This window comes from Rhizobium sp. CCGE531 (assembly GCF_003627795.1).
GTDB lineage: Bacteria > Pseudomonadota > Alphaproteobacteria > Rhizobiales > Rhizobiaceae > Rhizobium.
Map to the genome: position 1 here is coordinate 573,451 of NZ_CP032686.1, position 56,408 is coordinate 629,858.

A 56,408-nucleotide genomic window follows, 5' to 3' on the forward strand; every position below is an offset into this window, starting at 1 on the left:
ATGTCTCCGGTACAACGTCACCTATCTCTCAGCACGGGCAGTATGGCAGCGCACGCGGTTCGGCTATGATATTTCGCATTGGCTCGGCGGAAGATGAGATGGGGTAGTTGCTGCGAAACCAGGGTACGCGATTGGTATGTTCAGTATGCGTCTAGCAAGCTCACGAATGCCTAGCGGCTTTAAAAAGCTTCGATGTGCACTGTCTCCGACTACCTCCTGCTGATCAAGCGCATACGAGATCGAACGCTCCGGTCGAGATTGAATGCGTAAGGAGGAATGGTTAGTGCGGAAGGTGCACACACTTTAGTCCTATTTGGCAACTGGAAAACTGTCGCACTGGTAGTAGATTTCAGATCCCAGGAGGGAATGTGGACAGGAAATGCGGCTAAGAGCGCCGGAGCGCTCGTCGGTTAAGGCAAGCCGATATAGGCGGTTCGACTCCGCGGCCGCAACCTCACCTCTCGATATCACATGAGCTATGCCCAGGGGCAAATCGGCATTGAAACTACCTTCGGCCCCTGAACCGGTCGAACGCCGTCAGCCGCTGCACCGGCGGATCCGCTTCCTTCCGCCGGTAGATATCATTCCGCAGGAACCGCAGCTCCTCCTCCACCGCTTCCTCGGCCATTTCGATCCACCACGATTTCGGACGGCCGTCGCTGCCGTCGGACCAGCGATAGCCTCTTGCCTTCAGCAGGTCCTTGAGATCAAAAGGCGCGCCCTCCGCAAAGATGCGCACCCGCGACCGCTTGCTCGCGTCGTAAAGTTCGGCAAAGGGCAATCGATCGCCATCTTCCCTGGAACGGGCCAGCACCTCCAGCAGCGCAAAGCAATCGTCGACGGCGCGGTGCCCGACATGAAAATATCCACTCTGATTGATTAGATAGCCGAGTTTGGTGCCCTCGTAGCCGCGAATGCCCCAATCGATTTCCGAGTTCGAGCAGGTCCAGGCCTTCCGGGCGAAGGTCGGTGACAAGGCCTCGCAGAAGGGGCGATCGAAGCCGGCATTGTGAGCGATGATCAGGTCCGCCGGCTCAACCAGAGCCCGCACGGCCGACATGTCGATAGCCTTTCCGCGGACCATCGCATCCGTGATGCCCGTCAGCCTGGTAATGTCTTGCGAGATCGGTACGCTCGGCGGTTGCAGAGCGCTGTAGACTGCGGTGACGTCACCGATCTCGCCCTTGTCGTTGAAGGAAAAGCCGATCAAACCGATTTCGATAACTTCGTCTTGGTGTGCGTCGAGACCGGTCGTCTCTGTGTCGAGGATGACACCTCGCAGCGGATAACCATGCCTTGCAACGGCGACGACCGCACGCGGTTCGAGCTTTCGCAGGATCTGATAGCGTTCGGTTGCCTCCAGGATACGAACCATCTCCGCTTCGTCGGGCGCCCCCCGGGCTCTTGGAAACGCGCACGCGCATTTCGTGGCCGGCTTGGCGCCTGCGGATTTCCGGAGAACATGTCGAGCTGAGACGTCATTACAGATCCAACCAATCGAATACCGGAACTTTAACGGTCAGGCCGTGGTGTGAAAAGCCCACGGCCGATCCTTCGGACTGCCACCCACCGAAATCGGCAGGGGACGCAGCTGCGATCCATATTTGACTCACGTCTTTCAGACCGGGCTTACGATGTTGCCATGATACGGCAATTCTATAAAACCTTCGGGCAGATAGGCGCACGAATGCCTTATCGACGCGAAGCATTTGCAATTCGTTTGATGACGAATACCAACGGAAGAGACAATCATAATGACGAGTTTTTTGGAAAAGTGGTCCTCCAGGAAATCTGACAGGCCGAAGGCCGGCACACGCAGCGCCGTCGACGCCTTCCGCGTCAGGGTCGCCGATCAGAAGGCATATCTCTCCGAATTTGAGAGTGACGCCGCCGGTTTCAACAAATGGCGCTCGACTTGGTTTCAGCGCGTGCCCGGCGGTCTCGGTGTGACCATCGGTCGAGACTCGATCGATGCAGGCCAGGGACTAAGCTATGTCGTCCTGGAAACAACGGCACAAGTCGCAGAGTTCCTCGACGATCTTCTCCAGCATGCCGAGAGCGACGTTTCGTTTCAGAAGGCGCTCGAGGAAAACCGTTCGCGGCGCGCAACACTTCTAAGCACCGCCAAGGCAAAGGCCAAAGCGCCAGCGACGAAGGCAGCTGCTCGGAAGCCGGCAGCCCTGAAAGCAAAGGAAGCAAAGCCTGTGTCGGACGGGACGGAAGCTGAAAAGCCGAAGCGTGAGCGCAAGGCAAAGGTATAAAACACCAAGCACAGAGAGGCCTGCCGGTGTAGACCTCTCTGACACTATACGGACTCTTGAGCCTGTCAGTATCAAGCTAGCCCTGTTCATGTCTCGGTTCGGTCTGGACCAGAATGCAAGCTCTTGTTGGGTCAAGCGTCAAGAGACGTATGCAGATGGGTATGCATCGAGCCCGATGATCGTGTAGCCTCAGGCGTTGAAGACAGGAGCTTACTCGGGGAGTTGCCCATGGCTGATGAGGAGACAGTCATCGTCGGCGCAGGCCCGGCCGGGTTGGCATGCGCCGCGGCGCTCCGCGCACGAGGCTGCGGTTCCATTATCCTTGAAGCGACGAATAGGCTCGGCGCATCTTGGCGGAGGCACTACGATCGTCTTCACCTCCATACTGACAAAAGCCACTCAGCGCTTCCGGGAAGGCCGATGCCCGCCGGTTATCCAAAATATCCGTCGCGACTGCAGGTCATCGACTACCTCGAAAGCTATGCGCGGGCAAACAGCCTTCGAATTCTCACTGACAAGACCGTCGCCTATGTAGCAAAAAAGACAGACTGGATTGTCGAGACCACCGATGGCGATGTGTTCGAGGCGAGAGCCGTCGTAATCGCAACCGGTCTCTCAAGGTCTCCCTTCAGACCGAATTGGAGCGGTCAGAACAATTTTCCAGGAACCATTATTCACTCTTCTGAATACCGGAACGCTTCTGCCCTCGACGCACGTCGAATCTTGGTAGTCGGGTTTGGAAATTCGGCAGGAGAGATTGCACTGGAATGTGCCGAAGCGGGTCTTGATGTTGCCATGTCGGTTCGCGGTCCGGTCAATGTCGTTCCGAGGGAGATATTCGGTGTGCCAAGCGCGACGATCGCCATCGTTCAACAACGATTTCCGTACAGAATGGTCGATGCAGTTAACGCGCCGTTTCTGCATTGGCGCTACCGCGATATCGAGCAACTGGGTCTCAAGCACTCCCAGCAAGGCCCTCTGACCACGATGATAGAACAAGGCCGGACTCCCTTGATCGACATTGGTACCATCGCGAAGATCAGAGATGGTCGGATCAAGATGTTCTCCGGCATCGAAAAGTCGGACGGTGCGAACATGTACTTCGCTAATGATCGATCCGCAGAATTTGATGGGATTGTGCTGGCGACAGGCTATAGGCCGTCTCTTGAGACACTTCTGCCGGATTTGGCGGATCGGTTTTCGAATGCCGGGAAGCCGGCCAGGAACGAGCTTCAACCGGGAAAGGACAATTTGTACTTCTGTGGCTTCAATGCTGCGACGACAGGCTTGCTTCGCCAGATTGGGATCGAGGCGTTGCAAATCGCGAAGTCGATCGCGGCGACGGCCCGCACGAAAGTCACTCCGTCTGGATGGAGTTGATGTGGCACAAAAACATATAGGTTGGCGCGGCCCAACGGTCTCGGTCAGGGCTGTCCGAAACTCAGTTTAAATGCTCGGCGACGACCCCTTGATCGCTTCCTAAAGACGGCGGCAGCGCCTGTAAGGATGTGAACGAGCGGTCGTATAATGCCGGGCGCTCGGGCCAGCTGGCTGGAACATTATTCCACTTTGGCAGTTGATCATCAGGGAAATTAAGGAGGATACGCAAATGCGAAAGACAATTATTGCCTGTGCGGCCGCCGTCACCATCGGCGCTGCTTTGCCCGCGGCCGCTGAAGAGGTAATTGTCGACGGGCCTTCCTATGATCAAGGCTATCGCCACCATCGACATCACCATCCGTATGTTGCGCTAAGTGATCGGGGCATCTCCGTCGGTTCGGTTCGCGATCGCGACCGTTACAATCGCTATAACGATCACGGCCGATGCATGACAAGGAGCGTCACCCGCACTGATGAAAACGGCGATCAGGTTACCAAAACCATGAGACGCTGTGACTGATAGCGCCAATGCGGGTTCAGAAACCTGTAAACTTGGCTCGTCCCGGAGACAAAGTGCTTGCCTTCGGGACGAGCTTGCGGCTGCGTCGACAACTTTTGTCGATCACATCAATCGACGACCTTTAGCCTAGCTTTCATCGTCATACCTGCCTCGCGAAAACCGTGTCCCAAGGCGTCGGTGATGTGAAGATCTCCCCCGAGGAAGGACACGAACGCTTTCACATTCGGGCTGCCGCGCCGGCTTTCTGGCCAGAACGCCGCAATGCTGCTGCGGTCAACGGCAAATTCTTTGAGGATCGGCAGCAACTCACCGCGCTCGGTGTACGGTGCGGCGATATAGGTCGGAGATAGTCCGATGCCGCCACCTCGGCGGCGACCGCATCGCTTTTGTCGACGATCGTCACCGCGTTGGGGACGATCTCCCGCGAACGAGGTTGTCTATGTAGGTTTGGAGCGAGATCGATCCCCGAATAGAATTCTCAGGATACTCGGGACCATCGGCGGTGAGAGCCGTCATCCTTGCATATGAACGAGCCGCCGCGTCGGAGAAGCCCAAACTGCGATATGCGTCTTCCCAGGTTTCGCGCGGGATCACGTCAACGCGAACGTCCCGGCCAAGGGAGGCGGCGAAGGCCGCGGCGACATCGTTAGGGGAGTAACGGTTCGGCCCCTCGACAGGGTGTATGCTAATCTGTTCGATCGGCGCCTGCAGGAGCCGCGCAGCCACCCTTCCCAGATCCTCCAGTGCGACCATCGGGAGCTTGAGGTTGGCTGGGAGCATGGTCGATAGTACCCCGTCCTTCATGACGGACCCCACCATCGTATCCCAGTTGCTGTAGTAGTAGGCTGCGCGGATGATACTGGCGGGAATCGGCTGGTTCCTCAGGCCCACTTCCAGTTCGTAAAGGACGTTGAGATCGCCGCATTTCTCGCCCGGCTGCGCGCCCATGGTTGATTATGCCACCACCTTCTCCAGCCCGGACCCTTCAATCGCTTCGAGCAGGCAGCGCACGGTCTCGCGTTCCTCCCGATCCGTATCGCTTGAGATGTCAGCGTTCGGGTTCAGCAGGAAGGCCCGCTTCCCGTGTCGGAACGCCTTCGCGCAGCGAGGTCACGTCGTGGACGTCGGCAAGGGCGACCTTCGCGCCCTGCTGTCGCCATGCCCCGACCTTGTCAGGGTTTCGCGTGACGACGGTGACGGCCTCGCCCTCGTCGAGCAGTGTCTTCGTCACGACGGAGCCGACGTGGCCCGTCCCGCCAACGATAACGTACATCGATCCTGTCTCCAGCAATAATGCGGGAGATAACGCTTCGCCTCTTTAGAGGTTCCTTGCTGTCGCAGACGCAGTTCACCGACGCGGAGCGCCTTCGCGTGGACGACGACGAGTTTAGCGTCCGGCTCAATTGTGAACCCGGATTGTTGCATCGTCATCGGGCGACTTCGATACTGTCGCGGGCGCAAAGTAAGTCGCGGCCAGCGTCAACGAGCTTGGCCGGTTCGACGCGGTAATCCACAATGCCGCTGTCGGCTACCGCGGGGCCCATTGCCTCACCGCCGATCGTCTGCCGTATATGCGAGCGATGGCCTCACAGTCGTCTCAACGACGCGGGCAGCGCCAACGGCTGCCAAGCTGGCGAGTGAGATCCAGAAGGCCGCCGGTCGCGCCATCTCCCCCCGGGGCTGATGTCAGTGACCCACAAGCAGTGAGATGGTGTTTGCTGATCACGTCGTAAGGACGCAGGTTCCCTCGTGGGAAATCCGTGAGACGCCGCGACAGGTTCGAACCCCTACAGGGCGTTCCAGCAGGTATCGCACCTAACAGAAGCCATTGAGCTTCAGGATTCTATGGGCGTCAATCGTCGCCCGAAGCGCCTCCTCCGATGCGCGGTCTCCATCGTTTGCGTCGGGATGGTGCATCTTGAGCCTCTGCTTGTAACGGCTTCTAATTTCATCCGGCGTCGCGCTCGGTGAAAGACCGAGCGTTTCGAATGCTTTTGCTTCCAGCACCTTAAGTTTGCGGGAATGAGGGACCGCTTTCGCCGCTTGCCTTTGTGCAGTGTCTTTTCTTGCATTGATCGTTTTCGCGGTCCCGGAACGAATTGAGGAGGGGAGGGGCGTTTCAGAAGTGTGATTGATTCTAACGCCCCAGCTAGGACGGCTGCCACTTGCCGCTTCCCTCTGATAGCGAGCCGTGACAGGGTTCGACAGTTTCGCCACGTAATTGTAGCCTTCGCTATACTCTTTTGCATGGCCACGGCAAAACAACAGGTACAGCCCCTCAGCATCCGCTCCCACGGGCACGCGATGCATGCCTTGCTCGTCGCATCCGTCCCATTGGCATCTCGGGCCGCTTGTTTTGCGATGATCAGCCGGCTTGTTTCGCGTCGGTCTCAGGCCGACAAAGATCTTTGAATCAGACGTCATAGCGCCTTATACGGGGCTACTGCCGGATACGACAAGATTGCTCGACGCAGACGCCGATCTTTTGACTTTCATCCGAGTTAACGGGGGCAGCAGCCGAAATATCGAAGACCCAGAGTCTTATCCGCCGGATGTGGCCATCAGTGCGCGATGCGCAGCATTCCAGCAGAGCGAACAGATGCGCGCTCGATGAGTCGGCGAGCCGCATCGCTACTATAGCCGCCAGATCGATTTGCGAAGCGGCCTGAAGGCGGCGCGAAGATCGGCCGTGAAAAAGCACCGGCTGCTCCTAGGCTGCGAAGTGACCACCCTTGGGAGGCCGGTTATAGAAGATGAGCTTCGGGTACGCCTTTTGGGCCCAGCTCTTGGGAGCCTAGTAGATCTCATCCGGAAAAGCACGGACCGCGACCGGTATTTTGATGCCGCGCGGATCGAAGAAGCCGCCGGACACAATCGTGGCGAGAATCGTGCCCGGAACAAAAACTAAACGTTGACACGGCGATCGAAGCCCCGTATGGACATGCCATCGATCTTTTGCTTGCCGAGCTTTGTCTACCGCGCGATTGGCGCCGCGCTTTACACGAACTTCCCTTTCAAAAATAGTCGGTTTCCATCTGCGTGGCATCCGCTTCGCGATCCCTCACTCTATGCTTTGAAAGGGTTCATCATGACCACTGGCACAGTAAAATGGTTCAATTCCACCAAGGGCTTCGGCTTCATTCAGCCTGATAACGGCGGCGCTGACGCCTTCGTTCACATCTCGGCCGTAGAACGCGCCGGGATGCGCGAACTCGTCGAAGGCCAGAAGATTGGCTTCGAGCTCGAGCGCGACATGAAGTCGGGTAAGATGTCGGCTTGCAATCTGCAGTCCGCTTAATCGATATCTGCTTCCCTTTGACCACGGATGTACTAGCACTGCCGGAAGCACGCTATCAATTTGAAGCCAGGCAATTTGCCTGGCTTTTTTGTTTCGGCTTCCTAGCCAACACCGAGGAACTTAATGACAGAGATATATAGTAAATCTCGCCAGCAGGCGGAGATCGCATTCGGCAATCTACAGACTGAGTTCTTTTCCAAGAACAACGCCCTGGAAGAGTTAGAATCCGTGGCACAGGCCCGCGACGCAAAGACTTTGCGGCTTCGAGAGGCGCGTCTCGCCAAGGAACTGGCCGATCGGGCATCGGCAACTCCTGCCCTTCGTGCCCGGCGCTCGAAAACGCGCTGATCTCAATTGCCAGCCTATTATTAGGATCAAGATTTTGAAGAACACCAAGAACAACGAATTCTCCGACCGCCGCGCCGCATCCGCTGACGCCAGATCGGCTCTTCTCAAAGCTTACAGCGACGCAAAGGCTGCCGCTGAACCGAGGAAGCTCGCAAGACAGGAAGAACGCGCCGCCGTCGCCTCCGCCCGTGAGGAGCGACGCCTTGAGCGCGAGCGCCTGAAGCTTGACGAGCGCGCGAGCGCCGAAGCCGAGGTGGCAGAACGGCAGGCGGCCGCGGAGGCCGAGACGAGGGCCGAAGTCAAGGCACGCGAGGAAGCCGAAAATGCTCGTACAGCGCGGGTGATTGAAGACGAGGCTGCACGCAAGGCGGAACGCGACCGCCGCTACGCGAACCGTAAGGCCAGAAAGGCCTAGTCACGAAGCCTCCGACCTTCAGCTCTGCCGCCACTGCACAACGCCGACAGCACGACGATGTCTGTCGAGGTTTCACTCATACGACAGGAGGGTAGCGTCGCCTTAACCGGTTGGTGCTGATCGGAAGGTGGCGTCGCCTTAGTTGACTGCGGTTTGAGAAGATGGGCCGGTTCTGCTTTCATGCACTGATCGACAAGGAGATTTCGCGCCATGTCGTGATGGCATCGCCACGCAGTTCGCGGTGATCGGCGGCAGTCAGATGCTTTCGATGGAGAAGGAAGAGGTTGGCGATCTGGCCGTGGGCCGAAACGAAAGACTGGCATTGTCGCGCCGATTTGAACCGCATCATGCGCCGCTCTCGTCGTCGCACAACCAGATGAGAATTCTCCGCTCGATTGTTGAGGCCCTTGTGTGAACGATGTTCGATGCCTGGGATCAACTCGGCCTTTGCGGCGGAGTATGAGCACAGCTTGTCGGTCATCATGACACGCGGCGTGAGGCCTTGGCCTTTCAGCAGCTTTCGCATCAGTCGAACAGCGGCTTTCTTGTTCCGCCGGCTTTGCAGGAGGGCGTCGAGTACATAGCCATTGGCATCGACGGCGCGCCACAGCCAGTATTTCTTTCTTTTGATGGACACGACCATCTCGTCAGGACGCCATTTGTCGGCAAAGTTGCCTCTTGATCGCCGTCGAAGATCATGGGCAAATTTGCGACCGAACTTCACTGCCCACTCCGACACGGTTTGAAACGAGACATCGATCCCGCGCTCGGCGAGCAGATCCTCGACCTCCCGCAGGCTCAGCGGCAACCGATGATAGAGCCACACTGCGTGAGCGATGATCTCGGCAGGAAAGCGATGGCGCTTGTAGCGGTGCGCGGCAATGTCGGTGGCAAGCTTGTCATGGAACACCAATACCATTCCGATCAGCACCAACCGGTTAAGGCGACGCTACCTTCCGGCGGTATTCATGACGATCAAGCGCCCCATTTCCGTATTCAGCGCGACATGGTCGATATCTCATCAGCCCTAACGTCTTGTGGTCTGGTTGTGACATACGGCACCGGCACGATCCACGATGCACTACTCGCTGGCCGACCGGTGCTGATGTGCCCCCAAAATGCGGAGCAATTTATGGTCGCATCGCAGGTCGTTGGTGTCGGCGCAGGATTGCTGCTTCCTGTCGGAGTTTCAGCTCAGGCGATTACAGATATCCTAACTATCCTCCTAACGGACGAGAGATTCGGGAACGCAGCAAGCGCATTTTCGAAAAGATATCGCGGGTTTTCAACGGAATCTGCAGTTAGGAAGATCGTGCATACCGTTGAGAGCCGACTCTAGTGCGGCGAGCATTGTTCGCTCTGCTAATCGCGCGCGGTGACATGCGTCTGAAAGACAACAAGGCCGCCGGTTCCGATCCTTTCCACAGCGTCGATGACAGCTTTGATCAGCGGTCTCAGCACAACGAACGTGATCTCGTTTTGCCCTTTTCGTCCGCTCGAAAAGATGTTGCGCGAAAGGTTTGCAGCCTCCTTTACGGCAGAAGCTTAAACAGGATCGCGAGGTTGCGAAAATTCATAATTTGTTCCGCCAAGCCGTTGTGGTCACGGTTGATTCTTGGTGGTCGGGAGGCGCGCTTAGCTTTATCCCACCTGTTTAAGTTCCTTATCCTTGGTGCAGCAAAATTCGATCAACTGCTTTGAGGACATTGGTCGTGCCAGAGCGTAACCTTGCAGCAAATGGCAACCGAGTTCTTTCAGGATTTTTGCATGTTCCATTGTCTCTACGCCTTCCGCGACGATGTCGATATTTTGCGATCGGCCGATTTCGATAATCGAGGAAACCAGGCGGCACTGAGATGGAGACGTGACGATCGGTTTTATAATTTCCCGATCGATTTTAAGCCTTCGTGGCTCAAATCTAAGCAAACTCACGATACTGGCATGTCCGGTGCCGAAATCATCGATCTCGATTTCAATGCCGAGCTCTTTCACAGCTGGAATTATCTCATCGAGAACTGGTTGAAGATCGTCGAAGGAGATTGTTTCGAGCAGCTCAAAACACAAGCGACCGTTGGCTACAGGTAGCTCAGCCAGTTCGGTAAGCAGATTTGCCTGCGTCAGTCGACGCGCTGAAATATTGACCGAGATACGCGGGATACGCATTCCCAGGCTGTCCCATCTTGTAAGCTCGAACAGGGCCTTTTGCAGGATCAGCCTGTCCAAGTCGCCGGAGCGTCCCAAATTTTCTGCGACATCGAGAAATTTATTCGGGGGGAGCAAGCCTTTTTTCGGGTGATCCCAACGGGCAAGTGTCTCAACACCCGCGATCTCCAATGTGTCTGCATGAAACTGCGGCTGGAAAAACGCCACCAGTTCATCGCGATCGAGCGCATGATTGAACTCGTCCGCCAATTCCTTCGTATGGATTGCAGCAGTGCGAAGTTCCTCTGTGAATATCGCCGCCCGGCCGCGACCCGTTTTCTTCGCTTCGTATAGAGCCAAATCGGCGTTGAGACGTAGCTGACTGAGATCTCGCTGTGTACGTTCGGTCTCCCAGGCGACGCCGACGCTTGCTCCGACCACGCACTCTAAACCATCAACGAACACGGGCTGCTTGAGTGCATCGACAATCTGTTGAGCCAATTCGGTTGCCCTCGGTGCGGGATCGGCGCTCCAGCTAGCGAAGATGAACTCGTCTCCGCCGATCCGAGCCGCTATGTCGCTTGGGCCGGCCAAGTTGACAAGGCGCGAAGCCGCCGCCTGCAAGACCGTATCACCTCCGGCATGTCCTTTCGTGTCGTTGATCTCCTTAAATCGATCCAGGTCGACATGAATCAGTATCAGACAATTTTCTGGACCGGGCCTCGGCGGCTGCGAGATCATCCCGTCAATAAATCGGCGATTGGGAAGCCCCGTCAGCGCGTCGTGCAACGACAGGTGCTCGAGCCTTTGCCGTGCTCGAACGAGCTTTTTCTTGTGAAGGCGAAGTTTCTCAATGGTCCTTTGGCGTGATTTGATCAGAAAGCCTACCCAGACAATCGGCGCAACGACACACAAAGATAATAGGCAAGCATAGAGCTCAAAAGTGGCTATACCCCTGTCTCGGCCCCATCCGTCCTTAGGCACTGCCACAAGTGTCCATCGGCCATAAGTCATATCAACGGATGTCGCGACCGGATTCTTCGAGAAAGTTTCCAGGTCGCCAAGAAAGACTTGTTTGGCTAACCTCGGTTCCGGTACGTCGCTGATGGCAATCTCAAGATCGGTTGATCCAAGGCCGCTATCTCGGTAGAGCCTCGGTATGTCTACGATCCCAGAAACAAGACCCCAGAAGATCTGGCTTTTTCTATCAGTGATATAAACCGGGCACCTGACTACGAAAGCCGTTCCGCCTTGGACGAGGTCGACAGGGCCTGTCAGGACGATATTGTGGGTATTGCGCGCCAACATTGCGCTATCGCGTTGCTTTTCGTTCGTTCGGTAGTCGAGCCCGATCGCCTTTTCGTTTCCTTTTTCTGGATAAACCCACTTGACCACCATGCCGGGGGCTGCAGCGAAGCTTCGCAGCTGTGAATCCGGCTGCAAAATCTCCGCGGCGAGTTTGGAAAAGGCATTTTGGTCCATCGTCGGATTGACGGCGATACCAGCCGCCAGGCCTTGCAGCAGCTTCACATTGCTGTTGAGGTTCGTCTGAAGACGAGATGATATGGTGGCAAGTTCACCAGCAACGACTGAGCGTTCGTCGTCTAGTGATCGTTCCAGCCGCCAGTTCGTTGCAACATAGACGATGATTATAGCGATAGTTGCTGCAAATATTGCCGGAGCAAACGCGCCCATATGGTTTACTGCAGAACTTGCGAAGTCGCGCAATATCTTTGGTTTTCTTCGAAACGTCATCAAATTGCCGGTGTAGGAGACAGACCCGCATCCTTACACAGTTTCTTTAAAGCAACGCTAAGGTCACCAATAGTCGTTATTCCTGCTAAGCTCCAGTGTCTTGTCGGTACTCTGGCTCTCGGACTTGTGAGATTACACGCCGGCCAGACTGTTGGTATTAAGCTCCTTGATGGTCTTAGAAATCCGCGCAGGCCGGTGGTCATGAAGATCGAGGAGGAGAACACCGGCAGGTTTTGTTGCAGTTCGACATCACGCTTTCGCCGGTCGGACGCCATCAGCGGTTGAGGCCGATTTTTGAGCGATTATCTAATGACACTCTTGCAGAGGCGAAGAGTTACCAAAGCAACAAAATTGCTTGGGCAATATTATCTTATCAGGCGGGCTTGCCAGCGTTCAGTCCGCAATTACCTTTAAGAGAAAACGCAGGACGCAGGTTGGGTACTTCTATTGGAGGAACCGGAATGATGCTGGAAGGGCTCTGTTGCAAAAAAAACGTTGCTGTCCGAAAGAGCGCCGGGGATTTTGAGCGAGACTATTGATGAGCGATTTCATTTTGTCGGTCGAATTGCCGATCAGAAGAGAAGAATGTTGGTTTTCGGTCGGAACGGAGTCAGCTCAGCTTACCATGAAATCAACAGGGTCGTGGGTCCAGGTTCCTTCAACGCGGGCATTGCTTCGCAGCAAACTATAACCTATATGTAGGCATGTTCCTACATGGAGGCTGGTATGAGCATAACAAGTTTATCTAGCCGGGAGTTGAACCACGACGTGAGTAGGGCAAAGAAGGCTGCCAATAAAGGACCTGTAGTTATCACAGATCGTGGGAAGCCGTCCCATGTGTTGATGACCTACAGCGAGTTCGAGCGCTTGACCGGCAAGCGCCGCAATCTTGTCGATGCTCTTTCAATGCCTGGTTTGTCAGCCATCGAGTTCGATCCACCCCGAGCCGAAATTGCACCTCGCGGAGTCGATCTGTCTTGAAGTATCTGCTGGATACAAACGTCGTCTCCGAGCTACGCAAAGTCGGAGACGGTAAAGCTGATCCGAATGTGACGAAGTGGGTCGGTGCTCAAGATTCCAGCGACCTATTCATTTCCGCGATTGCGATTCTGGAACTTGAGCGCGGGATTTTAAGCATCCAGCGTCGAGACGCTTCCCAAGGTTCTCGCCTGCGGGCATGGATGGACAGCCGTGTCCGCCCTGAGTTCGCGGAGCGAGTTCTGTCAATCGATGACGCGATAGCGACGCGCTGTGCTCACTTACATATTCCAGATCGCCGCAACGAAGCCGATGCCTTGATAGCGGCGACCGCGCTGGTTCATGGTTTAACTGTGGTCACACGGAATGTTCAAGACTTCGATGGTACCGGCGTGATCGTCGTCGATCCATGGCGCGAATGACATTCGGCGCGTGGGGACTCGCGAGCCGATGTCTTTTTCGGGGAACTTCTGGGGTCGACTCAGCCACTTTGCCAGGATCGTAAGGGTCGAAGGTTCGTTTCCGTTCAACTGTAAGCTAGATGCTGTGTCCAGCCCGGGCACTGAATGACCGGGTTTCGGGTTCTGCTCTCATCAAGAGCGAAAATTGCCTAACGCGATTATGCTTAAGTCCTTATCTACGCTTACGTACAACTGGAGGTTCAAGTCAGAAAGTTCTCCGATGACGCCTTGCAGCCGGCTATGGCATTGATTGGCCGTCGACGTCATCAAAAGTTCTTTTGACCCCATCGTCAGGGTGATCGTGTACGGAGGAAACCAGCCAAACGCAGTAGTCATTTCTTGAATCGTGTTGCGAGAGGTGTTCCGAAATGCCGAGTTCTCGCATGGACCTGTCGAAGATAAAGACGCTGATCGATTTTGTTGGACGCTCCAACGTTACCGAGCTCTCGGTAACGGAAAAGGACGTCACGGTTCGCATTTTCCGTGCGCCGGATCAGCCTGCCTCAATCGCTTCGGTGCAAGCGCCGGAAGACGTGGTGGCTGCCAACTTGGTCAAATACAGTCGCAACACCACGGCAAATATGCAAGCGTCTACCCCAGCCTCGATCACCTCCGTGACGGCGCCGATCTTCGGTGTTCTGCATCGGGCGTCCGCGCCGGGCCAGGCGCCTTTCGTTAAGGTCGGTGATCTGGTCGAAGAGGGGCAGACGCTTTTCATCATCGAAGCGATGAAGGTCTTCAACAAGATCGCCGCGCCGCGCGCAGGCCGCATCGTGCGTCTCACCGAGGTGAATGGCGGCGAAGTCGAGACCGGCGATGTGCTCGCGGAGATCGCGTGATGGCGGAGGCTCTGGGCGAAGCAGATCAGATGGGGCGACGTTTCGATACGGTTCTGATTGCCAATCGGGGCGAGATTGCTGCGCGAATTCAGCGTGCCTGCCGCGAACTTGGCCTGAAGACGGTGGCGATCTGCTCCGAAGCGGACAGGCAGGCGCCCTACGGCAAGACAGCCGACAGCTTTCTGTGCATCGGTCCTTCGAACGCGGCCAGCAGTTATCTCAACCAGGCTGCGATCCTGCTTGCTGCACATTCAACCGGAGCTGGTGCGATCCATCCCGGCTATGGTTTTTTGTCGGAGAACGCCGCTTTCTCTGAAGCCGTCGAGAAGGCAGGCCTTGTTTTCATTGGCCCTGAGGCGTCCTCGATCGCGACCATGGGGGACAAGATAGCGGCAAAACGGGCGATGATCCTTGCCGGTGTGCCTTGCGTGCCCGGCCCGGACACGTCGCTTCCCGATGATCCGTCTTCCGTCGAGCGCATCGCGCAGGAGATCGGTTATCCCGTGATCATAAAAGCCGCAGGCGGAGGCGGCGGAAGAGGGATGCGGGTGGTTCCCGGGGCTAGCCAGTTGCACGAGGCGATCGCCTTGACGCGCGAGGAGGCCCATCAGGCTTTCGGCTCCCCGGCGCTCTACATGGAGAAATTCCTCCAACATCCGCGCCACATCGAGATCCAGGTGCTTTGCGATACCTACGGCAACGCCATTTGGCTTGGGCATCGCGATTGTTCCATGCAGCGCAGACATCAGAAGGTCGTCGAGGAAGCACCGGCACCCGGGATCTCCGCGGAAATGATCAAGCCGGTCGGCATGGCCTGCGTCGAAGCCTGCAGACAAGTCGGCTATCGTGGTGTTGGGACGTTCGAATTCCTCTACGAGAATGGTGCGTTCTATTTCATCGAAATGAACACACGCCTGCAGGTCGAGCATCCCGTCACCGAGATGACCAGCGGGATCGACATTGTTCAGGCACAGATACAGCTTGCTCAAGGGATTGCCCTGGAAATGGCGCAGGACGATGTGACCTGTATCGGCCATTCGTTCGAATGCCGCATCAATGCGGAGGATCCTGAAAGCTTTCTGCCTTCGGCAGGTACAATCTCCGATCTTGCTCTACCGGAAGGGCCGGGCATCCGAGCCGATACCCATATCCATGCCGGCTATCGGGTTTCGCCCTATTATGACTCGCTGATCGCCAAGCTCATCGTCCATGCGCCCAACCGCACGGAAGCGATGGTGAAAATGCGCGCGGCGCTCGCCGCCGCCCGAATAGAAGGCATTTCCACCAACCTGCCGCTGCTGCGCGCCCTGTTCGACGACGAAGGCTTCACGCGCGGCGGCACGGACATCCACTACCTGGAACAATGGCTTGGGCGTCGGAGGGCGGCATGAGCGCGATCGACGTCAGCGACCCTGCAATCATCGCATTCCTGGCGGATGCATTGACTGCAGCAGGGGTAGACGGTCTGGAAATCTCGCGGCCTGGCAGCAGGCTTCGCATCGTGGTTTCGAAGGCGGCAGGCGCCCAGGTCAGCCTGACGGGAAGCGCACAGCCAGGCTCATCAGCAATACGAACGGTAATAGTCAAAGCGCCGATGGCGGGTCATTTCCAGCCTTTGCCCGCTTCGGATTCCGAGGGGGCCGAGCGCCTGCCCCGTACTGTTGCCGGCGAAGACGTGATCGGCTTCATCCGCATCGGCTCCGTCCTGCTCCCCATCGCCGCTGGCCGGTCCGGTTTGCTGACCAAGCTGCTGGTGGAACCCGATACACTTGCCGGATTTGGTGATCCCCTGTTCGAAATCGAGCCGATATCATGATTGCTACCTCGAACACGCTTACGTCACGTCGTGAAATCGTTCCCGCCGTAAAAGGCTGGGCAAAGGTTTCCTGCATCGGCGCTCGATCTTTCCTGCTCGAAGCGCCGGGCGAATTCGATCTGCCGGCGCAGCGATGGATCTGGGCTCTGGCGCAAACGGTAAAGGGCTGGGCCGATGTCGCGGAAGTGATCCCCGGCATGACTAATCTCCTGGCGATCTTCAAAGAGACGCCTGAGGACCCTGAAGCGGTAGCGGAGCGGCTCCTTGAGGCGTGGAACAACGCTGAGAGCCTCGACCTGTCGGGAAAGATCATCGAAATCCCGGTTCACTACGGCGGCGCCCACGCGATCGATCTTCCCGCCATCTGTGATTTCTGCGGCCTCAGCGACCGCGAGGTGGTGCGCATCCACCATGAAGCGAGCTACCGCGTCTTTGCCTTGGGAAGTGCTCCCGGTTTCGGCTACCTGCATGGTCTTGATCCGCGCATATATATGCCCCGCAAGACGGTTCCGTCACTCAGAATGGAAAAGGGCAGCGTGACGATTGGCGGAATGCAGACGGGCGTTGCGATGCTGACCGGTCCGAACGGGTGGAATTCCCTCGGCCATGCGGAACTGCAGATGTTCGATCCCACCTCAGCGACACCAGCCCTCATGGCGCCTGGCGATACCGTGCGCTTCCTGCCGGCGAGGATCGAGCTATGATCGAGACTATCGAAACCGGCCCATTCAACACCGTCCAGGATCTTGGTCGCCCCGGCTATCGCGATATCGGCGTCACGGCCAGCGGCGCGATGGACCCTCTTGCGGTGAAGATCGGCAATATCCTTGTTGGCAACGACGACGATGCGGCTGCAATAGAGGTTCAGACCTTTCCGTTCAAACTGCGGTTCGAGGCCAGTGCGGTCTTTGCCGTCACGGGCGCGGATGGCAGCCCCACGCTGGACGGACGGGAGTTGCGTTCCTGGTGCACTCACGTTGCCGAGCCGGGTCAGCTCCTGGAGGTAAGGCAGCCGCCCAGGTTAGCGCGCGCCTATATCGTGTTCCGTGGAGGGCTTGATGTGCCGGCCCTCATGGGCTCGCGCAGCACATCCCTGCGCGGTGGCTTCGGCGGCAATGCCGGTCGAGCGCTCGTCAAGGGCGATCAGATTGAATTTGGCACGGCCGCGGATGAGCTCCCCTTGCCGGCTGGTGGTCTTGCCGTCGTCGAGCCGGCGGTGGCGCTACGTGATATCTTTCCAGCTCCGGTCGATGGCGTGCTATCCATCCGTGCGATCGTTGCCGGCGAACATGAGCTGTTCGCCTCGGAAGGCGAGGCCTTCTGGGGCCAGATCTGGCGCATATCATCAAGCAGCGACCGCACCGGTTATCGACTGTCCGGCGAACCCATAAGGCCGATGGCGACGGTCGAGATGCGCTCGCATGGTGTTGTGCCCGGCGTGATCCAGGTTCCGCCTGGCGGCGAGCCGATCATTCAGATGAGCGATGCCAACACCGCCGGCGGCTATCCCAAGATCGCCGGCGTCATCGAATGCGATTTGTGGCGGCTCGGTCAGGCCCGGATCGGGACCCGGCTCCGCTTCCTCCGCTCGACGCATGCCGAGGCGCGTGCGGTGGAGCAGGCTGTTGTCCGCTATGTCGAGGATATCAGGCGGACGTCGCAAATGGTCAAGCGTGCGCTGAGGGCGATGGCCTGACGGCAATTTCAGGGATCCAAGGGAGGACGCGATGAAGATCGATCTGAATTCCGACATGGGCGAAGGTTTCGGTCCTTATCGGCTATGCGATGACGAAGCGATGATGAAGATCGTCTCGTCGGCCAATATCGCCTGTGGTTTTCATGGCGGCGACCCGGAGACGATGGCGCGCATGGTCCGTCTCGCCAAGGAGAATGGCGTGGGTATCGGCGCGCATCCGGGTCTGCCGGATCGCTCTGGTTTCGGGCGGCGCGAGATGCCGCTCCAGCCGGACGAGCTTCGACAGCAGATGCTTTACCAGCTCGGCGCATTGATCGCGATCGCCAAAAGCCATGGCATGAACGTAGGCCATTTCAGCTTCCATGCGGCCATGGGCAATATGGTCAATCGTGATGCTGTTCTCGCCGATCTGATGATGGAGGCCATTTCCACAGTGGCTCCGCATCTTGTCGTGTTTGTCACGCCTGACAGTGAAATCGAGCGAGCGGCAAAACGCGCAAAACTCAAGACGCTGGCGCTGTTTCTGGCCGACCGCGCCTATGATGCCGATGGCAGGCTCGTCGCTCGTGGTCTGCCGGGCGCACTGGTCAAGGACGAGGCTTCGCTTCGGGCGCGGGTGCGCCGTTTCCTGACAGACGGAACTGTCGAGGCGATCGAGGGCTCCATATTTGAAATGCCGGCCCGCTCGATCCTTGTCCACAGTGATACGCCCGGCTCACTTGAACTTGCCCGCATCATCCGCAGCGAAATCGAGGCTTCCGGCGCCACGCTCACGGCTGCGTCCGAGCTTGCGTCCTGATTGTGTCCGACAATCAATTTTTCATTCCCAGCGAAAGATCACGCCAATGCCTTCCACAGCAGATCGTTTGAAGAACGTTTCCATATCCGCTTCCGCCGCCATGACCCAGCGCGCCCGCGAACTGGCCGCCAAGGGCATCAAGGTCGTCAGCCTTTCATCTGGAGAGCCGGATTTCCCGACGCCCAGCCATGCGATCGAGGCAGCGCATGCGGCCGCACTTGGCGGCGATACCAAATATCCGCCGATGGATGGCACGCCGGCGCTGAAGGCCGCGATCAGCCGAAAATTCAAGCGCGACAACAATCTCGATTACGACGCAAGCCAGATAGTCGTTTCGGGCGGCGGCAAGCAGGTGATCTTCAACGCGATGCTCGCCACCTGCAATCCCGGCGATGAGGTCGTCATTCCCACCCCGTCGTGGGTCAGCTACGCCGATATCGTCAAGTTTGCCGGCGGTGTCCCGGTCGCCGTGCCTTGCTTCGAGCAGGCCGGGTTCAAGCTGCGTCCGGAAGACCTTGAGGCAGCGATCACGCCGCGCACCAAATGGCTTCTCCTGAATTTTCCGAACAATCCCACGGGTGCCGCCTGCTCGCGCGCAGACATGACCGCGATCGCTGACGTCATGCTGCGCCATCCGAATGTCTGGATACTGACTGACGATATCTACGAGCACCTGGTCTATGACGGATTCGAATTCTGCACGATTGCCGATGCCGAACCCCGGCTTTACGACCGGGTCCTGACGATGAACGGTGTCTCCAAGGCCTATGCGATGACCGGCTGGCGCTTGGGCTATTGCGCCAGCGGATCGAAGGAATTGATTGCCGCGATTAGCAATGTCAACGGCCAGAACGGCGGCGGCATCGCAACCATCACGCAGGCGGCGGCGCTCGCGGCGCTGGACGGTCCTCAGGATCTCCTGAAGGAGCGGGCGGCAATCTATAGGGAAAGGCGCGATTTCGTTCTCGATCAACTGTCGAAGGTCGAGGGACTGCGCTGCCACAAGCCGGAAGGTGCTTTCTACATCTATCCCAACATGTCCGGCTTGATCGGCAAGACCACCAAGGGCGGACGCAAGATCGAGACCGATGTCGATTTCGTCATGGCGCTCGTGGATGAGCACCAAGTCGCGACTGTCCAGGGTGCCGCCTATGGCATGAGCCCCTATTTTCGCATCTCCTATGCAACAAGCATGGAAAAGCTGGGCGAGGGCTGCGCCCGTATCGCTGAGTTTTGCCGCGACATGCGCTGACGGATGGACGCGCTCTTCCGGCCCGGTTTGCGGGCCGGGAGCCACTGGCGCCTGCCTCTAGGTTTCAGAGTTTCAGCTGCTCGGTCAGTTCGACGAGGATGTCCTTGACCGCAAATGCCGGCTCCGACAGTGAATTCTGATCGGAGGTGCAAAGCGACAGCGTTTCCTCGATGCGCGGCGAGATGAGCCGGCAGACAAGAGGTTCGCTCGATTCCGAAACGATGCGGTCGGCGATCGCCTTCGGCATGATAGTCGTGCCAAGGCCGCAGCCGACGGCGCGCGCCAGGGTTCTAACGATCTCGACTTCGGCCACCACCTTGAGATTGATGCGGCTGCGCGTGAAGGCGGCATCGACGGCCCTGCGCACGAAATTATAAGCGGGCGGCAACAGCATCGGCATCCCATCGAGCGCACTGATGGGCACCGGCTTCTGGTCCGGATCGATCGCGAAATTGCGATGGGCAACGAGATAGAATTCCTCTCTCAGGATCGGCTCGAAACGCACGCCCTTGATCGGCCCTGTGCCGTGGATCAGTGCCATTTCCAGCCGACCGTTCATAATCATCTGGCTGTAGGTCTGTCCGACGCTCTCCGTCAGATGAATCAGAATCCCGGGGTGCCTCTTCCTTGTCTCCGCCAGAAGATCGACCGAAAGCGTGGCGGCGCTGCTGAAGGGCACGAGACCGACCGAGACGCGCCCCGCAAGCGAATTGCCGGCAGCGGCTGCATCGGCCTGGGCCTGTTCCATCTGGCGCAGAATGATCTGCGCATGCCGATAGACCGCATGTCCGGCATCGGTCATGCTGACGCCCTGCTGGCTCCGGATCAGCAGTTTCTGGCCGAAATGCTCCTCGAGCGCCGCCAATTGCTGGCTGAGCGCCGGCTGGGCGAGATGCAGGATATCGGCGGCCCGCGTAATGCTGCCGCTATCGACGATGGCAATGAAGGATTTGAAGCGTCTGATATCCATGGCATCGGGTACTGTTCTGTCGTTGCGGGGCATGTTTGCAGACGCGCATCTGTTTTGCAACGCAAGTCGCTGTCGGAAAACCGTACGGATCGCTGCAAAAGTGACGCGACGACCCTTGGCTGTAGCCGGCTCGCCTGCGGCCAGCCCATCTCCATAAAACTTGCTTATTACTCCAAAAGTAATCGGTCTTAGGCAAGGAGTTGAAGCTTCGCTAATGTCCATGACAACAACAAGGGGGTCAGAATGCCATTCTCCGATTACAAGACCGCGCTGGTCACTGGCGCTTCCTCCGGTATCGGTGCCGCAGTGGTGGAGCGGCTTTGCCGCGAGGGCATAGAGGTGCACGCGATCGCTCGCAGCGCCGGTGCCCTGAAGGAGCTTGCCGAACGCACGGGATGTATCGCGCACGTCATCGATGTAACCGATCGTGCGGCCATTGCCGATCTCGCGAACCAAGTTCAGTTCGACATTCTGGTCAACAATGCGGGCGTCGACCGGCCCAAGAAATTCCTTCAGGCTGACGAAGAGGACATCGATCTCCTCATCGACGTCAATCTTCGCGCCGTGCTGCACATTTGCCGTCTGGTTGTGCCGGGGATGGTTGCTCGCGACCGCGGGCATGTCGTCAACATCTCCTCGATTGCCGGAAACTACAATTTCGGCGGCAATTCCACCTATCATGCCGTCAAGGCTGGCGTCGCCATGCTGTCGAACCAGCTGCGCATCGATGCATTCGGCAAGCGGGTCCGCGTCACCGAGATTTGCCCCGGCCGCGTCGCGACCGACATCTTCAACCACGTCCATGGCGATGACCCGAGCGTGCGCGAACGCTTCATTGACGGGTTCGAGTTGCCGCAGGCGGCCGATATCGCCGATGCGATCGCCTTTGCGATATCGGCGCCGGTCGCAGTCAATATCGGTCATATGGAGATCACCCCGACATTGCAGGCGATGGGCGGCCTGCAGACGGCAAAGCCCGAGACATCCGCCGCCACCTATGATGCGGAAGGTGCGAAACGGTGAGCGGGTTCGATCTGTCGGCCATCCTTAGGAATCCGGATTACGTCGCGATGCTCTTGCGGGGCATCGAGATGACCTTCGTCATCTATGTCGGCTCCTGGATCCTTGCAATGACGCTGGCCATCCTGCTTTTTGCCCTGCGGGTCTCGCCGCTTCGGATCGGCGATCCGATCGTGAAAGCCTACGTCTCCTACCATCGCAACGTGCCGACGCTGGTGCAGCTGATGTTCTGGTATTTCGGGATCTATACGCTGATGCCGCAAGGCGTCACCGACTGGCTTGCCGATCACAATGCCGAGGCGATCTTTGCCATCATAGGCCTGGGATTGTGCCAGGCTGCCTATTTCAGCGAGGATCTGCGCTCAGGCCTACGGTCAGTCAGCCCAGGACAGATGGAAGCGGCCAAAGCACTCGGGCATGGCTACATCTCGGCCATGCGCTTCGTCATCATGCCTCAGGGCGTGCGCAATGCCCTGCCGCCGCTCATCAATCATAGTGTGTCCCTGTTCAAGAACAGCAGTCTCGCGATCGTCGTCGGTGCGTCAGAGCTTACGCATGCCATCAAGGAAATCGACAATGTCAGTTTCCGCACCTTCGAGATCTACCTGATCGGTACGATCATCTATTTGTTCTTCTCCCTCATCATCATGGCCTTCGGCGCATATATCTCCCTGCGCAGCGATCCGGTGCGGAGGGCGCGCGCGTGATCCAGGACATCATCAAGATTATCCATGATTATTGGCTTTTGCTGCTGATCGGCCAGTATCCCAATGGCCCGCTGGGCGGCCTTGCCAATACGCTTATCCTTTCGGCACTCGCCATCGCGCTGGCGTTCCCCGTCAGCATATTGCTTGCCATGGCCCGTCTTTCCAAATGGGCGGCCCTCAGATGGCCCGCAACCGGCCTTGTCTACATCACACGCGGCGTTCCACTGCTGATGTTGATCCTGTGGTGCTATTTCATCGTTCCGCTATGGACGGGTGCGGATGTCCCGAGCTTCCTGATCATGCTGGTAACGCTTGTGATCTATGAGGGCGCGTTCTTAAGCGAGGTCGTACGGGCCGGCATCGTCTCGCTTGGCCAGGGGCAGATGGATGCGGCCAGGGCGCTCGGCCATAGCTACATCGGCGCGATGCGCTTCGTGATCCTGCCGCAGGCGCTCTACAACATGATCCCGAGCATGATCTCGACCTTCGTCTCGACAATCAAGGACACGACGCTCGGCTACATCATTAACGTGCCGGATCTGACTTTCGCGGCAAGCCAGGTGAACAATCAACTTCTGTCGCAACCCTTCCAGGTCTTCTTCATCCTCGCCGTTGTCTACTATGCGCTCTGCTGGAGCCTGACCCATGTCGCAAACAGCGTCGAACGGCGAATTGCCCGCCGGCGAGCCGGGCCACGGAAGATACGCCTGCGCAGCGACGTCGTTCCCCTAAAAACATTCACGGAGCAGCTATGAGCATCCCAGTTTCCGGGCCTAAGGACGGAGCTCAGGAGATCCGTCTTAGCGAGGTCTGCAAGAGCTACGGTCACTACCAGGTGTTGAACAACGTCAATGCCGATGTCAGCCGCGGCGAAGTCGTCGTCATTTGCGGCCCGTCCGGCTCCGGCAAGTCGACCCTGATCCGCACGATCAACCGGCTGGAGGAGATCAATAGCGGTTCGATAGATTTTGAGGGAAAGAATATTCATGCCGCGATGGGCGCCGCCGAGCTCAATCGGTTGCGCAGCCGCATCGGCTTCGTCTTTCAGAATTTCAACTTGTTTCCCCATTTGTCCGTCGTCGACAATGTTTCGATGTCGCCGATCCGGGTCAAGGGCGTGCCGGTGAAAGCGGCGCGCGACAAGGCACTTGCATTGCTTGATCGTGTGGGCCTTGCCGACAAGGCGAATTCCTATCCCGGTCAGCTTTCAGGCGGCCAGCAGCAGCGCGTGGCCATTGCCCGCGCGCTCGCAATGGAGCCACCGGTCATGCTCTTCGACGAGCCAACGAGCGCGCTTGATCCCGAAATGGTCGGCGAAGTGCTCAGCGTCATGAAGAACCTGGCGGCCGAAGGAATGACCATGCTCTGCGTCACCCATGAAATGGGCTTTGCCCGCGACGTGGCCGACCGGATTTGGTTCATCGATGCCGGCGAGATCCTGGAGACCGCGCCTCCAGAAGAGTTTTTCAAGAATCCCCGTCATCCCAGAGCTCAGCGCTTTCTTTCCGATCTGCGCCATTAAGCATCAGAAACCAACAATAAGGAGAACAGCTATGGACTGGAAATGCTTCACCGTGACATTGGCGCTTTCCGGCGTCGCCATTGCCCTGCCGGCCAAGGCGGACCAGCTCGACACCATCATGTCGGCAAAGACACTTCGCTGCGCGACCTATGCCGACGTGCCGCCGTTTTCCTCGCCCGACCCGAAAACCAGGGAAATGGTCGGCTTCGATGTCGATCTGTGCCGGGCGATCGCAAGCGAACTGGGTGTGAAGGCGGAGATCAAGCCGATCTCGGTCGAGGCGCGCGTTCCCGAAGTGAAACTTGGCCGCGTCGACATCACGGTTGCCAATCTTGCCTATACGCTCAGCCGCGCAGAACAGATCCAGTTCAGCGACCCCTATTATATCGCCAAGGAAATGCTGATTGTCCCTGCAGATGACGCAGGCAAGACGAAGACCGATTTCGAAGGCAAGCGTCTCGCCTCGACCAAGGGCTCGACTTCGGAACTGGCGATCAAACTCAACAAGTCCGACCCGTTGACCTTCCAGGATACCGGATCTGCCTATCTCGCCGTTCAGCAGGGCAAGGCGCGCGGCCTCGTCGCCAACACCATGACGACGACGCTGCTCGTCAACGAATCCAAGACAAAGGGCAAGCAGATGCGCATGATCGACGACCCCATGCTGCTGGAACCGGTCGGTATCGGCATGCAAAAGGATCAGCCGGCGCTGACCGCAAAGATCAACGAGATCCTGCATAAGCTCGACAGTGCCGGCGAGATCAACAAGATTTGGGAGAAATGGCTTGGCCCGAACACCGAGTACAAAATGACCCGTACGGAGAAGGTAGTGCCGATCACCGAATTGAAGTTCGACCCGATACCCTGACCATAGGCCGCTTAGTCCGGCCAATCATCCATCCGAAAATTGTCGTCGATAACAGGCGGTGGGCACGCCCATCGCCAGCTTAACCATGGGAGGTTTCCGTGACCCACATCAAAGATATTGCCAACCGTCCGAGCAAGGCCGACGTCGACGCACTCGCCAAATTTTCGCCCGCAACGATCCACGAGGCCCAGGGCCGCCGCGGCGCGCTCTCCTCGCGGCTGAAACCCGTCGACTATCGCATGAAGCTTTGCGGTCCGGCTTTCACGGTGAAATGCGCGCCGCGCGACAACATCATGCTGCAGCTTGCGATCAACTACGCCAAACCCGGCGATATCATCGTCGTTTCCGCAGGCGAATATGAGGAAGCCGGCTCCTTCGGCGATGTCCTGGCCAACGCGTGCCTTGCCAAGGGTATCGGTGGGCTAGTGACCGATACTGGTGTACGGGACACGCTGCAGCTGAGAGAGCTCGGATTTCCGGTCTTCTCGCTCAGCGTCTGCATCAAGGGCACGGTCAAGGAGACGATCGCGGCGGTCAACGATCCGGTCATCGTCGGCGGAGAGATCATCAATCCCGGCGACATCGTCATCGGTGACGCTGATGGGCTGGTCATCGTCCGCCAGGGGGAGGCACAGGATGTCGCACGGTTCTCACAGGCTCGTGATGAAGCTGAGGCCGGCTACATCGAAGCCTATAAGCAAGGCAAGTCGGTCATCGAAGTCAGCAAGCTTGAGCCTGTGTTGAAGGCAAAAGGCCTAATCGGCAGCATTTGATGTTCTTTTGGTCTACATGCTTGCTATATCGCTGCGCAGATGGATCTCTGCAATTCAGGCGAAAGTCGTCCAGACGAAGGTTATATCACCGACATATGCGAGCTGTCTCGGGTCATACTTAGCTGGAGCGAAAGTCATAGTGCAGAGATTCTGATTTAGCCGCGAGGACAAAAGTTTAACGCTCAAACAATCGTATTGATGGTTCGAATCTCAAGAGCAGGGACCCCAATCAACACCTACTGTTCTCCAGTTTCATCGTCGGCAATTTTGCGCAAGAGATACAACAACGCGATGCGTTCCGCCGGATTGAGACGCAAGACAGTCTTTTCACTGATTAGGTAGGCTCGCGGATACATCTCTTGCAGCAAGGCCTCGCCTTTCGGCAGCAGGGAAATCACAACTTTGCGGCCATCGGCTTCGTCTTTCGAAAGGCTGACGAGACCGCGGACCTTCAGTCGATCGACGATACCACGGATGGTTGCCTGATCCACTGAGGTTGCCTTGACGAGTTCGACCTGTGAACTCGGACCCAGGTCATGCAGCGCGCACAAGGTCACAAACTGCACCGAGGTCAGGTCCGGATCGCTCGCGTTGGATTGGAAGATCGACAGATGGCGCTGATAGGCCTTGCGCAGAAGATGTCCGACCTGCTCCGTAACGTGGTAGCCATCCTGCGATGCTGGCGCTTCCGGTCGCTGTTGGTCGATGTCTTTCGCGGTCATTCTCGGCGTGGTCCATCATTTGTAGTGTCCTGCGGTGCCGCATGAAACACCACAGCGTGTTGCGGCGGTCAAGGCATGGCGCTCCGCGCGGTTCGCGCGGAGCGCCATGGTGGCTCATATCATCCGAAGTTATATTTCATTTCCTTAACGGCGATATCGCCATTGAGAACCATCGGCTCGTCGTCGAGGAACAGCGAACAATTACGCATCGGGATGTCCAGGTGGCAGGCGGTGTCGTTCGGGCCGCCGAGCTCGTTATTCGGGCCGGTGGAGAACATGACGTTGCCGTAGAAGGAACGGGCTTCCATGCCCATGCCGCCCGGGAACTCGCCGGGGACCATGCGGTGCCACTTGGCGTCCTGGTTGAGCCCCCAGCCGACATGGCTCATGCCCATGCCGCGCGGATCGTTGAAGCCGGCCATGTAGGATTTGACCAGCTCGGCATCGAGACCGCCGCGGATGTCAGTGATCCAGCCGTTCTCGATCGTATAGATGATCGGGTCGCGGACGTAGATGTTCTGCGGGAGCAGGATATCGCCGGGTGCAACGACGATCGTGCCGTCGACGCCGTCGTCGTCACCGCCGGTGAAGACGAAGCCGGATGGCCAGTGGTCCCAGCGGCCCGGCTCGTCCGTGCACGCATATTCGGTGACGGCGGGATAGGTGTTGAGTTTGTAGGTAACGTCGGTGCCATGCGGAGAGGTGATGCGCATGACCTTTGCCTTGGACAGGAGGTCTCCGGCGAATTCGACACGCTCGCGCAGTTCCTTGGTCGGCAGCATGCGGGCAAGGATTTCCGGCGGCTCGACAGCCGTCAGGATACGCGTGCCGGCTGCCTGGATCGCCATCTGCTCCGGGCTGAAGAGCAGGAAGATGCAGTCGATGAGCATGTCGGCTGCCTTGAGCGCTTCCACCGCTTCCGGCATGGATGCCAGTCCGGTCTGGCCAACGGCCCATGCACCTGCCGGCGGAACCGGAGGCAGACGCATGTGGTACATTTTCGCGCCAAGACGCATGCCCGCCGCCATGAAGGCGTCGGCGTAATCGAGGCGCTCGTTGCCCTGGGTGAGGACGATAAGTTTCTCGCCCTCGTGAACGCCCGACATCTTCAGCTGATGCAGGCAGATTTCCGTGAAACTGAATTGATCCATGCTCGTTCCCTTATTTTGCTTGAGGACTTATGTGCCTCGTACAGTTACGGACAGTCGGACTTGGCCCCAGACTGGACCTTGGCGATTTCTGCGATCGCCTCTTCCTTCGAGACGACATCGCCGTACTTGTTGTCGATGTCGAACAGGTTCGCATTGTGCGGATCGGGATGCCGGTCGCCGACGCAATCGCGAACGACGATCGCCCGGAAACCATATTGAACCGCGTCCACGGCGCTGGCGCGGATGCAGCCGCTGGTCGAGCATCCCGCCATGATGACGGTATCGATGCCCTGCGCATGCAGATGCGAAGCAAGGCTGGTTCCGAAGAATGCGCTTGCATACTGCTTGACGATGACCAGCTCGTTCTTGGCGGGCTCGACCTCGTCGCAGAACTCGGCGAGCACATTGCCTTCCACCATCGCCTTCATGACCGGCGACTTCTTCACCCACATGCCGCCATCCGCGCAGTTTTCCGCGAGATAGAGAATGCGCGTGTGAATGACCGGAATGCCGGCCTTGCGGGCGGCGTCGATCAGTGCGGGCGTCTTTGCCACCGCCTCGACAACACCAGGCGCGTAAAGCGGCGCGCCTTCGATCGTGTAGGCCTTGAGGAAGTCGATGACGACGAGCGCGGGCCGCTGGCCGAAGCCGATGCGGTTGCCCCAGACACCCTGATAATTCGCTTCGGCGCTCTGCATTGCGGCTCCTCCTCAGTAAGCGCCTGACAGAAGCGCGCCGGCACCCGGCGAAACCGCTTCCAGACCCAGCGACTTCAGCATGCAGTAGGTGGTTGCCACGGCGGCGGTGACCACCGGCTTGCCTGTCATGGCCTCGACCTTGGCGATAACGGGAAGCGAAGGCATCTGAACACAGGCCGACAGAACGACGACATCGACGTCGGTCAGGTCGAGCGTCTGCACAATCGCCGGCAGGTTTTCGGGATCGTGCCGCGCCACGTCGAGATTGTCGGGAATCTCCAGCGCCCGCCAATCCTTCACGTCGAAGCCTTCCTCGCGGATGTAGTTCACGACCAGTTCGGTCAGCGGCTTCATGTAGGGCGCGACGACGGCGATCTTCTTCGCCTTCATCACCTTCAGGCCCTCGACGAGAGCGCCAGCGCTGGTGACGACAGGAATATGGGTGCCTTCCTCGATCGTGCGACCGGTCAGGCGCTTTTCCGACTCGCGATGATAGCCGAGGCCCATCGCCATGATGGCAACGAGGCAGGCATAGCCCAACACATCGACGCGGGCGTCGGAAAGCTCGATGGCGCAACGGTCGGATTCGGCGTCCATGGCCGCCAGCTCTTCCTTGACGACCTTCTTCATGCGCATGCGGCTCGAATGGAAGGTGAAGCGCTCCGGCCGGATCGACTGGCGGGCGGTCAGCATGGCGGGGATCTCGGTCTCCATCGTCGTGTTGGAGCTCGGAACGATCTGGCCGATACGGTAAATCTTCTGCACGGACGTATCCTTTGAAGCATGAAACTGGAAAACAGGAACGGCGGGCGCTGGCCCGCCGTCTCGCTAAATCAGCGGGAGAGAAAATCCCCAAGCGCTGCAAAGAAGCCGTCGAAATCGTCCCACGGAATCATGTGTCCACCATCAGGTACTCGCGCGATCTCGATGGCGGGCTGGAGCGAGCGTACTTCCGCCTCGTCCTCTGCCTGGATCACACCGCCTCGACCAGCAACCATCAGCATAGCCGGATGGGTGAGCTTCGGCAGATCCGGGAAGATGTCATCCTTGTGGAAATCTTCAAACGCCGTAACGATCGCCGGCTCGTAGCAGGTGTGTAGCCATTCGGCGCGCAGGGCGCGTTGTTCCTCGGTCCATGTCGGGCAGAACGCCTTCATGTCTTCGGCGGTCATTCCTTGCAGCGACTGGCGAATGGAATCCACATACCAGGGCAGCTTGCTTGGATACGGCCGGCGGCCCGGGCCGGAAACCGGCGGATCGATCAGCGCAAGCCGCGAGAAGGCGGCGGGTGCCACGATCGACGCGCGAATGGCGATGCGGGCACCCATGGAGTGACCAAGCAATGCCGGCTGTTCCAGGCCGAGCGCCTCGACAAAGCCGACGACGTCGGCCGCCATCGAATTCAAACCATAGTCCAGATCCGGACCGGTCGAGGACAGGCCGCGACCGCGCACATCGATAACATAGACATCATGGCGCTCCGCAAGCCTTTCGGCGACGAAACCCCAGGTGATTGCCGGGCTGGTGATGCCCGGGATCAGGACGACAGGTCGGCCCTTGCCGCCATAGCGCAGATAGTGCTGGCGGATGCCGTTCGCGAAGACATTCGCCCCGTACAGCGCCGCGCCGATCATGCCGCGGTCTCGCTCTTCAGCGGTTCGGCGTAGATGTCGTAGCCGTAGACCCATGCCGGATCCTCTTGCTCCAGCAAGAAGGTGTTGGCGTTCGATACGGTCTGGACACGGGTTGCACGGTCGCGGCGATTGGCCTCGTACAGTCCGAAAGCGGTCTTGAAGCCGTTGACGCCGGTCTCCTGCAAGCACCGGGTCAGCATGGCGGCATCTTCAATTGCCATCGCTGCGCCCTGGGCCATGTGCGGCTTCATCGGGTGGCAGGCATCGCCGAGCAGCACAAGTCGTCCCTTGCTCCAGAGCGGCAGCGGATTGCGGTTGAACAGCGGCCACTTGGTTACTTCGTCCGTACTCTCAATCAGCGCCTGAATGACCGGATGGTATCCTTCGAATGCGGCTGCCATCTCTTCGCGGCTGCTTTCGACGAAGGCCGAATCGAACTCCCATGCCGGATGCGGCACGCCGGTGACATAGTAATATTCGTCGCGCCGAGCCGTCGTGTAGTAGACCATCATATGACGGTCCGGGCCCCACCACTTGACGCAGTCCTCGAAGGTGAGATCGTATTTCTTCAGTTTGTCGGATGAGATCAGGGCGCGATGGCCGACCCAACCGCTGTAATTCGGCTTCTCTTCGCCAAGCAGCGTTTCGCGAACGCGCGAATTGATGCCGTCGGCGCCGATTACGATGTCGGCGCGCACGGAGGTGCCGTCCTCGAATTCGACGAGCACGTCCGTGCCGTTATCGTCGACGCGAGCGAGCTTCTTGCCGAAATGCAAGGTGCGGGGCTGCAGCGCGTCACACTGGATCGCCTGCAGGTCACCGCGGTGAACGGTGCAATAGATCTGGCCGTAGCCTTCAAGCGGAACCCGTGCGGTGTATTCGCCGGTAATGCCGTCGCGGCTGAACCAATGGCTCGGCGTGCTACTGATGCCGATGACCTTCTGGTCGACGCCGATGCGCTGGAAAATCTTCAGGACGTTCGGTCCCATGTGGATGCCGGCGCCCAGACGCGAGAAGCTCGGCGCCTGTTCGTAGACGTTGACGTCGAAACCCGCGTGCTGGAGCAGCGCGCCAGCGACCGCGCCGCCGAGGCCGGCACCAATAATCGCGATCTTCTCTTTTCCGTTGGACATGGCGACCTTTCTTGGCTGCCTTTTCGGCAGCGTTGTTCCCATCACTATGAAGTCTGCGAAAATTCTAGCGCATACGCTTTAAATTGCAATGGCTGAGCTTTGATTTTCATCAAAAAGAGTCATAAATCATCCTGCTAATTGAACAATCTAGCAAAATTCAACTTATTGAATTCGACTTGTCATTTATCATTATGAAGCGTATACACTTATAAAAAATATAAAAGGGGCAATAGATGCGAAGAGTCGGTGACGATCGCATCGTTATGGTTTGCGGGCGTCTGCGTGATGCCTGCCGCGTAACGGTTCGGTCAGCGAGCGAAGGCTGGGTCTGTGTCGAGTTCTCTGCGGAGGGCCTGTTTTGACACTGCCAGTTTGCTTCAGTTTGAATGTGAACGACGCCATCAAGAGCGTTGAAGCAAGCCGGGAAACACCACTCCTTTATATCCTCAGAAACGATCTTTTCCTCAACGGCCCGAAATACGGCTGCGGGCTGGGCGAATGCGGTGCGTGCGCCGTGCTCATGGATGGCCGTGCGGTCCGATCATGCACCGTACCGCTCGGCGCGGTCGGTACGCGTTCGGTGACGACGCTGGAGGGCCTCGGCACACCGGAGCATCTGCATCCGGTTCAGGCGGCCTTCATCGATGAAGCCGCGGCGCAGTGCGGATATTGCCTGAACGGCATGATTATTGCGACGGTTTCCCTGCTTAACCGCAATGCCGATCCCAATGAGGACGACATTCGCGAGGCGTTGCGCCATCATCTCTGCCGTTGTGGAACTCACATGGAAATACTCGCTGCGGCCCGACGTGCCGTCGCCTATGTCAAGGCCGAACGCGCGCGCATTGAAATGTCGGATAATCGCGAAGCCGATCGCGCCACATCGGGCAATAAGACTGAGGTTTCGCCATGAACGACCATCGCGAGATACCCAAAACCCGCTACATGTCCGCCGCCGATGCGCTGCTTGTCGTCAATGATGTGTCGCTGGGCGATGCCGCCGAACTCTATATCGCCATCGGTGCCGATAGCCGCGTGATTGCTTTCAACGGACACGTCGACCTCGGCACTGGGATACGCACCGCGTTGGCGCAGATCGTGGCCGAGGAATTAAGCACGCCCTTCGAACAGGTGGAGATGGTGCTCGGCGCCACCTCGGCTGCGCCGAACCAGGGTGCCACGATCGCAAGCGAGACGATCCAGATCACGGCCGTGCCTTTGCGCCAGGCCGCCGCCACCGCCCGCCATCATCTGCTTGCAAGGGCGGCTGAACGCATGGGCGTAGCCCGTGAGCGGCTGATCCTGGAGAATGGCATCATTCGCGCCGATGGTGGCGAGAACTGGCAGCTCAGCTTTGGTGACCTCGTCGCCGGCGACCACGTCACGCTCTCGATCGACAAGGCGGCGGTCCTGAAGCCCGCAGCGGATTACCGGCTCGTCGGCTCGTCACGGCCACGCGTGGATATTCCGGAAAAGGCGACGGGACGCTGGACCTATGTGCACGATGTGCGCGTGCCAGGCATGCTGCATGGCCGCGTCGTCCGCCCGCCCTACGCGGGTTTCGACCACGGTGATCATGTCGGCAACAGTTTGATCTCGATCGACGAGGCGTCGGTCGCGCACATCCACGGATTGGTGGGCGTTGTCGCGATCGGAGATTTCGTCGGTGTCGTCGCGACCCGCGAGGAGATCGCCATCGAGGCGGCAAAGAGCCTGAAGGTCGTTTGGCGCGCGCCGCCTGCGTGGCCCGATCTAAACGCTCCGGAACAAGCGCTTCGCGCCAACCCGTCGACGCCGCGAAAGCTCGCCGATCGCGGCAATGTTGACATGGCGCTCGCCGGCAGCGCGCAGCCGATGAGCCGAACCTATGTCTGGCCCTACCAGATGCACGGCTCCATCGGTCCGTCCTGCGCTGTCGCGGATTATAGCGACGCCGGCCTGACGGTCTGGTCGGGCACGCAAAACCCGTTTCTGATGCGTCGCGATCTCGCGCTGCTTCTCGATATGCCGGAAGATCTCATTCAGGTGGAGCGCCTTGAAGCGGCGGGCTGCTATGGTCGCAACTGCGCTGACGACGTCACGGCGGACGCAGCCTTGCTATCGCGCGCGGTCAATGCACCGGTGCGCGTACAGCTGACGCGTGACCAGGAGCATGCCTGGGAGCCCAAGGGCGCGGCCCAGATCATGGATGTGCGTGGTGGGCTCGATCTGGAAGGCGGTCCATCCGCTTATGATTTCGAAACGCGCTACCCGTCAAACCTAGCGCCGACGCTTTCGCTGATCCTCACCGGCAAGGTGCCTCCGGTTTCCGATGTCGTGCAAATGGGCGATCGCACCGCGATACCGCCCTATGCCTACGGCAATCTGCGTGTGACCGTGCACGACATGCCGCCGATCGCGAGAGCCTCGTGGTTTCGCGGTGTCTCGGCCATGCCGAACACCTTCGCCCACGAATGCTACGTGGATGAATTGGCGGCCGCCGCAGGTGCCGATCCCATCGAATACCGGCTACGCTATCTTCACGACCCGCGTGCCGTCGATCTCGTCCATGCGCTTGCCGAGCGGGCAAAATGGGTGCCGCATACGACGTGGGGCACACTCGGCGGTGAGGGTGATCTGCTTTACGGCCGTGGGTTTGCCTATGCCGTTTATGTGCACGGCCCGTTCCCGGGCAAGGCCGCCGCTTGGGCGGCTTGGGTCGCCGATGTTGCGGTCAACAAGAAGACAGGCGAGATCGCAGTCACCAAGGTGACATGCGCGCAGGACTCCGGGATGATGATCAATCCCGACGGCGTGCGCCACCAGATCCACGGCAACATCATCCAGTCCACCAGCCGGGTGCTAAAAGAGAAGGTGGAATTCTCCTCGACCGCCGTCGAATCCAAGGAGTGGGGCGCTTATCCGCTGATCACCTTCCCCGAGGTGCCTGATATCGACGTGCTGATGGTGCCGCGTCAGGACGAACCGCCGCTTGGCGTCGGCGAGTCAGCTTCCGTTCCCAGCGCCTCGGCCATCGCCAATGCGGTCTATGACGCCACCGGCATTCGCTTCCGCGAACTGCCGTTGACGCCCGAACTGGTGCTTGCCGCGCTGAACGGCAAGACGGACGAGCAGGTCGCTGCGCCAAAAGCGAAGAAGCGGAAGTGGTGGAGCATCGGTCTCTCGGCGGCTGGAGCGGTGGCCGCTTTGTCGGGTCTTGTCACGATGGCTTCGCCCTGGCGCCCGGCGATTGGCACCATCCCGCGTCCGGACCTCAATGTTTACAGCGCTGCCACCATCGAACGCGGGCGTCTTGCCGCGGCGGCCGGGGCCTGCAACGTCTGTCACGTCGGCAACGACGGAACGCCTTTTGCCGGCGGCCGCCGCTTCGACACGCCGTTTGGCGCGATCTATGCCACCAATATCACGCCCGATCTGGAAGCCGGTATCGGCGCGTGGTCCTACACCGCTTTCGAGCGTGCCATGCGCGAAGGCGTAAGCCGCGATGGGCACCACCTCTATCCGGCCCACCCCTATACATCGTTCGCGGGCGCCGAGGATGCCGACCTTCAGGCCTTGTATGCCTACATGATGATGCAGGCGCCCGTTGCCGAGAAGGCACCCGAGACGAAGCTCAACTTTCCCTACAACATCCGCGCGATGATGGCGGGCTGGAATGCTCTCTTCCTCAAGGCCGAGCCGTTCAAGTATGTCCAATCCCGCGACGCCCAGTGGAACAGGGGTGCATACCTGGTGGAAACGCTTGGTCACTGTTCCGCCTGCCACACCGAGCGCAATGTGCTCGGCGCGGAAAAGAGCGGCAGCGCTCGGCTTTCCGGCGGCTTTGCCGACGGTTGGGAAGCGCCGGCCCTGAATGCGTTCGCGAAGGGTCCGGTTGGCTGGACCGAGGATGCCTTCTACGACTACCTGCGTACCGGGCATTCGCGTGACCACGGCAGTGCCGCCGGCCCGATGGCCCATGTCGTGGAGGTCATGCAGCCGCTGCCGGACAGCGATATCCGCGCGATGGCCACTTATCTCGCAAGTCTCAATGAGACGTCGGTCGAGACCAGGGCGCAGAGCGAGGCCGCCATTGCCGCCAGCGAAGCAGCCAAGGCGTCTGCCGCTCGGGTTTCACCCAATGGTGAGCGGCTGTTCAACGGCGCGTGCGCCACGTGCCATACCGGCAATACCATCCTGTCGTCTCTGGCGCTGAACAGCAACCTGCATGCGGCGACGCCTGACAATCTCATCCAGGCGATCTTGAATGGTGTCGAGGCGCCGGCAATCCTGGCGCAGACCACTGGCCGTGAGGCTCCGGAGGTGATGTCGATGCCTGCGTTCCGCCAGCAGCTGAACGAGCGCCAGATCAAGGACCTCGCCGACTATCTTCGTGCACGCTTCGCGCCTGATAAACCGGGCTGGAGCAATACGGCGGACGCTATTAAGCGCGTGACGGCAGCAAACCACTAAAGGAACAGATGACTTGGAACAGATCCGAACCGGAACGGATATCGATCATCGCGGCCTGTTCGAGAACCCGACTGCTGCTTTTCGTCCATCCGCCTATTGGTTCTGGCATTCAATTCCAACGGAAGAGGTCTGCCTCGCCCAACTCAGCGATTTCAAGCTGAAGGGGATCGGCACGATCCTGATCCAGGCGCGGCTTGCGATGTCTCGCGAAGACTATCTGTCGCCGGCCTATCTGGAAGCCTATCGGACAGCTGCCGGAATAGCCGCGAGGCTCGGGCTGAAGCTCGGGATCTACGACGACTACAACTGGATCAGCGGACACGCCGGCGGCCGCACCGTCGCTGGTCGCGACGACTTGCGCGAGCGCCATCTGTTCTGGTCGTCCTCGGGAACGGCACGGGGCGAGATCAGCGGGATCCATCCGCCATTCACGCGGATGATGGGCGCCGATATCATCGAATGGCAATATGAAGGAAGCGTCGTCAAATGGTGCGAATGGACCGTCGCAGCCGCGCTACTTCATTCGTCGGCGACTATCGAGAGCCTCGATGAGGTGGTCGACGTAACCGCGCGGACCTCTATCGTCGACAGCGTCGATGCTGCCTGCGTATATGCGTTCGACGGAACGGTCGGGGACGGCCAGATGCTGACCGTGTTCGTCAGCGCCCGGTCGACTACATCGCGGTTGATCAACTATCTTCTGCCGGAGGCGGCGGAGCGGTTCATCGCGGTTGGGCTTGATCCGCTGATCGAAATGCTTGGAGACCTCGTGCCCGATCCCGTCAGCTTCGTATTTTACGACCAGCCAGCGGCGGGCTTCTACAAGTGGGATCAGATCCGCGGCAGTCTCGGCAACAGCCTGCTGTTCGCACCGAGTTTGATCGGTGCTGTGTCGAGCAGGACCGGAGAATCTTTTGCCAAAGCCTTGCTGGCCTTGGTGCACGACGTTGGCTCCGCGACCTTGCAACTGCGCGCGGGATTTTATGCCGCCTATTCGGGATTGATGAACGAGGCCTTCTTCGGAACGTTGCGCGGATGGGCCGAGAGCCGGTGCATTGAGCTCACCGGCCATGAAATTCTGCCCCACATCAGCTCTTGGTCGTTGAACGGTGGCTTCACCAGCATCGATCCCCGGGTGGCGCTTGCCGTCGACTTCTTTGGCATCGATGCCTACCGTCATCAAACAGCGGTCGATTCCAACAATTTTGTCGCCCAGCTTGCGCCCAAAATCGGCGATTCCGTTGCCCGCTCCAATGGCCGTAGCCGTTGTATCGTCGAAACCTATGCCAGCGCCGAGCGGACTCCGGTGCGCGCCGCCGGGCAATGGGAGCTTACGCTGGAAACGATGCGGGCGCAGGCGATCCGGCTCTATTGCCTCGGCACCCGCCAGTTTCTGTGGCACGGCGTCTACCAGACCGATGGGCGCGACCACGACCCGACGCCATTCGCCAATCCCCGTTTCGATTTCGGGCCGGGCATCAATTTCGAGCCCTGGTGGAGCTATCACGACCTTTTCGCACAGGAGACCGCGCGCATTTCGGCCTTCATTGAGCCGGCAACGCCGCGCGCGCCGATGGCGATCCTTTATCCGCTTCAGACAGCCTTCGCCGAAGGTCCACGTCACAGTCACGCCACCCATATCGGCGCGTGGTGCGAAGGGCTTCTCGCCAAACGTTGCGACTTCATGTTCGTAAGTGAGGCCGACCTGATCAAAGCCAGGATCGACGGCGGCCGCATGCTGGTATCGGGGCTCGCTTTCGATGCCGTGATCCTGCCATCGGTGTCTGTGCTGCAAACGGGGGAAACAGTGCGGGTGCTCAACGCCTTCAGCGCTGCCGGCGGTGTGGTCGTGTCCTCGGGCGATCGCCTGTCGACCGTGTGCGACGCCGCCATTCGCATGGATGCGGTGGTGTCGATGCATATCGATCGGATACCCGGCAGCAGTGACATCGAAACGCTTTTGGCAGCGCTGCCGTCGTTCGGTCCTGTCATCGCCGGTCGCGCCGTGGAGATGCCCTGGCAATGGATAGGGCACGAAGCCGATGGCTGGTGGCGGATCGTTCTATTCAATGACGGCGCAATGCCCGTGATCAGCGAGATTTCATTCGGTGACGGTTTCGACTGCGAAGTCTGGTCCGCGGCGACCGGCAAGACGGAGCGAGCAGCTGCCTTCAATCGTCTGACTGTGACGCTCGAGCCGCAAGAGGTGCGCTGCCTGCGCTTGCGTCAAACGACGGAGCGCGCGATAGGCGCGGGCCATCTCACAACGCGGCCGCCGCTCGATCTTGCGCGCTCGATCTCTCTCGTCGAGGGCTGGAGTTTCGCGCCGGAGGGCGACACCAATTTCGTGCCGATCTCCGTCGAGAGCGGATGGGAGATGCAGGGTTTCGCGGAATTCTCAGGCACCGGCATCTACCGGCTGGCGTTGGAGATCGGCGACGAGGCCGAGTGGTTTCTTGAATTGCCCGAGGTGGCGACTGTGGTCGCCGCCCGACTGGATGGCCGGCAAGTTGATCGACTTGGCTGGCGGCCCTATCGTTTTTCGCTGGGGCGACTGCAACCCGGCGTCCATTCGTTGGAATTGCGCGTCGCCAACACGGCGGCGAACCGCTATTACGCCGATACGCCATATCTCGGTGACACTGTCGATAAAAGCGGACTGTCCGCAGCACCGAAACTCATCCCGTTGATACACTGACCGGAAGTTACAGAGCCATGCTACAACATTCGACAATCCCCCTGATGCGCGCCTGGAACAGCTGGTCCACCCGGCCTGCGGAAATGGTCTTCTTGCCGCTTGGCGTCCGGATCACTCCGGTTCTGTATTCGACCCGTAGCAAGACGACCTCCGCGATCGAGCCTCGGCGCGACACGGTCCGCCTTGGTCGTCACGCCATCGACGGCTCGCTGATCGAGCTGGAGACCGACTTCAGCGGAACCACGGTCGCCTTTTCGACGACGAAGACTGATCCTTTCGCCATTCGGGGCAGCTGGAACGGCAAGGTCTGCGCCGAATGGGGGCTGCGGTTCTGGCTGACATTGGCGATCTCCGCCGATGGCGGTGAAGTCGCGATCCATGACGCAGGCCGCAACATCACGCTCCTGAAGGTCGGTACGCGCTTCGTGGCGGTCGCGACCGCCGAAGCGCCGGTCCACGTGACCGGCCACGACGCCATCGATGCGTTGCGGGCGGACTTCGAAGAGAACGGCTACTTCTATACGGCGACGCGAAAGAACGAGGCCCCTGTCATAGCTCTGCGTTTCAATCTCGAAATGATGCGCCAGGGCGCATACGGGGCCGGCGTTGCCGACAGCGCCGAACTGGCGATCGCCAAGGCGCAGGCGTGCCTTGCGGCCGGTTCGCCCGCTGAACTCGCGGACGCGCAGACAGGCGTGTTCGACGGCGCACTGGACGCGATGCGTGACGTCGTTGCGTGGAACACCATCTGGGACGAAACCAATGCGCGTTCCTACACCGCTGTAACGCGCATCTGGAACCTCGGAAAATTCGCCGTGTGGTTCAATGACCAGATTTTCGCGGCTCTGCTTGCCGGCGTGTTCGATGCCGATCTGGCGCGCGAGAATATGGCGACGGCCATGGCCAGCGCCACGCCGCAGGGCAATATCGCCTGCATCGTCACCTCCAATGATGCCTGGGTCGATCGAACCCAGCTGCCGTTCGGTGCGCTCGTCGCCTGGCAGCTTTATCAGCGCACCGGCGAACGATCGATGATCCAGGCGAATTACGACGCGCTCGCGCGAAACCGCCGCTGGTGGCAGGACAATCGCGATCCCGATGGCTTCGGTTTGTTGTCGTGCGGCACGTCCGATGTGGGTGAAGGTCTCTACAAGGGGACTGCGTTCGCTGCCCGTAACGAAACCGGCATGGACAATTCTGCCACGCATGACGAGGCGATTTACGATCCTCTCACCCGTACGCTGTCGACATTTGATCTGGGCTTGAATTGCGCTGCAGCGCTCGACGCCGAAATGCTGTCGAAAATGGCCGCCGTGCTCGGCAAGCACGATGACGCCAGCGAATTCGCGGCCCTGGCTGAGCGCCAGCGTATACTGATCTCCGAAACACTGTGGGATGAGGAACGCGGCATCTTCGCCAATCGCCAGCGGAGCGGCGGATTCGTGCGTTCGCTGTCACCGACCAGCTTTTATCCGCTGCTGTGCGGTGCGGCGACACCGGCGCAGGCCGCGCGTCTGCTCGAGCATCTGAGCGACGAGACGACGTTCGGCGGCGATTTCGTGCTGCCGAATGCGACGCGCGACGACCCTGCCTTCGCCGATAACGTTTACTGGCGTGGCCGTATCTGGCCGAATGTCAATTACATGGTCTGGCTTGGCTTGCGGCGCTATGGTTTCATGGCGGAAGCGAGCAAGCTCGCAAGCCAGAGCTACGACCTTTTTATGAAATCCTGGCGCACGGATCGCATCGCCGCTGAAAATTATAATGCCGTAACGGGCGAGGCGATGGATCAGGGCGATACCGATCCCTTCTACATCTGGGCGGCAATGCTGCCGTTGATGGCGGCGGGCGAAATTGTCGACTTCGATCCATGGACAGGCTTTACCGTCCGTAACACGGGCCGCGATCTGGCGGCGGGGCCGATGGTTTCGCCGTTGGGAACCTTGGATCTGCGGGGCGAGGCTGGCCAGTTGTCTATGACGCTCAATGGTCGAGCAATGTTGCGGACCGACCTGCGAACGACGCTTTCGCGCATCGTGATGACCGATGGGCGGCTTTCCTGCACTGTCGCACCTGTCGATGCAGCCGGCTACATCGACCTGCCGAGCCTAGAGCACGGCAACGTCCTTGCTGTCCGTCTCGACGGGCATGATATCGGCTATCGTGCAAGTGCTGACGGGCTGCGCCTCACGATTGCGGAGAGCGACGAAGAGCGCCGACTTGACGTCTATTTTTCCGCTGCGAACGCAGGCTGAGGCAAGGTAGCGCTTGACACTTGTCAAATCGTCATTGATAGTTTGTATGCAAATAAAAAAAGTAAAAGACTGATTGCTAAAATCAGAGGGTTGAACTGAAGGTCTGCTGACAATCGAATGATTTAAGCGGACCATTATTGAAGCTGGGTGCTTTTGTGTCGATGGCAAAGCGATGTGTCGCCTTTTGGCGGCGCAGGCTTTTGCTCGACCTGAAATCGTGCGCTTCGAGCATTCGATCTTCTCTGATTATAGTTTGTATACAAACGGTTTGATGTGCGCTCAGCATGTCTTCTGTTTTCGGCTCTGCCGATCCGTCGAGGTCGCTGACCGCGGTCACGATCGTCCATAACCGTGTATATTCCAGAGGGGTGCCACAATGACTGAACTCACCAGACGCAACACGATGAAGTTGATGTCCGCAGCGCTTGTCACCGGCGTTAGTTTCTCCAGCCTGCCACGCAAGGCCTTTTCGGCTGGCACCATCACTGTCCTGAATTGGCAGGGTTACGGCACGGACGAAGCCTGGTCCGTGAAGGCTTTCACCGAGAAGACCGGCATCGCGGTCGTTCACGACTACTATAGCTCGGAATCGGAAATGCTGACCAAGCTGCGCACCAATCCTGGCGCCTACGATCTCGTCGTTCTCAACGCCGCGCGCTGCGCCCAGGCCGTTGCCGAAGACCTGCTGCAGCCGATCGATTTCAGCAAGGTTCCGAACGCCTCGACCGTTGACGAGAACCTGCGCTCCAATCCGAATTTCAACAAGGACGGCAAGGGCTTCGCGGTTCCGTGGGTATGGGGCATGACCTCGCTCGCCATTCGTGAAGGCATGCCGGTTCCAGACAGCTATGCGGTTCTGGCGGATCCCGCCTACAAGGGCCGCGTCGCGATGGACGACGATGCCATCATCAACGTTGGTGTCGGCGCGCTGATGAGCGGCCAGGATATCAATAATCCGAAGGACCTTGCCGCGGTTACGGCCGCGCTGAAGTCGATCAAGCCGAACGTCAAGCTTCTCTGGTCCACCGAGGATCAGTGGAATAAGTCGTTCGCGGCCAAGGAATTCGACCTCTCCCTCTTCTGGTCAGGCGGTTCGGTGCGCTCCAAGCGCAACTCGAAGCTTCCTGTTCAGTTCGTTGTTCCCAAGGAAGGCGGCATCGGCTGGGTGGATGGCCTCGGCATCCCGGCTTCGGCTCCGAATGTCGATGGCGCGCTCGCTTTCGCCAACTGGATGATCGATCCGACCTTCTACGTGGAATGGGCAACCAAGGTCGGCGCGCCGGCTTCGTCGAACTCGGCCGCTCTGGGGGCGTTGCCGGCGGATGACTTGAGCCGCCAGGTGCACAAGCCTGAATACCTGAAGACCATGGGCATCGTCTCGGGCATTCCGGATGATCGCCGGGAAGCCTTCAACAACGTATGGCAGGAAGTGAAAGCCTTCTATGCACAGTAATCAAGCGACATTGGCGTCGGAGCGCGGGCCTTCGGGTCCGCGCAGTCGGGGCGCACTCCCGTCTTGGGTTTCGGCGACCGCCTTGCTGCTTCCGACCTATGGTTGGTTGACGCTTGCAGTCTTCCTGCCGCTGCTGACAATGCTTGTGTTCAGCTTCATGTCGGCGACACCGATGGGCAAGGCCCCGATCGTCTTCACGCTGAAGCAATATCGCGCTTTCATCGATCAGCCCTACCTGGTCGGCATCGGCATCACGTCGCTGTTGATCGGCTTCTGGACGACGCTGTTTTGCGCTGTTCTCGGTTTCCTGGCCGCCGTGTCGCTTGTCCGTTCGACCTTCGGCAAGACGCGCGAGATGCTGCTGATCCTTATTCTTCTACCATTCTGGACCAATGGCCTGGTGCGCGTCTTTTCGTGGACGATGGTGCTCCGGGAAAACGGCTTCCTCGACAATCTGCTGCACATGATCGCACCGGATGTCGGCTCCATAGGCTTTCTCTATACGCGATATGCCATCGTGGTCGGTCTGGTCCACGGCTATCTACCTTACATGATCCTGACCTGCTACATCGCCCTTGTCGCGATCGACGACGCGATAATCGAGGCCGCTGCAAGCCTTGGCGCGCGCTGGTGGACGATTCTGTTCAAGATTCTTGTGCCGCTCGCCGCTCCCGGCCTCATTTCCGGCTCCGTTCTGATCTTCATCCCTGTCATCGGCTCGTTCATGGAGCCGCGCATCCTGGGTGGTCGTGTCGGGGTAACCATGGGCACGGTGATCGAGGACCAGTTCACGCAGGCGTTCAATTGGCCGCTGGGCGCCTCGCTCTCCTTCACGCTGCTCGCCGTCGTGCTTGCAATCTTCGCAACCTTCTCCGGCGTTCTGCGCCGTGGCACGACAGCTTGAGGAGAAGATCATGAAACCGCTTGGACGTGTCTATCTCATCGCGATCCTGATCTTCCTTTACACGCCCATTCTCGTGATGATGGCGATGGGCTTCAACGCTTCGCCGCTTTACGAACTGCCGTTCAGCTTCTCGGTGCGATGGTACCAGGCGCTGTGGAACAACTCCGTGCTCCTAACCGCCGGCTTGAACAGTATCATCATCGCCTCGATCACCGCCGTGCTGGCGACGGCGCTCGGCACCATGGCCTCGGTGGCGCTGTCGCGGCGGACGTTCCGCGGCAAGAGCTTCCTGCAACTGATGCTGCTGCCGCCGATCGCCATTCCGTGGCTGATCACCGGCACCGCGATGCTGATCTTCTTCTATTGGAGCGGTATCGGGCGCGGTATGCATGCGCTGCTGATCGGCCACGTGGCGCTTGCGATCCCTTATGTGGTCCTCGTCGTCGGCACCGGTTTCAGGACCATTCGCTCGGACCTGGAAGAAGCGGCGATGAGCCTCGGCTCGACACCAGTTCATGCGTTCTTCTCGGTGACCTTGCCGCTGCTTTATCCGAGTATCCTTGGCGCCGCGCTGTTCGCGTTTGCCGTGTCGCTCGACCAGTTCGTTATTTCGTACTTCCTCGCAACGCCCGGCTACACCACGCTGCCGGTGCAGATCTACTCCTCGATCCGCAAGGGCTTCACCCCTGAGATCAACGCGATCTCGACCGTCCTTCTCCTAGGTTCGATGACGATCATCCTGATTTTTGCGCGCTTCGCCAAGCCCGGAGACACCCGTGACAAACGTTAAAGTCAATTCCGTCGCCAAGACCTATGGCATCACGCCGGTCCTGTCCGATATTACCACGGAGTTCGCCGAAGGCTCCTTCACCAGCCTCCTTGGGCCCTCCGGCTCCGGAAAAACAACGCTGCTGCGCATCGTCGCGGGCTTCATCAAGCCGGACCAGGGCGTCGTGACCATCGGCAACAATGATGTCACCGACGTACCCGTCTGGGGCCGCAACATCGGCATGATGTTCCAGTCCTACGCGCTGTTCCCGCACATGACGATTGCCCAGAACGTGGCGTTCGGGCTCGAGCGCCGCGGCATCAAGGGCGCTGCCGCCCGCAAGGAGGTCGACCGCGCTCTCGAGATGGTGCGTTTGCCGGGCTTTGGCGATCGCACGCCCAAGCAATTGTCCGGCGGCCAGCAGCAGCGCGTCGCGCTCGCCCGCGCCATCGTCATCAAGCCGAGCGTGCTTCTGCTAGACGAACCACTGTCGGCGCTCGACCGCCGCCTTCGCCAGGAGATGCAGGTCGAACTGCTACGCATACAGCGCGAGAGCGGCCTGACGACGATCTTCGTCACCCATGATCAGGAAGAAGCACTGACGCTATCCGACAAGGTGGCCATTCTCGACAAAGGCCGCATCGTCCAGATCGGCGACCCGGAAACCGTCTATGAACGTCCGCTGACACGCTTCGCGGCGGAATTCCTTGGCGATTCAAACTTCCTGTCGGGGACCGTCGAGAACGGCGCCGTGCGTCTTGCCGACGGCAAGCTGGTCAAGACCACGGGGACGTTGCCGCCAAGCGGCTCGAAAGTGACGCTCGCGGTCCGCCCGGAAAAGATGTCGATCGTGTCCGGCCCGACAGATGGCAATAGCCTGACGGCACGGATCACGACGGTCATCTATGCAGGTCCCGTGCTTTCCTATCTGCTTGAAGGCCCCGGTGGGTTGCCATTGAAGTTGTTCGCGCAGAACCGCGACGGCAAGGTCCTGAGCGATGGCGACACCGTTACCCTGAGCTGGGGTCCGGAACACACCGTTCCGGTGGCAGACTGATCATGACGCCCGCGCCGCTCTCTCAAAATACGTTGCATGTCGTTATCGACATGCAACGCCTGTTTGCCGAGGAGACGGCGTGGCATACGCCGGCGATAGCAGGCATTCTTCCAAACGTGGTGGCGCTTAGCAAAGCGCGACCGGCAGAGACCCTCTTTGCCCGCTTCGCCGTTCCGCAGAACGCCGAAGCGGCCAAGGGCCGCTGGAAAGATTACTACCGCCGTTGGTCGTCGGTGACGCTGGATGAACTCGACGTCGCCATGCTGGATCTCGTCGCGCCGCTTGCGGCGATCGCCAGCCCCAGCTCCATCGTCGACAAGGGAACTTACTCGATCTTCGGATCGCCAGCTTTTGCTGCGCGCTTGCAAGGATCAGAAATCGATACGCTGATTTTCTCCGGCGTCGAGACCGATGTTTGCGTCTATGCTAGCGCTCTTGATGCTGTGGATGCCGGCTATCGGGTCATTCTGGCCGAGGATGCACTGGCAAGCGGCGACATGAAGGCGCACGCCATGGTCATCGACATCCTGGCGGCGAGGCTTACGGAGCAGATTGAAATTTTGTCGACAAAAACCATCCTGAATTTGTGGCGAGGCTGAATTCGGCAACGCGATTGCTTGTCATCACGACGGTGAAGCAGATTTGAGAGACCCCATGGACGTCCCCTTCAAAGACAAGGTTGCCAGGAAAAAGGCAGCCGCGCCCGAGGCCAACGGCCAGCAGGCCGAGTATGCGCTTGGTGAGCAGATCGGCTTTTATCTGCGGCTGGCGAACCAGCGTCACGTGGCAATCTTTGCCAGCCTCATGGCGGAAAAACTGACCACCACCCAGTGGGCGGCGCTGGTCAGGCTCAAGGACCTCCAGCCATGTTCGCAGGGAAATCTCGGGCGCGAGACCGCCATGGATATGGCGACCATCAAAGGCGTCGTCGATCGTCTTGTGAAGCGCGGGCTGGTCCACACCGCGCCCGATGCGAGCGATGCGAGACGGCTGGTGCTGACCCTGACGCCGGACGGCGAGGCGATGGTCGCTCGCAACCTGGCGGTCGCACTGCGGATTTCGCAGGAAACACTGAGCACCCTGACGCTTGCCGAGCGGATGATGCTGATGGAACTCCTTCAGAAAATCAGCTGACAGACGCCGGATTGTCAAAATCGGAGAACCTCATGTTCAACCCCAGCGAGGACGAGATCCAGTCGCTTGTCGACCAGATGACGGTTGCCGAGAAGGTCGATCTTCTAAGTGGGCGCGGCTTGTGGAAGACGGCGGCAATTGAAAGATTGGATATTCCTTCGGTTGTGATGACCGACGGCGCTTACGGTGTCCGGTACTCGACGACCCAGATCGATGCCGGCGATAACGACGAAGATAGTCTGCAGGCATTCCTAGACGTTGTGGGCCAACAGGGCGATGGATCGGGCGGCATGTTCGGTACCACCCGCCCGGCAACGTGTTTTCCGAACGGCAATCTGCTTGGCTGCTCATGGGATGTCGATCTGGCCTACCGCATGGGAACCGCATTGGCGGCCGAATGCCAGGATTTCGGTGTTCACCTGCTGCTTGGGCCCGGCATCAACATCAGGCGCACGCCGCTGGCGGGCCGGGCCTACGAATATTACTCCGAAGATCCAGTCATCAGCGGCGATATCGCGGCTGGGGTCATCTCGGGACTGCAAGATAATGGCGTAGGTTCCTCGCTGAAGCATTTTGCCTGCAACAACTCCGAAATGGAGCGGACGACCACCAGCTCTGATGTCGACGAGCGGGCCCTGCGCGAAATCTACTTGGCGGGGTTCGAACGCGCGGCCGAAAAGAGCGCGCCGTGGACGGTGATGAGCGCTTATAATCCGCTAAACGGCATCCAGGCTGCCGAACATCATTGGCTGCTGACATCGGTGCTGCGCGAGGAATGGGGTTATGACGGCCTGGTCATGTCCGACTGGCATGCGATCAAGGATCGTGGAGCCGCGCTCAATGCCGGCACCGATCTCGACATGCCGGAAAGCCGGCCGCGCAAGGCGCGCCTGCTTGCAGCGGTCGAAGTCGGGGATGTTCAGCCCGAGGTCATCGATGCGGCCTGCATGAGGGTTCTGTCGTTGGTCGCCAAATGCAAGACGCACGAGCGGCGCGGTATCAAGGCGGACCTTGAAGCACACCATGCACTGGCGCGCGACATCGCAGCGGAATCGATCGTATTGCTGCGCAACGAAGGCAGGGCGCTGCCTCTTGATCCCGCTGGCTTGGGCAACCTCCTGATCGTTGGTGATGGCGCGCTTACTCCCGTCATCCAGGGGTCGGGCTCGGCCACCACGAATCCCTACAAGGTGGATAGTCCATTCGCTCAAATCTCCGCGCGGGCGGGACAGGGCTTCAAAGTTCGGCACCAGCCTTTCTCATCATCCGCGCAAGTGGGCTCGTCGGCTTCGGTCGACGCGATCGTTGACGCCGCATCGCACGCCGATGTCGTCGTGGTGTTTGCCCAGAACGAGCCAAGCCTGAATGGCGAAGGTAACGACCGCCACTCGCTGAAGCTTGCCCCTAGTCATGACGCTCTCATCGCGGCACTTTCGGCGACAGGTCGCAAGCTGATCGTCGTGCTCTCGATGCCGGACACGGTCGAGATGCCCTGGATCGAGGATGTCGATGCCGTGCTGGCCAGTTTCTACGCCGGCCAGGGCGGTGGCGAGGCACTGGCCCGCATCCTGTTCGGCGAGCAGAACCCTTGCGGCAAGCTATCGGCCAGCATGCCGGTTCGCGTGCAGGACATTCCGGGATGGCACACTTATCCGGGGGAGCGAGGCCATCATCCCTATAGCGAGGGCATTTTCGTCGGCTATCGGTTTTATGATCTTAAGGCGATTGCCCCGGCATTCCCCTTCGGGCATGGGCTCAGCTACACCTCGTTCGTCTATGAGATGATCGAGATCGATCAGGCCGAAATTGGCGTAGATACCACGTGCACCGTGCAGGTCACCGTCCGCAATAGCGGCCCGGTCGCCGGTAAGGAAATCGTCCAGCTTTATGTGCGCCCGCATGCGCCAGGCCTGAGACGGCCGGTCCGCGAACTCAAGGTCTTTAGCAAGGTGGATCTGCAGCCGGGCGAGGCGAAGACGGTGTGTTTCACGCTGACGTCGCGCGATTTCCGCTATTTCGACACGGCGCGCTCCGCCTGGGTTCTGGATGCCGAAGCCTTCGAGATCGAGGCCGCCGCTTCTTCGCGCGATATCCGTCTGTCCGCCATCCTGAGGTGTCGCCCTGAAGCCGCCGCGTTGCCCGTCATCCTACCCAACTCGCCAACTGCGATCGTCTTCTCTCATCCGAAGGCGGAGGCTGCCCTTGTCGATTTCATCGTCACGGCGCTTTCCATTTCGGAGGTCGAAGCCACGGCACTTCTCGCCAAGACGAAAGGGTCCTTCCTCGGCTTCTACGACACGCTGAGTTGGTATGTCGGCGATAGCGTCAAGGAGAGCGACATCGCCCGGATCTTCGTGCGCTTAAACGACGACCATGACAAGGATATGCAATGACGAGGCGAGCCTTGATCCGAACGACCGGCGGCCAGGCAGAGAGGTGGTCAAAGAAGATCTATTATTCCTTATAATGCCGAAAAAGGTCATCACTGCGTAAAAGGCAACATTCTTCAGGTGACCTTCCTGTTCCATAATAGCGTCTTCGGCCGCATTTTTAATGTTTTCAGTGACTTGGTCGTTGAATGATCAAGGATAGGCTGGTTCGTGTCCCATCAAGGCGAGAGGAGCTCACTCGAGCAACGTTCCTTCGCGGTAGACGGAATTGGCTCTACATTGTGCCTCGGCTGAGTGGGAAAAGCGAAGGCACGACGCAGTCCCTACACCCTAAAAGGCCGCGCGCAGATATTCAGCGCCTTCGCGTTGGCCTGCAATGGTATCTTCACGCGAAGCCCAGCCTACCTGGACAGGCTGGGAAATCTACGACCGTTGATTAGAGCACCGAGACGTTCTCAGCTTTCGACTTTCCGGTCTTGCGATCCTGTCCGACCTCGAAGCTGACTTTATTGCCTTCCCGGAGCGAACCACCGCGTTGCAAGGCAGACACGTGAACAAATACATCTTGGCCGCCATTCTCAGGCGTTATGAAGCCGAACCCCTTGTCGTCGTTGAAGAATTTAACCGTACCCGTTGGCATGAGAGACCTTATCCTTGTGTCGTTCGTCCAAATTGCGAAGTGGAAGCTACAGCGCCATCACTGATCGATCAACGGTGAGCATGCAGGTGGCTTTGGTCGAGATATCTCGAAACGTCGCCAACGAAGCCCATGCCATCCTGATTGTGGACCAGGCGGGATGGCATATGTCGGCAACCTTAGAACAATTCCGGCTGTTCGACTCGCGCGTACATACTTTTTCACCCGCCGACTTGAGCTGCGCCTAAACCGCCGCTCAAGTCGGCCCTAATCCTCGCGCGCATCGTAGCTGCGCTGACAATCCTGGATGACGTCGATATTCTCGACGGTCCAGTCGAACAGGGTTGAGAACGGCCCTTGCAGCGACCTACCGAGGGGTGTCAATGCATATTCAACCCCGAGCACACGCCCATCCAGGATTCTGCGCGTCAGCATACCGTTGCGCTCCAGCTTTCGAAGCGTCTGTGTCAGCACGCGTTGGGTCACGCCATCGAGGCGACGCTTGATTGCATTGAAGCGACGGGGTTCGCTTAACACGGCCAGCACCATCATCGACCATTTGTCGGCGATCTGGTCGAGGATCACGCGGCTCGGGCAGTCGGCACGGTAGACCGGGTCATTTTCACTTGTCGGCTCATCCATCGGTATCCTCCGGCATCCCTGGGATGCTTCAGGTGCGTAATTGACGCTAGGTATTCGATGAATACTTTAGGGTCAATGGCGCATGTGCGGCGCCAGAGATTCCCGAAGAACAGAGACTCACATATGACAGACACTGATTTCAGCCGGCTTTGCATTACTCGGACAGACGGCGTTGCCACGATCACGATCAACAACCCGCCGGTCAACGTTCTCGATGTTCCGTTGATGAGCGAAATCCGCAGCTTTCTCCTTTCCGTTCGCAATGATCCGGACACACGCGTGCTGGTTTTCCAGAGCGCGGACCCGGAGTTCTTCATTGCCCATGTCGACATGACATTGATCGATGAGCCGCACGCCTTCGACGAGATTGCCCGTGAGGCTCCGGAAGGCCTCAACCCGTTCCAGGCGTTCGGCGAGCTCCTGCGGGAGCAGCCGCAGGTGACGATCGTCAAGCTCGCCGGGCTGGCGCGTGGCGGTGGAGCGGAGTTCGTCGCGGCAGCTGACATGGCATTTGCCGCCGAGGGTCGGGCAGGGCTTGCCCAATGCGAGGCGTTGATGGGCATCACCCCGGGCGGCGGGGCTACCCAGTATCTGTCCGGCCGGATGACGCGAGGCCGAGCTCTTGAAGTGATCCTTGCCGCCGATCTCGTCGATGCTATGACGGCGGAGCGATACGGGTGGATCAACCGGGCACTGCCGGCTTCCGAACTCGACGGCTTCGTCGAGCGTTTGGCACGCAACATCGCCGCACTGCCCATCGGCGTCATCGCCGCGGCCAAGAGGGCGTTGCCTCCCGAAGACCTGCGTGATGGCTTTCAGCGCGAGCATGAGGCCTGGGCAGGATTGTTCGAACGCCCTGCGGCCGAAAAGCTCATCCGGGGCGGACTGCAAGCAGGAGCGCAGACCAAGGAGGGCGAGAGAAATCTGGAAGGCTTGCTCCGTACATTGAAGCTGTGAATCCTGAGTGACGAGAGAATAGCAAAACCGCTGCAGCAGAATATTGCATAGCGGTTTCGGTCTTTGGAAGGCGCGTATGCGGTGTCGGAAGCGCCCGCGCTCAATCATGCCCTCGTTCGCACCACTGTCTGCCGCGGGAAGAGAACCTCTCCAGAAGATGTCTCCATTCCACTAACGGCGAGTGGAACATCATAACGCGCCGCGCACGATATTCCGAGTTTCGTGTGCAGCCTGGCGGCTGATTCAGGTAAAAACGGGAGCAAACAGCGAGCGACGATGGCGAGGCCGTAGACCTGTTCCGCCAGAGTAGCCCCAAGGCGGTCGGAGATTATTTGTCGTTCCGCTCTGCCGAGTTCGCCGGCCAAGGCCTTGGCATCGGACCAGGGTGCTTTTCGCGTAAACTCCCTGTTCGCGGACCCTAGATAGGAGAAAATTTCTGCCAAACCAAGGTGAAGTTCGTAGTTGTCAAAGGAGTTCAGGACTTTTTCGGGGAGGCTGGCTGCTTCGCGGACAAGAGCGCTGTCGGGAACGGTCGGTGTCACGCCGGAAAAGGACGACGCGAGCAAGGTGAGAACCCGGTTGAGAAGATTCCCAAGCTGCCCGCCGAGTTCTCCCGACCATGCGGCCTCGAGCCGTTCTTCAGAGAAATCCCCATCATCAGCGGAACGGATGTGGCGGAGCAGGTAATAGCGCAGTGCGTCCGGGGTCTGATAGTACTCCACGAAGCCATCGGGATCGATGCCGTTGCCCGCCGATTTTCCGATCTTTCGTCCGCCTACCGTTAGGTAGCCATGAACGAAGATCGATGACGGGAGCGGCACTCCGGCGGACAGGAGTATCGCTGGCCAGTAAATCGCGTGAAACTTGGAAATTCCCTTGCCGACAAAGTGGATGCGTTCACCTTGCTCTGCCCAGTATCGCCGGAACAGGGTTTCGTCGGAACTGTAACCGAGCCCTGTAAGATAGTTCGCCAAGGCATCGAACCAGACATAGATAACTTCGGCACTGCCGGGCACGGGCACGCCCCAGCCGCGTGCTCGTTCAGCACTTCGCGACACACTGATGTCCTCTAGTCCGCGCCGAAGCAGGGCGAGTATCTCGTTTCGCCGGTGAATCGGAACGACCTTGAGCTCTTCTGTCTCGATCAAATGACGAAGGCGGTCGCCATATCGAGAGAGGCAGAAGAACCAGTTCTCCTCCTTCACGATCTCAAGGGGGATACCGTGCTCCGGGCATCGGCCGTCGTCGAGACCCGTGATCTCGTAGAACAGCTCGCAGCCGACGCAATAAAAGCCCTCATAGCTCTTTCGATAGAGGTCGCTATTCTTGGCGCACGCGTTCCACAGTGAATGAACGCAGCCAATATGTCTTGGATCCGTGGATGTGCGAACGAATGCATCATTCGAAATGTGAAGGCGCCTGCCGAGTTGTTCGAAGCGGTCCGCATTCTCTCTCACGAAGTCGGCCACGGGACGTCCTGCTGCGCCCGCGGCGCGAACGTTTTTCAGACTGTTGTCATCCGTACCGCACTGAAACCTGACGTCTTTGCCGAGAAGTCGAGAATGGCGGGCATAAGCATCGGCCTGCACGAGTTCGAGCGCAAAACCAACATGCGGCGCGGCATTAACGTATGGAATCGAGGTAGTGATGTAAGTCGACGTGCTATTCATTGGGATATCCATGAGAAGGTTGAATGTCCCCTCAAGGCGGATCGACCAATGAAAAACCGCCTCAAGGGCGGTTTAAGGTGCATCACAAGCGCACAAAATCCGCCACGCTAGGAGCGCGGCATCATCATCGTGGCGTTGGCGAGGCTTCTGTTCATGTCGTCAGTGTTATCATCGGGCTACGACCGGAGCAAGGCCGCATTGAGGGGTGTTTCTGAAATCATGTCGTTGGTTGGTTCGTTGGCAACAGACCGCCGCTTCGATACGCAAACGTAAGGTTTCGATCGTCAGCGAACGGATGACGGGAGACACTCCGTAACAAAACGAGCTACCTCCGCCGCGAGCTCTATATCTTCCGGCGACCCCGAAAATCCTCCATGTGGCATCGCCTCGAACACATGAAGTTCGACCTGAGCTCCCACGCGTCGCAGCTTGCGATGCAGTCTCACCGCGTTGGAGAGGAACAGGTCGCGCGTCCCGCTTTGCAGGAATGTCGGAGGAAACTCGGCCGACATCTGTCCGAAAAGCGGGGATAGATATGGATGCGATAGGTCCGCACCGTTCGCATAAAGCAGATTGTTCGGCATCAGGGAATTGGGCAGCACGACATCGACGGTTCGGTTCGTTTGAAAGCTGTCGCCCGATTCCGTCAGATCCAATTCAGGAGACAACAATACGACGCCTGCCGGAAATGGCAGGCCTTCGTCGCGTGCGCGCAGGATGCTGGCGAGGGCGAGATTGCCACCGGCCGAGCGGCCTCCGATCAGAATACGATCGGCCCCATATTGATCGACCATGTGTCGATACACTGTCATGCAGTCGTCGAGCGCCGCCGGGTAGGGGTGATCCGGCGGCATCCGGTAGTCGATCCCGTAGCAGATCATCCCGAGCCGGTTTGCCTGTAGCCGTGTGCTTTCACGACAGGCTTCGCCACCGCCAAATACGAGCGCACCGCCATGTAGGTCGATGAAGATACAATCTCTTAGCCGCGGGTTTTCTGGTATCGCGACATGGATAGTTGCTATGCCCAGGCGTCGCGTTTCGATCTTGGTGCTTGTTTCGTTCGTGGCTGCACTGAAAGCGTCGGCGTAATGGGCCTCGGCTGCTGCCTGGAGCTGATGCCAAGCTGCCCGATCGTGTGGGGCCGGTATCGGGTAAAGCGCGTTGAGTGGTATACCGTCATGTTGGACAGCAGCGCGCAACATGGCCTGCGCTTCGGGGCTGATGGACGCGGGAACAGGAATGATCCGTTCGCCGACACGCACACCGCCCACGGAGAAGTCGTTCTGTTTGTTCGTCATACGGGCACTCCTGTTAACAAATGGTCTGGCGTGCAGCTGCCCGACCCGACGCAGATGGTCACGCAGGCAGACGCAACGGTCAGGATCGGTCGGCCACATCATGTTGAGCCCGATGGTCAGGGTTCTGGCTGCTGCCAATGAGGATATGTCACGTAAGCCGTAATGGCACCCGTCTCGTGAGAACGGATAGTCACCTTGTCGCCCTTCTGCATTGCAATGATTTCGCCGGGCCCCGCTGTCAGCGATCGATGCGGGTCTGAGACAGTTACGCTTCCTTCCAGGACAATCATCGTGTCGTGTACGGCCATGGTCTCCTCGATAACTTGTTCTGGGCCGTAGCGCCCGAACCCAATGGTGACTGGCCCGCCGTGGCGCTGGTCGAGCAGGTTGCCGGTGAAGATGTCACCTTCCTGTCCCGGCGAGCGTTCAAACACCGCGTCGGCAATAGCGAATTTGTAAACGGTCATTGATTGTCTCCTAAAGGTTGGGACCGGCGCGAGACGGGTTCTGATTGTGCCACACCCGTCGCCGCGCGCGTTGATGGCAGCTCAAAGATGTCGCGCGATAGGCCACGTTCGTGCAAAGCTGTGTCGCCGAAAGCGGAACGCCAAACGAATCTGGCTCTTTCAATTCAGTGGTGCCGACAGCATATGCCGGATCGACCATCGCATTCACGACTCTCTCCGATATCCGCAGCCGGCAGTTCAGATTTTATGGTGTGATCAACCGGCGGCAGAGCGGCAATCTGTGTTGCCAGGCGCGCGATGAAGTATCGATTTTTCGTCAGCGGTAACGGCTGGGTTCACCGCTCCAGATCAGCTACCGGCGCGCTGCCGAACATGCTTTTGTACTCGCGGCTGAACTGCGACGGGCTTTTATAACCCACTTCATACGCCAGGCGAGATACATTGGTGCTCCCGCCGGCAAGAAGCTTCCGCGCCTCAAGCAAGCGGATATGGCGTTGAAACGCAAGCGGGCTGAACCCCGTGACTTCCTTGAAATGCCTGTGAAAGCTCGTAACGCTCATGTGAGAAGCCGCCGCCAGCACAGGAATATTGACAGGCTCGCTATGATTGGAAGCGAGCCAATCGGCCGCCGACTTGAGTTGTTGAAAGCGGCCGTTTCTCTGGCTGACCTGTCGGAGCGTATCGCCCATCGAACTCTGAAGCAGGCGATAATAAAGCTCAAACTCGTAGTGTGGTGCCAGCGCACCGATATCGTCGGGCGCGTTGACCAGCCCGACGAGGCGCGCGAATGCGTCGCCGACGGGTCCGTCCAGGCCGCCGGCGGCGACTGCGCATGTCCAACGGTCCTCACGCTTGGGGATATCGAGCATGACGCGCGTCAAAATATCGGCATCAAGATGAAGGCTGATGCCGACATAGGGGAAATTAGGCTCAGCGCCGGTCAATTGGTGGCTGTAGGGCAGGCCAAAGGACGATACCGCGCAAGCGCCTGCGACCAGTTCGAACCGATTGGCGCCCATTATCAAGACTTTGGTTCCGCGCAACACCGCATAGAACATGGGTTCGAACACCGCCGGAGTGGGCGACGTGGCCCTTGCGCTTGTCCAAATCGTCAAGCGCGGAACGGGGGTGGGAACGCCCACTGTACCCGCATGCGCCGAAACAAACGGAGCAACGGCCTTTAACAGAAGTGTCGATGGCTTCACAGGATCGAACATCACGTCAGCATGTAGTGATTTGGTAGGATCAGGCAAGTGTCTGGGAAGATCAGGAATGTTGCCTGCGTCGCAACCGCCTATTTTGAGGCTCAACAAAAAGCCTGCCGGAGCAGCCCGTAGCGAGGAATGAGCCTCCAAATCGGCGTCAAGGCGACAGGAATAGGAAAGGGTTCGACCATGCAGGAACTAGCTGGAAAGAATGCGCTTGTCACTGGTGGATCGCGTGGCATCGGGGCTGCGATCGCGATTGCTCTGTCGAAGAAAGGTGCGAACGTTGCGATAACGTACGAGCGATCCGCCGACAGCGCGGAGCGACTTTCTCGGATTATTGAAGGGAATGGGGGCAAGGCAATCGCGATACAGGCCGACAGCGCGGATCCTGCGGCCATCCAGCGATCGGTGGACGAAACTGTCCGCGCACCGGGTGGTCTCGACATTCTCGTCAACAATGCGGCGATCGCGCGATACAACAATATCGCGGATTTCACGATCGAGGACATCGACGCGCTGCTTGCCGTTAACGTACGCGGGCCGGTTCTCGCTGCAAAGGCTGCCATCCCCCACCTCAAGGAAGGCGGGCGCATCATTACCATCGGATCAGCGGGCGCGGATCGCATTGCCGGCGTGCCTGGGACGGTCTACTATATGACCAAAGGCGCGCTCCAGGCATTCAACCGTGGCCTCGCCCGCGAACTTGGCTCCCGAGATATAACGGTTAATCTCGTCCAGCCTGGATCGACAAACACCGACGCGAACCCCGAGACGGGCGAATTTGCCGACTATCAGCGTGGTCTCAGCGCCCTTGGCCGCTTTAACCAGCCGGAGGATGTCGCGGCAGCAGTCGCGTTCCTCGCAACGCCGGCCGCCCGGCAAATCACCGGCACCATCCTTACGGTGGACGGCGGCGCTCTTGCGTAGTGTTTGGTAATGGTTGTTGGTTGCCCGGCGGAGGTCAGGCAACCTTCGCCTTGTGAATAGTGTATCAGCCGGAGAATTTGCGTTCCTCGTTCCGCGACAGAGTTTTGCCGATGCGATGACTATTCGAGCCCGCTCCGCAACGCTACCAAACTCAGTGAGAAGTAGATCGGCCAGGCAAGGCCTATTGCTAGCCGCTTCAAAACGAGAGACCGGGGATGTGAGTGCATGGCCCAAGTGAGCTTGGGGCAGATGACGGCTGCTGCGGCGCTGAATGATCTGGAACATATCCTGGCAGGCACGGATGGGCTTAGAGGCGGCCTGCAGCGTTGTGA

55 protein-coding genes and 3 pseudogenes are annotated in these 56,408 nt (G+C 59.0%); 35 read left to right on the plus strand and 23 right to left on the minus strand.

The features are described 5' to 3' along the window. Window positions 1–505: 505 nt before the first annotated feature. Window positions 506–1,482: pseudogene (locus tag CCGE531_RS28995) on the minus strand (3'-5' exonuclease). Window positions 1,483–1,754: 272 nt separating this feature from the next. Here CCGE531_RS28995 and CCGE531_RS29000 point away from each other — a divergent pair. Continuing rightward, a complete protein-coding gene (locus CCGE531_RS29000; protein WP_120670271.1) occupies window positions 1,755–2,261 on the plus strand; it encodes a hypothetical protein in 507 nt (168 codons plus the stop codon). Between the two features lie 228 nt (window positions 2,262–2,489). Continuing rightward, window positions 2,490–3,641, plus strand: a complete 1,152-nt coding sequence (locus CCGE531_RS29005) for an NAD(P)/FAD-dependent oxidoreductase (protein ID WP_120670273.1) — start codon at window positions 2,490–2,492, stop codon at window positions 3,639–3,641. A 61-nt stretch (window positions 3,642–3,702) separates the two neighbouring features. On the opposite strand, the gene CCGE531_RS34505 is transcribed toward CCGE531_RS29005, so the two are convergent. The 6 genes and pseudogenes from CCGE531_RS34505 to CCGE531_RS34955 all read right to left on the minus strand — a co-directional run. Next, complete coding sequence (locus CCGE531_RS34505) at window positions 3,703–3,987, minus strand: hypothetical protein (RefSeq protein WP_162944067.1); 285 nt, start codon at window positions 3,985–3,987, stop codon at window positions 3,703–3,705. Window positions 3,988–4,300: 313 nt separating this feature from the next. Continuing rightward, a pseudogene (locus CCGE531_RS29015) lies at window positions 4,301–4,582 on the minus strand (LysR substrate-binding domain-containing protein); the annotation flags it as partial. Beyond that, a complete protein-coding gene (locus tag CCGE531_RS35315; protein ID WP_348633038.1) occupies window positions 4,561–5,109 on the minus strand; it encodes an NmrA family NAD(P)-binding protein in 549 nt (182 codons plus the stop codon). The pseudogene CCGE531_RS29015 and the gene CCGE531_RS35315, both read right to left, overlap by 22 nt. Window positions 5,110–5,209: 100 nt before the next feature. After that, a complete protein-coding gene (locus CCGE531_RS35320) occupies window positions 5,210–5,434 on the minus strand; it encodes an NAD(P)H-binding protein (protein ID WP_348633040.1) in 225 nt (74 codons plus the stop codon). Window positions 5,435–5,976: 542 nt separating this feature from the next. Then, window positions 5,977–6,585, minus strand: a complete 609-nt coding sequence (locus CCGE531_RS29025; protein WP_120670277.1) for a J domain-containing protein — start codon at window positions 6,583–6,585, stop codon at window positions 5,977–5,979. A gap of 210 nt (window positions 6,586–6,795) precedes the next feature. Next, window positions 6,796–7,030 (minus strand): annotated as a pseudogene (locus CCGE531_RS34955) (epoxide hydrolase); the annotation flags it as partial. Window positions 7,031–7,249: 219 nt separating this feature from the next. Here CCGE531_RS34955 and CCGE531_RS29035 point away from each other — a divergent pair. The 3 genes from CCGE531_RS29035 (at window position 7,250) to CCGE531_RS29045 (ending at window position 8,222) form a co-directional block, all read left to right on the plus strand. Beyond that, the gene (locus CCGE531_RS29035) at window positions 7,250–7,459 is read left to right on the plus strand and encodes a cold-shock protein (RefSeq protein ID WP_018902430.1); all 210 of its coding nucleotides are present in this window, start codon (window positions 7,250–7,252) and stop codon (window positions 7,457–7,459) included. Window positions 7,460–7,582: 123 nt separating this feature from the next. After that, window positions 7,583–7,807: a hypothetical protein gene (locus tag CCGE531_RS29040; RefSeq protein WP_120670279.1), complete on the plus strand. Its 225-nt coding sequence runs from the start codon at window positions 7,583–7,585 to the stop codon at window positions 7,805–7,807. A 34-nt stretch (window positions 7,808–7,841) separates the two neighbouring features. Beyond that, entirely contained in the window at window positions 7,842–8,222 is a 381-nt protein-coding gene (locus tag CCGE531_RS29045; protein WP_120670281.1) for a DUF6481 family protein, read from the plus strand. Between the two features lie 178 nt (window positions 8,223–8,400). Here CCGE531_RS29045 and CCGE531_RS29050 read toward each other — a convergent pair whose 3' ends face one another. Then, window positions 8,401–9,141 carry an IS6 family transposase gene (locus CCGE531_RS29050; protein ID WP_120670630.1) on the minus strand — a complete coding sequence of 247 codons (741 nt, stop codon included), beginning with the start codon at window positions 9,139–9,141 and terminating at the stop codon, window positions 8,401–8,403. Between CCGE531_RS29050 and CCGE531_RS34510 the strand changes: the two genes are divergently transcribed. Next, window positions 9,124–9,561 (plus strand): hypothetical protein, encoded by a 438-nt coding sequence (locus CCGE531_RS34510; protein ID WP_162944068.1) that lies wholly within the window; start codon window positions 9,124–9,126, stop codon window positions 9,559–9,561. The genes CCGE531_RS29050 and CCGE531_RS34510 overlap by 18 nt on opposite strands. A 302-nt stretch (window positions 9,562–9,863) precedes the next feature. On the opposite strand, the gene CCGE531_RS29055 is transcribed toward CCGE531_RS34510, so the two are convergent. Continuing rightward, window positions 9,864–12,119: a bifunctional diguanylate cyclase/phosphodiesterase gene (locus CCGE531_RS29055; RefSeq protein WP_120670283.1), complete on the minus strand. Its 2,256-nt coding sequence runs from the start codon at window positions 12,117–12,119 to the stop codon at window positions 9,864–9,866. A 236-nt stretch (window positions 12,120–12,355) separates the two neighbouring features. Here CCGE531_RS29055 and CCGE531_RS34515 point away from each other — a divergent pair, with 236 nt between their 5' ends. From CCGE531_RS34515 to CCGE531_RS29105, 10 genes are all read left to right on the plus strand, one after another. Then, entirely contained in the window at window positions 12,356–12,658 is a 303-nt protein-coding gene (locus CCGE531_RS34515; RefSeq protein ID WP_162944070.1) for a hypothetical protein, read from the plus strand. Between the two features lie 187 nt (window positions 12,659–12,845). Next, the gene (locus CCGE531_RS29060; protein ID WP_120670285.1) at window positions 12,846–13,100 is read left to right on the plus strand and encodes a type II toxin-antitoxin system Phd/YefM family antitoxin; all 255 of its coding nucleotides are present in this window, start codon (window positions 12,846–12,848) and stop codon (window positions 13,098–13,100) included. Further along, window positions 13,097–13,519 carry a type II toxin-antitoxin system VapC family toxin gene (locus tag CCGE531_RS29065; protein WP_120670287.1) on the plus strand — a complete coding sequence of 141 codons (423 nt, stop codon included), beginning with the start codon at window positions 13,097–13,099 and terminating at the stop codon, window positions 13,517–13,519. Before CCGE531_RS29060 ends, CCGE531_RS29065 begins: the two co-directional genes overlap by 4 nt. 422 nt (window positions 13,520–13,941) lie before the next feature. Then, window positions 13,942–14,397: an acetyl-CoA carboxylase biotin carboxyl carrier protein subunit gene (locus tag CCGE531_RS29075; RefSeq protein WP_120670291.1), complete on the plus strand. Its 456-nt coding sequence runs from the start codon at window positions 13,942–13,944 to the stop codon at window positions 14,395–14,397. Then, a complete protein-coding gene (gene accC, locus CCGE531_RS29080; RefSeq protein ID WP_120670293.1) occupies window positions 14,397–15,788 on the plus strand; it encodes an acetyl-CoA carboxylase biotin carboxylase subunit in 1,392 nt (463 codons plus the stop codon). The genes CCGE531_RS29075 and accC overlap by 1 nt, the downstream gene beginning before the upstream one ends. Next, window positions 15,785–16,213 carry an acetyl-CoA carboxylase gene (locus CCGE531_RS29085; protein ID WP_120670295.1) on the plus strand — a complete coding sequence of 143 codons (429 nt, stop codon included), beginning with the start codon at window positions 15,785–15,787 and terminating at the stop codon, window positions 16,211–16,213. Before accC ends, CCGE531_RS29085 begins: the two co-directional genes overlap by 4 nt. After that, the gene (pxpB, locus tag CCGE531_RS29090) at window positions 16,210–16,917 is read left to right on the plus strand and encodes a 5-oxoprolinase subunit PxpB (protein ID WP_120670297.1); all 708 of its coding nucleotides are present in this window, start codon (window positions 16,210–16,212) and stop codon (window positions 16,915–16,917) included. Before CCGE531_RS29085 ends, pxpB begins: the two co-directional genes overlap by 4 nt. After that, a complete protein-coding gene (locus CCGE531_RS29095; protein ID WP_120670299.1) occupies window positions 16,914–17,909 on the plus strand; it encodes a biotin-dependent carboxyltransferase family protein in 996 nt (331 codons plus the stop codon). Before pxpB ends, CCGE531_RS29095 begins: the two co-directional genes overlap by 4 nt. A 31-nt stretch (window positions 17,910–17,940) precedes the next feature. Further along, complete coding sequence (locus tag CCGE531_RS29100; protein ID WP_120670301.1) at window positions 17,941–18,708, plus strand: 5-oxoprolinase subunit PxpA; 768 nt, start codon at window positions 17,941–17,943, stop codon at window positions 18,706–18,708. A 46-nt stretch (window positions 18,709–18,754) separates the two neighbouring features. Further along, entirely contained in the window at window positions 18,755–19,960 is a 1,206-nt protein-coding gene (locus CCGE531_RS29105; protein WP_120670303.1) for a pyridoxal phosphate-dependent aminotransferase, read from the plus strand. Window positions 19,961–20,024: 64 nt separating this feature from the next. Here CCGE531_RS29105 and nac read toward each other — a convergent pair whose 3' ends face one another. Further along, complete coding sequence (nac, locus tag CCGE531_RS29110) at window positions 20,025–20,930, minus strand: nitrogen assimilation transcriptional regulator NAC (protein WP_120670305.1); 906 nt, start codon at window positions 20,928–20,930, stop codon at window positions 20,025–20,027. Between the two features lie 243 nt (window positions 20,931–21,173). Between nac and CCGE531_RS29115 the strand changes: the two genes are divergently transcribed. The 6 genes from CCGE531_RS29115 (at window position 21,174) to CCGE531_RS29140 (ending at window position 25,820) form a co-directional block, all read left to right on the plus strand. Further along, a complete protein-coding gene (locus CCGE531_RS29115; protein ID WP_120670307.1) occupies window positions 21,174–21,953 on the plus strand; it encodes an SDR family oxidoreductase in 780 nt (259 codons plus the stop codon). Further along, entirely contained in the window at window positions 21,950–22,657 is a 708-nt protein-coding gene (locus tag CCGE531_RS29120) for an amino acid ABC transporter permease (RefSeq protein WP_120670309.1), read from the plus strand. The genes CCGE531_RS29115 and CCGE531_RS29120 overlap by 4 nt, the downstream gene beginning before the upstream one ends. Then, window positions 22,654–23,412, plus strand: a complete 759-nt coding sequence (locus CCGE531_RS29125; protein WP_120670310.1) for an amino acid ABC transporter permease — start codon at window positions 22,654–22,656, stop codon at window positions 23,410–23,412. Before CCGE531_RS29120 ends, CCGE531_RS29125 begins: the two co-directional genes overlap by 4 nt. After that, window positions 23,409–24,179 (plus strand): amino acid ABC transporter ATP-binding protein, encoded by a 771-nt coding sequence (locus tag CCGE531_RS29130; RefSeq protein WP_120670312.1) that lies wholly within the window; start codon window positions 23,409–23,411, stop codon window positions 24,177–24,179. Before CCGE531_RS29125 ends, CCGE531_RS29130 begins: the two co-directional genes overlap by 4 nt. Window positions 24,180–24,210: 31 nt before the next feature. Continuing rightward, entirely contained in the window at window positions 24,211–25,047 is an 837-nt protein-coding gene (locus CCGE531_RS29135; protein WP_120670314.1) for an ABC transporter substrate-binding protein, read from the plus strand. A gap of 98 nt (window positions 25,048–25,145) precedes the next feature. Beyond that, entirely contained in the window at window positions 25,146–25,820 is a 675-nt protein-coding gene (locus CCGE531_RS29140) for a 4-carboxy-4-hydroxy-2-oxoadipate aldolase/oxaloacetate decarboxylase (RefSeq protein ID WP_120670316.1), read from the plus strand. Window positions 25,821–26,056: 236 nt separating this feature from the next. On the opposite strand, the gene CCGE531_RS29145 is transcribed toward CCGE531_RS29140, so the two are convergent. From CCGE531_RS29145 to CCGE531_RS29170, 6 genes are all read right to left on the minus strand, one after another. Further along, a complete protein-coding gene (locus CCGE531_RS29145) occupies window positions 26,057–26,542 on the minus strand; it encodes a MarR family winged helix-turn-helix transcriptional regulator (protein WP_120670318.1) in 486 nt (161 codons plus the stop codon). 119 nt (window positions 26,543–26,661) lie between these two features. After that, complete coding sequence (locus tag CCGE531_RS29150; protein ID WP_120670320.1) at window positions 26,662–27,693, minus strand: leucyl aminopeptidase; 1,032 nt, start codon at window positions 27,691–27,693, stop codon at window positions 26,662–26,664. A 44-nt stretch (window positions 27,694–27,737) separates the two neighbouring features. After that, complete coding sequence (locus CCGE531_RS29155; RefSeq protein ID WP_120670322.1) at window positions 27,738–28,391, minus strand: N-carbamoylsarcosine amidohydrolase; 654 nt, start codon at window positions 28,389–28,391, stop codon at window positions 27,738–27,740. 12 nt (window positions 28,392–28,403) lie between these two features. Then, window positions 28,404–29,156, minus strand: a complete 753-nt coding sequence (locus CCGE531_RS29160) for an Asp/Glu racemase (RefSeq protein ID WP_120670324.1) — start codon at window positions 29,154–29,156, stop codon at window positions 28,404–28,406. A 68-nt stretch (window positions 29,157–29,224) separates the two neighbouring features. After that, window positions 29,225–30,025, minus strand: coding sequence for an alpha/beta hydrolase (locus CCGE531_RS29165; protein WP_120670326.1), 801 nt, complete (start codon window positions 30,023–30,025; stop codon window positions 29,225–29,227). Next, entirely contained in the window at window positions 30,022–31,158 is a 1,137-nt protein-coding gene (locus tag CCGE531_RS29170; protein ID WP_120670632.1) for an FAD-dependent monooxygenase, read from the minus strand. The genes CCGE531_RS29165 and CCGE531_RS29170 overlap by 4 nt, the downstream gene beginning before the upstream one ends. A gap of 358 nt (window positions 31,159–31,516) precedes the next feature. On the opposite strand from CCGE531_RS29170, the gene CCGE531_RS29175 reads away from it, so the two are divergent. The 4 genes from CCGE531_RS29175 to CCGE531_RS29190 are packed head-to-tail and all read left to right on the plus strand — an operon-like array spanning window position 31,517 to window position 40,563. Further along, window positions 31,517–32,071: a (2Fe-2S)-binding protein gene (locus tag CCGE531_RS29175; protein ID WP_245459437.1), complete on the plus strand. Its 555-nt coding sequence runs from the start codon at window positions 31,517–31,519 to the stop codon at window positions 32,069–32,071. Beyond that, on the plus strand, window positions 32,068–35,610 hold the full coding sequence (locus CCGE531_RS29180; RefSeq protein WP_120670333.1) for a molybdopterin cofactor-binding domain-containing protein: 3,543 nt from the start codon (window positions 32,068–32,070) through the stop codon (window positions 35,608–35,610). The genes CCGE531_RS29175 and CCGE531_RS29180 overlap by 4 nt, the downstream gene beginning before the upstream one ends. A gap of 13 nt (window positions 35,611–35,623) precedes the next feature. Then, window positions 35,624–38,308 carry a carbohydrate-binding protein gene (locus tag CCGE531_RS29185; protein ID WP_120670335.1) on the plus strand — a complete coding sequence of 895 codons (2,685 nt, stop codon included), beginning with the start codon at window positions 35,624–35,626 and terminating at the stop codon, window positions 38,306–38,308. Between the two features lie 17 nt (window positions 38,309–38,325). Beyond that, window positions 38,326–40,563 (plus strand): trehalase family glycosidase, encoded by a 2,238-nt coding sequence (locus CCGE531_RS29190; protein WP_120670337.1) that lies wholly within the window; start codon window positions 38,326–38,328, stop codon window positions 40,561–40,563. An 82-nt stretch (window positions 40,564–40,645) separates the two neighbouring features. On the opposite strand, the gene CCGE531_RS34520 is transcribed toward CCGE531_RS29190, so the two are convergent. Then, window positions 40,646–40,900, minus strand: coding sequence for a hypothetical protein (locus tag CCGE531_RS34520; protein ID WP_162944072.1), 255 nt, complete (start codon window positions 40,898–40,900; stop codon window positions 40,646–40,648). 39 nt (window positions 40,901–40,939) lie between these two features. On the opposite strand from CCGE531_RS34520, the gene CCGE531_RS29195 reads away from it, so the two are divergent. Genes CCGE531_RS29195 through CCGE531_RS29225 form a run of 7 tightly spaced genes read left to right on the plus strand, consistent with a single transcriptional unit; the run spans window position 40,940 to window position 48,273 of the window. Next, window positions 40,940–42,016, plus strand: coding sequence for an extracellular solute-binding protein (locus CCGE531_RS29195; protein WP_120670339.1), 1,077 nt, complete (start codon window positions 40,940–40,942; stop codon window positions 42,014–42,016). After that, window positions 42,006–42,920: an ABC transporter permease gene (locus CCGE531_RS29200; RefSeq protein ID WP_120670341.1), complete on the plus strand. Its 915-nt coding sequence runs from the start codon at window positions 42,006–42,008 to the stop codon at window positions 42,918–42,920. The genes CCGE531_RS29195 and CCGE531_RS29200 overlap by 11 nt, the downstream gene beginning before the upstream one ends. A 10-nt stretch (window positions 42,921–42,930) precedes the next feature. Next, window positions 42,931–43,710 (plus strand): ABC transporter permease, encoded by a 780-nt coding sequence (locus CCGE531_RS29205; RefSeq protein WP_120670342.1) that lies wholly within the window; start codon window positions 42,931–42,933, stop codon window positions 43,708–43,710. Next, complete coding sequence (locus CCGE531_RS29210; protein WP_120670344.1) at window positions 43,697–44,746, plus strand: ABC transporter ATP-binding protein; 1,050 nt, start codon at window positions 43,697–43,699, stop codon at window positions 44,744–44,746. The genes CCGE531_RS29205 and CCGE531_RS29210 overlap by 14 nt, the downstream gene beginning before the upstream one ends. A gap of 2 nt (window positions 44,747–44,748) precedes the next feature. Then, on the plus strand, window positions 44,749–45,345 hold the full coding sequence (locus CCGE531_RS29215; protein ID WP_120670346.1) for an isochorismatase family cysteine hydrolase: 597 nt from the start codon (window positions 44,749–44,751) through the stop codon (window positions 45,343–45,345). Between the two features lie 55 nt (window positions 45,346–45,400). Continuing rightward, window positions 45,401–45,880 carry a MarR family transcriptional regulator gene (locus CCGE531_RS29220; protein ID WP_120670348.1) on the plus strand — a complete coding sequence of 160 codons (480 nt, stop codon included), beginning with the start codon at window positions 45,401–45,403 and terminating at the stop codon, window positions 45,878–45,880. 32 nt (window positions 45,881–45,912) lie between these two features. After that, entirely contained in the window at window positions 45,913–48,273 is a 2,361-nt protein-coding gene (locus CCGE531_RS29225) for a glycoside hydrolase family 3 C-terminal domain-containing protein (RefSeq protein WP_120670350.1), read from the plus strand. A 433-nt stretch (window positions 48,274–48,706) separates the two neighbouring features. Here the strand turns inward: CCGE531_RS29225 and CCGE531_RS29230 are convergent, their stop codons facing one another. Both CCGE531_RS29230 and CCGE531_RS29235 read right to left on the minus strand, forming a co-directional pair. Further along, entirely contained in the window at window positions 48,707–48,910 is a 204-nt protein-coding gene (locus CCGE531_RS29230) for a cold-shock protein (RefSeq protein ID WP_120670352.1), read from the minus strand. A gap of 264 nt (window positions 48,911–49,174) precedes the next feature. After that, a complete protein-coding gene (locus tag CCGE531_RS29235; RefSeq protein ID WP_120670354.1) occupies window positions 49,175–49,549 on the minus strand; it encodes a helix-turn-helix domain-containing protein in 375 nt (124 codons plus the stop codon). A 123-nt stretch (window positions 49,550–49,672) separates the two neighbouring features. Here CCGE531_RS29235 and CCGE531_RS29240 point away from each other — a divergent pair, with 123 nt between their 5' ends. Further along, entirely contained in the window at window positions 49,673–50,506 is an 834-nt protein-coding gene (locus tag CCGE531_RS29240) for an enoyl-CoA hydratase/isomerase family protein (protein WP_120670356.1), read from the plus strand. A gap of 104 nt (window positions 50,507–50,610) precedes the next feature. Here the strand turns inward: CCGE531_RS29240 and metG are convergent, their stop codons facing one another. The 4 genes from metG to CCGE531_RS29260 all read right to left on the minus strand — a co-directional run bounded on the left by metG (window position 50,611) and on the right by CCGE531_RS29260 (window position 55,251). Next, complete coding sequence (gene metG, locus CCGE531_RS29245; RefSeq protein WP_120670358.1) at window positions 50,611–52,176, minus strand: methionine--tRNA ligase; 1,566 nt, start codon at window positions 52,174–52,176, stop codon at window positions 50,611–50,613. Window positions 52,177–52,460: 284 nt separating this feature from the next. Further along, window positions 52,461–53,474, minus strand: a complete 1,014-nt coding sequence (locus CCGE531_RS29250) for an alpha/beta hydrolase (protein WP_162944074.1) — start codon at window positions 53,472–53,474, stop codon at window positions 52,461–52,463. Between the two features lie 116 nt (window positions 53,475–53,590). Then, window positions 53,591–53,941, minus strand: coding sequence for an ethanolamine utilization protein (locus CCGE531_RS29255; RefSeq protein ID WP_120670360.1), 351 nt, complete (start codon window positions 53,939–53,941; stop codon window positions 53,591–53,593). Window positions 53,942–54,276: 335 nt separating this feature from the next. Further along, complete coding sequence (locus CCGE531_RS29260) at window positions 54,277–55,251, minus strand: AraC family transcriptional regulator (protein WP_245459439.1); 975 nt, start codon at window positions 55,249–55,251, stop codon at window positions 54,277–54,279. 84 nt (window positions 55,252–55,335) lie between these two features. On the opposite strand from CCGE531_RS29260, the gene CCGE531_RS29265 reads away from it, so the two are divergent. Continuing rightward, a complete protein-coding gene (locus CCGE531_RS29265; protein ID WP_120670636.1) occupies window positions 55,336–56,076 on the plus strand; it encodes an SDR family oxidoreductase in 741 nt (246 codons plus the stop codon). Window positions 56,077–56,408 lie beyond the last annotated feature (332 nt).

Coding starts and splice junctions, on each gene's coding strand:
- CCGE531_RS29000 (WP_120670271.1), top strand. CDS start 1,755: ATGACGAGTTTTTTGGAAAAGTGGTCCTCCAGGAAATCTGACAGGCCG.
- CCGE531_RS29005 (WP_120670273.1), top strand. CDS start 2,490: ATGGCTGATGAGGAGACAGTCATCGTCGGCGCAGGCCCGGCCGGGTTG.
- CCGE531_RS34505 (WP_162944067.1), bottom strand. CDS start 3,987: ATGGTGGCGATAGCCTTGATCATAGGAAGGCCCGTCGACAATTACCTC.
- CCGE531_RS35315 (WP_348633038.1), bottom strand. CDS start 5,109: ATGGGCGCGCAGCCGGGCGAGAAATGCGGCGATCTCAACGTCCTTTAC.
- CCGE531_RS35320 (WP_348633040.1), bottom strand. CDS start 5,434: ATGTACGTTATCGTTGGCGGGACGGGCCACGTCGGCTCCGTCGTGACG.
- CCGE531_RS29025 (WP_120670277.1), bottom strand. CDS start 6,585: ATGACGTCTGATTCAAAGATCTTTGTCGGCCTGAGACCGACGCGAAAC.
- CCGE531_RS29035 (WP_018902430.1), top strand. CDS start 7,250: ATGACCACTGGCACAGTAAAATGGTTCAATTCCACCAAGGGCTTCGGC.
- CCGE531_RS29040 (WP_120670279.1), top strand. CDS start 7,583: ATGACAGAGATATATAGTAAATCTCGCCAGCAGGCGGAGATCGCATTC.
- CCGE531_RS34510 (WP_162944068.1), top strand. CDS start 9,124: ATGGAACACCAATACCATTCCGATCAGCACCAACCGGTTAAGGCGACG.
- CCGE531_RS29050 (WP_120670630.1), bottom strand. CDS start 9,141: ATGGTATTGGTGTTCCATGACAAGCTTGCCACCGACATTGCCGCGCAC.
- CCGE531_RS29055 (WP_120670283.1), bottom strand. CDS start 12,119: ATGACGTTTCGAAGAAAACCAAAGATATTGCGCGACTTCGCAAGTTCT.
- CCGE531_RS29060 (WP_120670285.1), top strand. CDS start 12,846: ATGAGCATAACAAGTTTATCTAGCCGGGAGTTGAACCACGACGTGAGT.
- CCGE531_RS29075 (WP_120670291.1), top strand. CDS start 13,942: ATGGACCTGTCGAAGATAAAGACGCTGATCGATTTTGTTGGACGCTCC.
- accC (WP_120670293.1), top strand. CDS start 14,397: ATGGCGGAGGCTCTGGGCGAAGCAGATCAGATGGGGCGACGTTTCGAT.
- CCGE531_RS29085 (WP_120670295.1), top strand. CDS start 15,785: ATGAGCGCGATCGACGTCAGCGACCCTGCAATCATCGCATTCCTGGCG.
- pxpB (WP_120670297.1), top strand. CDS start 16,210: ATGATTGCTACCTCGAACACGCTTACGTCACGTCGTGAAATCGTTCCC.
- CCGE531_RS29095 (WP_120670299.1), top strand. CDS start 16,914: ATGATCGAGACTATCGAAACCGGCCCATTCAACACCGTCCAGGATCTT.
- CCGE531_RS29100 (WP_120670301.1), top strand. CDS start 17,941: ATGAAGATCGATCTGAATTCCGACATGGGCGAAGGTTTCGGTCCTTAT.
- CCGE531_RS29105 (WP_120670303.1), top strand. CDS start 18,755: ATGCCTTCCACAGCAGATCGTTTGAAGAACGTTTCCATATCCGCTTCC.
- nac (WP_120670305.1), bottom strand. CDS start 20,930: ATGGATATCAGACGCTTCAAATCCTTCATTGCCATCGTCGATAGCGGC.
- CCGE531_RS29115 (WP_120670307.1), top strand. CDS start 21,174: ATGCCATTCTCCGATTACAAGACCGCGCTGGTCACTGGCGCTTCCTCC.
- CCGE531_RS29130 (WP_120670312.1), top strand. CDS start 23,409: ATGAGCATCCCAGTTTCCGGGCCTAAGGACGGAGCTCAGGAGATCCGT.
- CCGE531_RS29135 (WP_120670314.1), top strand. CDS start 24,211: ATGGACTGGAAATGCTTCACCGTGACATTGGCGCTTTCCGGCGTCGCC.
- CCGE531_RS29145 (WP_120670318.1), bottom strand. CDS start 26,542: ATGACCGCGAAAGACATCGACCAACAGCGACCGGAAGCGCCAGCATCG.
- CCGE531_RS29150 (WP_120670320.1), bottom strand. CDS start 27,693: ATGGATCAATTCAGTTTCACGGAAATCTGCCTGCATCAGCTGAAGATG.
- CCGE531_RS29155 (WP_120670322.1), bottom strand. CDS start 28,391: ATGCAGAGCGCCGAAGCGAATTATCAGGGTGTCTGGGGCAACCGCATC.
- CCGE531_RS29165 (WP_120670326.1), bottom strand. CDS start 30,025: ATGATCGGCGCGGCGCTGTACGGGGCGAATGTCTTCGCGAACGGCATC.
- CCGE531_RS29170 (WP_120670632.1), bottom strand. CDS start 31,158: ATGTCCAACGGAAAAGAGAAGATCGCGATTATTGGTGCCGGCCTCGGC.
- CCGE531_RS29180 (WP_120670333.1), top strand. CDS start 32,068: ATGAACGACCATCGCGAGATACCCAAAACCCGCTACATGTCCGCCGCC.
- CCGE531_RS29190 (WP_120670337.1), top strand. CDS start 38,326: ATGCTACAACATTCGACAATCCCCCTGATGCGCGCCTGGAACAGCTGG.
- CCGE531_RS29195 (WP_120670339.1), top strand. CDS start 40,940: ATGACTGAACTCACCAGACGCAACACGATGAAGTTGATGTCCGCAGCG.
- CCGE531_RS29200 (WP_120670341.1), top strand. CDS start 42,006: ATGCACAGTAATCAAGCGACATTGGCGTCGGAGCGCGGGCCTTCGGGT.
- CCGE531_RS29205 (WP_120670342.1), top strand. CDS start 42,931: ATGAAACCGCTTGGACGTGTCTATCTCATCGCGATCCTGATCTTCCTT.
- CCGE531_RS29215 (WP_120670346.1), top strand. CDS start 44,749: ATGACGCCCGCGCCGCTCTCTCAAAATACGTTGCATGTCGTTATCGAC.
- CCGE531_RS29220 (WP_120670348.1), top strand. CDS start 45,401: ATGGACGTCCCCTTCAAAGACAAGGTTGCCAGGAAAAAGGCAGCCGCG.
- CCGE531_RS29225 (WP_120670350.1), top strand. CDS start 45,913: ATGTTCAACCCCAGCGAGGACGAGATCCAGTCGCTTGTCGACCAGATG.
- CCGE531_RS29230 (WP_120670352.1), bottom strand. CDS start 48,910: ATGCCAACGGGTACGGTTAAATTCTTCAACGACGACAAGGGGTTCGGC.
- CCGE531_RS29235 (WP_120670354.1), bottom strand. CDS start 49,549: ATGGATGAGCCGACAAGTGAAAATGACCCGGTCTACCGTGCCGACTGC.
- CCGE531_RS29240 (WP_120670356.1), top strand. CDS start 49,673: ATGACAGACACTGATTTCAGCCGGCTTTGCATTACTCGGACAGACGGC.
- metG (WP_120670358.1), bottom strand. CDS start 52,176: ATGAATAGCACGTCGACTTACATCACTACCTCGATTCCATACGTTAAT.
- CCGE531_RS29250 (WP_162944074.1), bottom strand. CDS start 53,474: ATGACGAACAAACAGAACGACTTCTCCGTGGGCGGTGTGCGTGTCGGC.
- CCGE531_RS29255 (WP_120670360.1), bottom strand. CDS start 53,941: ATGACCGTTTACAAATTCGCTATTGCCGACGCGGTGTTTGAACGCTCG.
- CCGE531_RS29265 (WP_120670636.1), top strand. CDS start 55,336: ATGCAGGAACTAGCTGGAAAGAATGCGCTTGTCACTGGTGGATCGCGT.